General features: G+C 72.1%; 49 protein-coding genes and 1 pseudogene (2 of these 50 only partly in view). 41 read left to right on the top strand and 9 right to left on the bottom strand.

Annotated elements, in window-relative coordinates:
* Positions 1-1000, top strand: the 3' portion of a protein-coding gene (locus VLK66_RS25575) for a protein phosphatase 2C domain-containing protein (RefSeq protein ID WP_325312342.1). The gene continues 770 nt to the left of window position 1, outside the view; 1000 of the gene's 1770 nt are visible here — the last part of the coding sequence; the start codon falls outside the window, past its left edge; its stop codon occupies positions 998-1000.
* A 49-nt stretch (positions 1001-1049) separates the two neighbouring features.
* Positions 1050-2228, top strand: coding sequence for a hypothetical protein (locus tag VLK66_RS25570; RefSeq protein WP_325312341.1), 1179 nt, complete (start codon positions 1050-1052; stop codon positions 2226-2228).
* Between the two features lie 189 nt (positions 2229-2417).
* Here the strand turns inward: VLK66_RS25570 and VLK66_RS25565 are convergent, their stop codons facing one another.
* Genes VLK66_RS25565 through moaD form a run of 4 tightly spaced genes read right to left on the bottom strand, consistent with a single transcriptional unit; the run spans position 2418 to position 4349 of the window.
* Positions 2418-2588 carry a hypothetical protein gene (locus VLK66_RS25565; RefSeq protein ID WP_325312340.1) on the bottom strand — a complete coding sequence of 57 codons (171 nt, stop codon included), beginning with the start codon at positions 2586-2588 and terminating at the stop codon, positions 2418-2420.
* Positions 2585-3637, bottom strand: a complete 1053-nt coding sequence (gene moaA, locus VLK66_RS25560; protein WP_325312339.1) for a GTP 3',8-cyclase MoaA — start codon at positions 3635-3637, stop codon at positions 2585-2587. The genes VLK66_RS25565 and moaA overlap by 4 nt, the downstream gene beginning before the upstream one ends.
* A complete protein-coding gene (locus tag VLK66_RS25555) occupies positions 3634-4107 on the bottom strand; it encodes a molybdenum cofactor biosynthesis protein MoaE (protein WP_325312338.1) in 474 nt (157 codons plus the stop codon). Before VLK66_RS25555 ends, moaA begins: the two co-directional genes overlap by 4 nt.
* Positions 4104-4349 (bottom strand): molybdopterin converting factor subunit 1, encoded by a 246-nt coding sequence (gene moaD, locus VLK66_RS25550; RefSeq protein ID WP_325312337.1) that lies wholly within the window; start codon positions 4347-4349, stop codon positions 4104-4106. The genes VLK66_RS25555 and moaD overlap by 4 nt, the downstream gene beginning before the upstream one ends.
* Positions 4350-4604: 255 nt before the next feature.
* On the opposite strand from moaD, the gene VLK66_RS25545 reads away from it, so the two are divergent.
* Complete coding sequence (locus VLK66_RS25545) at positions 4605-5495, top strand: nuclease domain-containing protein (RefSeq protein WP_325312336.1); 891 nt, start codon at positions 4605-4607, stop codon at positions 5493-5495.
* Between the two features lie 896 nt (positions 5496-6391).
* Positions 6392-9439, top strand: a complete 3048-nt coding sequence (locus VLK66_RS25540) for a CHAT domain-containing protein (RefSeq protein WP_325312335.1) — start codon at positions 6392-6394, stop codon at positions 9437-9439.
* A 67-nt stretch (positions 9440-9506) separates the two neighbouring features.
* On the opposite strand, the gene VLK66_RS25535 is transcribed toward VLK66_RS25540, so the two are convergent.
* Both VLK66_RS25535 and VLK66_RS25530 read right to left on the bottom strand, forming a co-directional pair.
* Positions 9507-10514 (bottom strand): hypothetical protein, encoded by a 1008-nt coding sequence (locus VLK66_RS25535; RefSeq protein ID WP_325312334.1) that lies wholly within the window; start codon positions 10512-10514, stop codon positions 9507-9509.
* A 46-nt stretch (positions 10515-10560) separates the two neighbouring features.
* A complete protein-coding gene (locus VLK66_RS25530; protein ID WP_325312333.1) occupies positions 10561-11346 on the bottom strand; it encodes an RNA polymerase sigma factor in 786 nt (261 codons plus the stop codon).
* Between the two features lie 176 nt (positions 11347-11522).
* Here VLK66_RS25530 and VLK66_RS25525 point away from each other — a divergent pair, with 176 nt between their 5' ends.
* The 9 genes from VLK66_RS25525 (at position 11523) to VLK66_RS25485 (ending at position 20966) form a co-directional block, all read left to right on the top strand.
* Positions 11523-12362 carry a hypothetical protein gene (locus tag VLK66_RS25525; RefSeq protein WP_325312332.1) on the top strand — a complete coding sequence of 280 codons (840 nt, stop codon included), beginning with the start codon at positions 11523-11525 and terminating at the stop codon, positions 12360-12362.
* 62 nt (positions 12363-12424) lie between these two features.
* Positions 12425-13264: a caspase family protein gene (locus tag VLK66_RS25520; protein WP_325312331.1), complete on the top strand. Its 840-nt coding sequence runs from the start codon at positions 12425-12427 to the stop codon at positions 13262-13264.
* Positions 13265-13342: 78 nt separating this feature from the next.
* Positions 13343-14137, top strand: coding sequence for a CHAT domain-containing protein (locus tag VLK66_RS25515; RefSeq protein WP_325312330.1), 795 nt, complete (start codon positions 13343-13345; stop codon positions 14135-14137).
* A 34-nt stretch (positions 14138-14171) separates the two neighbouring features.
* Entirely contained in the window at positions 14172-15320 is a 1149-nt protein-coding gene (locus tag VLK66_RS25510) for a MotA/TolQ/ExbB proton channel family protein (protein WP_325312329.1), read from the top strand.
* Between the two features lie 16 nt (positions 15321-15336).
* Positions 15337-15990, top strand: coding sequence for an OmpA/MotB family protein (locus VLK66_RS25505; RefSeq protein ID WP_325312328.1), 654 nt, complete (start codon positions 15337-15339; stop codon positions 15988-15990).
* The gene (locus VLK66_RS25500) at positions 15987-17009 is read left to right on the top strand and encodes a hypothetical protein (protein ID WP_325312327.1); all 1023 of its coding nucleotides are present in this window, start codon (positions 15987-15989) and stop codon (positions 17007-17009) included. Before VLK66_RS25505 ends, VLK66_RS25500 begins: the two co-directional genes overlap by 4 nt.
* Entirely contained in the window at positions 17006-18175 is a 1170-nt protein-coding gene (locus tag VLK66_RS25495) for a hypothetical protein (protein WP_325312326.1), read from the top strand. Before VLK66_RS25500 ends, VLK66_RS25495 begins: the two co-directional genes overlap by 4 nt.
* A 236-nt stretch (positions 18176-18411) precedes the next feature.
* The gene (locus tag VLK66_RS25490; protein ID WP_325312325.1) at positions 18412-20697 is read left to right on the top strand and encodes a hypothetical protein; all 2286 of its coding nucleotides are present in this window, start codon (positions 18412-18414) and stop codon (positions 20695-20697) included.
* Positions 20698-20747: 50 nt separating this feature from the next.
* A complete protein-coding gene (locus VLK66_RS25485; protein WP_325312324.1) occupies positions 20748-20966 on the top strand; it encodes a hypothetical protein in 219 nt (72 codons plus the stop codon).
* Here VLK66_RS25485 and VLK66_RS25480 read toward each other — a convergent pair.
* Positions 20924-22477 (bottom strand): CHAT domain-containing protein, encoded by a 1554-nt coding sequence (locus VLK66_RS25480; protein ID WP_325312323.1) that lies wholly within the window; start codon positions 22475-22477, stop codon positions 20924-20926. The genes VLK66_RS25485 and VLK66_RS25480 overlap by 43 nt on opposite strands.
* A gap of 564 nt (positions 22478-23041) precedes the next feature.
* Between VLK66_RS25480 and VLK66_RS25475 the strand changes: the two genes are divergently transcribed.
* The 10 genes from VLK66_RS25475 to VLK66_RS25430 all read left to right on the top strand — a co-directional run bounded on the left by VLK66_RS25475 (position 23042) and on the right by VLK66_RS25430 (position 37860).
* Positions 23042-24364, top strand: coding sequence for a hypothetical protein (locus tag VLK66_RS25475; RefSeq protein WP_325312322.1), 1323 nt, complete (start codon positions 23042-23044; stop codon positions 24362-24364).
* Between the two features lie 73 nt (positions 24365-24437).
* Positions 24438-24968 carry a hypothetical protein gene (locus VLK66_RS25470; RefSeq protein ID WP_325312321.1) on the top strand — a complete coding sequence of 177 codons (531 nt, stop codon included), beginning with the start codon at positions 24438-24440 and terminating at the stop codon, positions 24966-24968.
* A gap of 3 nt (positions 24969-24971) precedes the next feature.
* Positions 24972-26534, top strand: coding sequence for a hypothetical protein (locus VLK66_RS25465; RefSeq protein WP_325312320.1), 1563 nt, complete (start codon positions 24972-24974; stop codon positions 26532-26534).
* Between the two features lies 1 nt (position 26535).
* Positions 26536-29937, top strand: coding sequence for a hypothetical protein (locus VLK66_RS25460; protein ID WP_325312319.1), 3402 nt, complete (start codon positions 26536-26538; stop codon positions 29935-29937).
* Entirely contained in the window at positions 29934-30767 is an 834-nt protein-coding gene (locus VLK66_RS25455) for a hypothetical protein (protein WP_325312318.1), read from the top strand. Before VLK66_RS25460 ends, VLK66_RS25455 begins: the two co-directional genes overlap by 4 nt.
* Positions 30764-32551 (top strand): hypothetical protein, encoded by a 1788-nt coding sequence (locus tag VLK66_RS25450; RefSeq protein WP_325312317.1) that lies wholly within the window; start codon positions 30764-30766, stop codon positions 32549-32551. The genes VLK66_RS25455 and VLK66_RS25450 overlap by 4 nt, the downstream gene beginning before the upstream one ends.
* Before the next feature lie 4 nt (positions 32552-32555).
* Positions 32556-33218: an OmpA family protein gene (locus tag VLK66_RS25445; RefSeq protein ID WP_325312316.1), complete on the top strand. Its 663-nt coding sequence runs from the start codon at positions 32556-32558 to the stop codon at positions 33216-33218.
* Positions 33215-35332, top strand: a complete 2118-nt coding sequence (locus VLK66_RS25440) for a hypothetical protein (protein ID WP_325312315.1) — start codon at positions 33215-33217, stop codon at positions 35330-35332. Before VLK66_RS25445 ends, VLK66_RS25440 begins: the two co-directional genes overlap by 4 nt.
* 62 nt (positions 35333-35394) lie before the next feature.
* Entirely contained in the window at positions 35395-37437 is a 2043-nt protein-coding gene (locus VLK66_RS25435; protein WP_325312314.1) for a hypothetical protein, read from the top strand.
* A gap of 15 nt (positions 37438-37452) precedes the next feature.
* Positions 37453-37860: a hypothetical protein gene (locus tag VLK66_RS25430; RefSeq protein ID WP_325312313.1), complete on the top strand. Its 408-nt coding sequence runs from the start codon at positions 37453-37455 to the stop codon at positions 37858-37860.
* Between the two features lie 672 nt (positions 37861-38532).
* Here the strand turns inward: VLK66_RS25430 and VLK66_RS25425 are convergent.
* A complete protein-coding gene (locus VLK66_RS25425) occupies positions 38533-39984 on the bottom strand; it encodes a CHAT domain-containing protein (RefSeq protein ID WP_325312312.1) in 1452 nt (483 codons plus the stop codon).
* A 405-nt stretch (positions 39985-40389) separates the two neighbouring features.
* Between VLK66_RS25425 and VLK66_RS25420 the strand changes: the two genes are divergently transcribed.
* Positions 40390-40842, top strand: a complete 453-nt coding sequence (locus tag VLK66_RS25420) for a tetratricopeptide repeat protein (protein WP_325312311.1) — start codon at positions 40390-40392, stop codon at positions 40840-40842.
* A gap of 24 nt (positions 40843-40866) precedes the next feature.
* Here VLK66_RS25420 and queG read toward each other — a convergent pair whose 3' ends face one another.
* The gene (queG, locus tag VLK66_RS25415; protein WP_325312310.1) at positions 40867-42045 is read right to left on the bottom strand and encodes a tRNA epoxyqueuosine(34) reductase QueG; all 1179 of its coding nucleotides are present in this window, start codon (positions 42043-42045) and stop codon (positions 40867-40869) included.
* A gap of 149 nt (positions 42046-42194) precedes the next feature.
* Here queG and VLK66_RS25410 point away from each other — a divergent pair, with 149 nt between their 5' ends.
* The 17 genes and pseudogenes from VLK66_RS25410 to VLK66_RS25330 all read left to right on the top strand — a co-directional run.
* The gene (locus VLK66_RS25410) at positions 42195-42752 is read left to right on the top strand and encodes a GNAT family N-acetyltransferase (protein WP_325312309.1); all 558 of its coding nucleotides are present in this window, start codon (positions 42195-42197) and stop codon (positions 42750-42752) included.
* A gap of 176 nt (positions 42753-42928) precedes the next feature.
* Entirely contained in the window at positions 42929-44608 is a 1680-nt protein-coding gene (locus VLK66_RS25405; RefSeq protein WP_325312308.1) for a DNA repair helicase XPB, read from the top strand.
* A gap of 243 nt (positions 44609-44851) precedes the next feature.
* On the top strand, positions 44852-46900 hold the full coding sequence (locus VLK66_RS25400; RefSeq protein ID WP_325312307.1) for a helicase-associated domain-containing protein: 2049 nt from the start codon (positions 44852-44854) through the stop codon (positions 46898-46900).
* Between the two features lie 50 nt (positions 46901-46950).
* The gene (locus VLK66_RS25395) at positions 46951-47532 is read left to right on the top strand and encodes a 2OG-Fe(II) oxygenase (protein ID WP_325312306.1); all 582 of its coding nucleotides are present in this window, start codon (positions 46951-46953) and stop codon (positions 47530-47532) included.
* A 178-nt stretch (positions 47533-47710) separates the two neighbouring features.
* Positions 47711-48670 carry an alpha/beta hydrolase family esterase gene (locus tag VLK66_RS25390; protein WP_325312305.1) on the top strand — a complete coding sequence of 320 codons (960 nt, stop codon included), beginning with the start codon at positions 47711-47713 and terminating at the stop codon, positions 48668-48670.
* A gap of 275 nt (positions 48671-48945) precedes the next feature.
* On the top strand, positions 48946-49449 hold the full coding sequence (locus tag VLK66_RS25385) for a hypothetical protein (RefSeq protein ID WP_325312304.1): 504 nt from the start codon (positions 48946-48948) through the stop codon (positions 49447-49449).
* 167 nt (positions 49450-49616) lie between these two features.
* Positions 49617-50960, top strand: a complete 1344-nt coding sequence (locus tag VLK66_RS25380; RefSeq protein WP_325312303.1) for a sorbosone dehydrogenase family protein — start codon at positions 49617-49619, stop codon at positions 50958-50960.
* Positions 50961-51190: 230 nt separating this feature from the next.
* Complete coding sequence (locus VLK66_RS25375) at positions 51191-51472, top strand: DUF3303 domain-containing protein (RefSeq protein ID WP_325312302.1); 282 nt, start codon at positions 51191-51193, stop codon at positions 51470-51472.
* Positions 51473-51581: 109 nt separating this feature from the next.
* Positions 51582-51827 (top strand): hypothetical protein, encoded by a 246-nt coding sequence (locus tag VLK66_RS25370; protein ID WP_325312301.1) that lies wholly within the window; start codon positions 51582-51584, stop codon positions 51825-51827.
* Positions 51828-51944: 117 nt separating this feature from the next.
* Entirely contained in the window at positions 51945-52565 is a 621-nt protein-coding gene (locus VLK66_RS25365) for a TetR/AcrR family transcriptional regulator (protein ID WP_325312300.1), read from the top strand.
* Positions 52566-52792: 227 nt separating this feature from the next.
* Positions 52793-53980, top strand: a complete 1188-nt coding sequence (locus VLK66_RS25360; RefSeq protein WP_325312299.1) for a cytochrome P450 — start codon at positions 52793-52795, stop codon at positions 53978-53980.
* A gap of 385 nt (positions 53981-54365) precedes the next feature.
* Positions 54366-54725: a hypothetical protein gene (locus tag VLK66_RS25355; RefSeq protein ID WP_325312298.1), complete on the top strand. Its 360-nt coding sequence runs from the start codon at positions 54366-54368 to the stop codon at positions 54723-54725.
* A 2-nt stretch (positions 54726-54727) separates the two neighbouring features.
* Complete coding sequence (locus VLK66_RS25350; RefSeq protein ID WP_325312378.1) at positions 54728-55507, top strand: class I SAM-dependent methyltransferase; 780 nt, start codon at positions 54728-54730, stop codon at positions 55505-55507.
* A 257-nt stretch (positions 55508-55764) separates the two neighbouring features.
* Positions 55765-56208, top strand: coding sequence for a DUF5990 family protein (locus tag VLK66_RS25345; RefSeq protein WP_325312297.1), 444 nt, complete (start codon positions 55765-55767; stop codon positions 56206-56208).
* A gap of 22 nt (positions 56209-56230) precedes the next feature.
* The gene (locus VLK66_RS25340) at positions 56231-56611 is read left to right on the top strand and encodes a VOC family protein (RefSeq protein WP_325312296.1); all 381 of its coding nucleotides are present in this window, start codon (positions 56231-56233) and stop codon (positions 56609-56611) included.
* Positions 56612-56641: 30 nt separating this feature from the next.
* Positions 56642-57184: an MOSC domain-containing protein gene (locus VLK66_RS25335; RefSeq protein ID WP_349260547.1), complete on the top strand. Its 543-nt coding sequence runs from the start codon at positions 56642-56644 to the stop codon at positions 57182-57184.
* 463 nt (positions 57185-57647) lie between these two features.
* Positions 57648-57671, top strand: a pseudogene (locus VLK66_RS25330) (cold-shock protein) (its annotated part continues 183 nt past the right edge of the window); the annotation flags it as partial.

The raw sequence follows: 57671 nt of genomic DNA, 5'->3' as shown, positions 1-57671 counted from the left end.
GGCGGACGGCGCACCGGCGGACGGACCGCTGTCGCTCGTCGGGGCGTCGTGCGAATCGGCGCCGCCCCGCCCACAACGCGAGGCCGAGGGCGCCGCACCGGTCCCCGCCGGGCCGCCCGGGGAGGCGGGCGTGGCGCGCGGAAAGCCGCGGACGGACGCCGCGCGCGGAGCCCCTTCCATCCCGCCCCCGATCTCCACCCCACGATCCGTACCGGCCCCGCGGGCCGGCGCGCCGCCGGTGATCGAGGTCACGCGCCGTACGGCGAGACGCGCAGGCCCGCCGCTCGTCGGCGGGGCGGCGGCCCTGGCCACGGTCGCCGTGCTGGTGGCGGGCTACACGCTGGTGAATCCGCTCCTGCATCCCCGGCCGCACCGCGCCCTGGAGCCCCGCTTCACCGCGCCGCTGGTGGACCGCCCTCCGTTCCGGGGCCTCGGTCCGGCCTGGAGGCTGGTGCCCATGCTGCCATCCGCGGACTCCAACGCGATCGCGAAGCAGCGGAAAGCGTCCGTCGACTCCGCCGCCAGGCCGCCGGCGCCGATGGTGGCACCGGCGCCGGAGGCGGGCGCGCAGAACGATCCGGGCGGGCTGCTGGGACAGGTGGGCCAGCCCCAGCCGCTGCCGGGCCAACCCTCCGCGGGCCCGGCCGGGCCGGGCACCCCCGGAGTGGGCGGGACCCCCCGGACCGGAGGGAACGGCCCGGCGGGGCAGCACCTCCCGCGCGAGACGGCGTCCGGCGGCAGCCCCGCGCCGATCCGACCGGTCATGCCCGGGGAAAACCCGCGGGCAGGCGGCGGATCGCGCGAAAACGCCGCGGGGCCCGTGCAACGGCCGGTCGGGACCGTCCCATCGCCGGCCCCACCCGCCACCCCGCCTCCCGGCGTCCCCACCGGGCGCGGCGACTCCACGGCCCGCGCCAAGCCCGCGAAGCGGCATCCGCCGAACGCGACGATGCCCGACACCCCAGCCGCTCGCCGCGGGCCCCCCGCGGCCGCGGCCTGACGGCCGCCCGGTCCGGCACAGCACGACCCCAGCATTGCAGGAGGCCAGAATGCCGAGCCAGTTCAGACCCGCCCCGCAGGACGTCATCGACCTCTTCGGCGAGCCGTGGACGGTCCAGCCGCATCCCGCCGTCGCGATCAAGGCCGCCTATGCCCAGGAAGGCGGCCGCGCGCTGGTCTACCAGCTTCGCGACACCCGCGGGCGGCCCATGGCACTGAAGGTGTTCAAGTCGCGTTTCCGCGAGCCGTCGCTGGCCGAATCGGGATCGCGGCTGGCGTGGCTGCAGCCGCTGGAGGGGCTGACCGCCGCGAAGCGGCAGGTGGTGCTTCCGTCGGAGGCGGCGGTCCGCCGCTTTCCCGACCTGGAGTACGCGCTCATGATGCCGTGGCTGGAAGGGGCGACGTGGCAGGAAACGCTGGTGCAGGCCAACCAGCACGGGGCCACCCTCCCGTTCGCCGGCGCAGTGCACCTCTGCGAGGCCTTCCTGCGCGTGATGGCGCAGCTGGAGGGGCGGGGCGTCGCCCATACCGACATCGCCTGCGGCAACGTGGTCGTTCACGTCGACAGCCCGGCCGTCCAGCTCCTGGACCTCGAGGACATGTACCTTCCCGGCTCGCCCGCGCCCGGGCCGAAGCGGGCCGGTTCTCCGGACTACCGGCACCGGGCCCGGCAGTCGGTGTTCTGCGCGGAGGGAGACCGGTTCGCGACCGCGCTGCTGGCGGCCGAGATCCTGCTGCTGGCCGAGCCCACCTTCACCCCGCTGGCCAGCGACACCGGGATGTTCGGCAGCCCGGACGACGGCTCCGCCGACCAGCGGTACGCCGAGACGCGCCCGTGGCTGGCGCACGCCGCGCCGGAGTTCGCCGAGGTCTTCGCGCGTGCCTGGTCCGCCCCGTCGCTGCAGGAGTGCCCGACCGTGTCCGATCTGCACAACGCCGTCGTCCCGCTGGCGAAACGCACCGGGCCCGTCGCTCCTCCGCCGGACAACGAGCACGTCATCTGGCGGAAGCCGGGAACCGGCCATCGGTCCGAGCCGGGACGGCGGACTGGGCCCTCTCCAACGCCGCCACCTCAGGGCAACGGGTCCGTGATCTGGAGCGCCGTCGGGCAGCCGCCCGCCCAGCCAACGCCGCTTTCTCCGCCGGCGCGGCCGCGCCCCGCGATCCCGATATGGACGATCATCGTGGCCGCCCTGATCCTGGCGGTGCTGCTGTTCCTCGTGATCTAGTCAGATCATACCCGCTCAAGGTTATCCGGCGCCGGGAGAAGACTCGGGGCGTCCAGACCCCGGCGCTTAGTTCCAGGCATTCGTTCAGGCAAGAGCCTCATCATAATCTCACGCAGAGACGGAGAGCCGCAGAGAAAAAGCGTTTTTCTCTGCGGCTCTGCGTCTCTGCGTGCAACAAGCTTTTGCGGATCAGGCGACAGAGCGTTCGATGCGGTCGAGCGCCTCATCGAGCGGAATCGCCGCGCCCGGATTCTGCCGGTACGCATCCGAACGGCTGCGGAGTAGCGTCCGCTCCGCAACCGTGAGCCGGGGCTCCGGAGCGGGCCCGTTCGCGATCTCCCCTCGACCGTCTTCCATCATCCCCCCACCTGCGAGAGCGCCGCGAGGCCGCCGCTGCCCTCGTCGCTGCCCTGCACCAGCCAGTGGCGCTCGGGCTTGATGCGCAGCGTCTGGCGCACCAGCGGCTCGATGGGGTCGCCGCGGCGGAGCGGGTCGCGGAGGTTGGTCTGGATGGAGCCGAAGAGGCAGGGCCGCAGCTGCCCGTCGGCCGTCAGGCGCATGCGGTTGCAGGTGCCGCAGTAGTTGTGGCTCATCGGCGTGATGACGCCCACCGTGCCGCGCGCGCCGGGGAAGGCGAAGTAGCGCGCCGGCCCGTTCCCCGGCGGCCCGGCCACCGGCTCCAGCGCGCCGACTCGCGCGACGCTTTCCAGCATCTCGTCCGCGGAGACGAACTCGTCGCGCGAGACGTCCAGGTTGTCGCCGGTGGGCATCACCTCGATGAAGCGCACGTGCCACGGCCGTTCGCGGGTGACGGCCGCGAAGTCCGCCACCTCGTCGTCGTTGCGGCCGCGCATGACCACGCAGTTGATCTTGATCGGCGCGAAGCCGGCGCGCTCGGCGGCGTCCAGGCCGCGGAAGATGGCCTCCGCGCTCCCCGCGCGCCGGGCAATGGCGTCGATGCGCTCCGGCCGCAGCGAGTCCAGCGACACGTTCAGCCGGTCCACCCCCGCCGCGCGCAGCTCGTCCGCCAGGTCGCCCAGCAGCACGGCGTTGGTGGAGAGCGCCACGTCGGCGATGCCATCGACCGCGCGGATCTTGCGGACCAGCGTGGGCAGGTCGCGGCGCACCAGCGGCTCGCCGCCGGTGATGCGCACCCGGCTGAGCCCCATCCCCGCCATCACCCGCACCACCTCGGCGATCTCCTCGTACGAGAGCAGCTGGTCGCGCCGCAGCCACGGCAGCCCCTCCTCCGGCATGCAGTACACGCAGCGGAGGTTGCACTTGTCGGTCACGGAGATGCGCAGGTACTCGATGCGCCGCCCGAAGCCGTCGTGCATGGGCCCGCTCTCGGGCACCGGCCGCTCCGCCACCACCGGCAGCGCGCCGCCCAGCTGCACCAGCCCGCTCACAGCGCCCTCCCGCCCAGTTCAGGCTCGGCCTCCGCCCCGGGTATGAAGCCGGGGACCCAGTCCGAGTCGCCGTCGGCGTACCCCTCGCGCTTCCAGACGGGAACGCGGCGCTTCAGCTCCTCGATCACGTAGCGGCTGGCCTCGTACGCCTCGCCGCGGTGCGGGGCGGCCACGCAGATGGCCACGCTCGCCTCGCCGACCTCCAGCCGCCCCACGCGGTGCACCACGCGCACGCCGCCCACGCCGAAGCGCGCCACGGCCTCGTCGGCGATGCGCTGCATCATCCGCTCGGCCATCTCGGCGTAGGCGTGGTACTCCAGGTGGCTCACCGGACGGCCGTCGTTCTCGTTGCGCACCACGCCCCAGAACAGCAGCGCCGCGCCGTCTTCGGGCGACACGGAGTCGGCCAGGAGGCGCGCGGCGTCGATCGGCTGGTCGGTGACGGCGGCGTACGCGGCGGGCACGCTCACCCCCCCGCCACGGGCGGGATGAACGCCACCTCGTCGCCCTCGCGGAGCCGCGTGTGCGCCGGCGCGTAGTCCATGTTCACGGCCACGACGGGCGATGCGGGGAGCTTCGCCAGCCCCTGCCCGTCGGCGCGGAGCCGCGTGACGAGGTCGGCCACGCTCGCGCCCTCCGGCAGCTCGACGGCCAGTTCGTCGGCCCCGGCGAAGTCACGGTACTGCGCGAAGAAGAGCGAGCGGACGATCATGGGCCTGCGGCGCGGGTTGGGGACGGGTGACGGGAAGACGATAACGCAGGGGAGGTTACCCCGCCATCGGCGCGCGGTTCGGGCGGGGCGGATGCGGCGGTGCGAACGAACCGGCCGGACCTCACCGAGGGGGTGAGTTGTGGGCGCGCGGGGGCGCGTCGGGCGGGGATGAAATGCTGCTCGTTTGCATAGTCTGAAACGTGCCGCACCCGGCTGACTTCAGCGGCAGCCGGGCGCGGCACGGGTCCGAACCTGGTGCGCGCCCGCCTCCGCCGCCTGGGGCCGGTGCTGCGCGGCCCGCGCCACACCGCCCTGGCGGCGGAAGCCGCGGAGCTGGAGCAGACGCTGCGGGCGGCGCGCCATCGGGCTTCGTTCCTGGACCAGGCCGGCGAGCTGGCGCACACGCCCGACCGGCTGACGATGGTGCTGCTCAAGCGCGACCCCTACCGCGCCGCGCTCGCCGGCCTGCTGGAGCTGCACCGGCGCGTCGCCGTGCAGCTGCAGGCGCCGGAGATGGAGGCGCCGCTGGAGAACCTCCCCGCGCTCTACCAGCTCTGGGGCACGCTGCACGTGGCCGACGCGCTGCTGGACGCCGCGGCCGGGCACGGATGGCGGGTGAGCGAACAGCGGCTGGTGCAGCGTACGCGAGACGGGCTGTTCGTGCAGGCGCTGCCCGGCAACCAGGCGGCCGTGACCCTGTTGCACGAGGCCACCGGCGGCGAGGTGAAGCTGATCCCCGAGCGCACCTATGGCGCGGGGGGAGAACTGCGCTCGTTCACCTACCGGCAGATCCCGGACGTGGCGGTGGAGCTGCGGGTGCCCGGGGCAAGTCCGCGGGTGTGGCTCTTCGACCCCAAGTACAAGCTGGACGGCGAGCCGCTGGATGCCGAGGGTGGCACGAAGCCCCTGAAGGTCGACATCGACAAGATGCACGCCTACCGCGACGCGATCCGAACGCCCGAAGGCAACCGGGTCGTCCGGTGCGCGGCGATCCTCTACCCCGGACCTCCGGTGCGCTACAACGGCGGAATCGAGGCGATCTCCGCGGTTCCGGAGCACGATGCCTCCATTCGGGAAAGGCTGCACGCCATCCTGTCCAGTGCGCTCTCTAATCCGGAATCCGGGGTGGGGTCGCGCGCGGCCTGAGTGCGCCGGGATTTCGGAAGCCTGCAGCTCACGGTCGAGCGGCTGCGGATTCCATTGCGATCTCGATTTCCTCACACATCCCGCATCCATCTCCACCTCCGCTCTACTCGCGAGCCCTTGCCTCGCTCCGTCGGTGCCGATGCGGCCGAGCGCCTATACCGCGTGCCCGCGCACAAGCGGCTCCTCGTCGTTCAGCGCGACCGCGAGCGCGGGGACGGACTTCGGCGCGCCCCGGTTGCCGAGCAACGGCGACGTTGCGCAGGAGCCCGCGGTGATTTGTCCGCTTGATCGGCGGGGCCTTCGCGCGCGAGGAACGACGCCTCGTTCGTCGGTTGGGCGGACGCTTCCACGAACAGACCTTCTGACAGATGTATCCAATCCATCCATCCATTCAGCCATCACTCCAATCGTTTACTCTCGGGCTACCGGACCACACGGGGAGTACGGCGTACTCGCAGAACAACCGTTTGAAGGCGCTTGAAAAGCCCGATCACCGGCTTAACAGCGAGAGAGGGCAGGCCACGCGCGCAGGATCGCCGGAATCTGTCGAGCTCCGCAGGCCGGCGAACTCACTGCACGGCGGCACGTTGCCAAAAAAATAACCCCCCAAATCGTGATGACGCGCACGGGAGGTTGTGTCCTTCCGATAAACCGTTGACTCTGCTGGTGTAACGTGAGACAATTCCCAAGAGGCGGGCGGCGCGCGATTCCCCCAACCAGGCGCCCCACCTTTGCGCTGGGATCTGCGGTTTCTTCCCTCTCCATCATTGCCATCTCCTTCACGTTCCCGCATCCGTGACGCACACATGTCTCAGCCCTCATTACGGCGCTCGCCGCGCCCACTGCTGAAATGCTGGCCCCTTCTGCTGCTGGGCGGCGCCACCGTCCTTGGAGTGATGGTGGCCGGCACCCGCCGTGGGTTCTCGCACGTCACGGTTGTGAGCAAGCTCGTGGCTTCGCGGCCCGCCCGCGTTCTCTCGCCGCGTTTCTCCATCCCGGTCGAATACCACCCGTGCTCCGTCCTTCGGCCTCGGACGGGTGAAACGGTGCCCCGGGAATCGTGCGGAGCCGACGCCGGCCGACTGGATGGCTTCGAGGCGCTGGCCGATGCGGGGGAAAGCTCCGATCCGGATTCGCTTCAGGCATCGGCGCTGCTGGCGATCGTCGGCGATGACGACACGGAGCAGGCGGCCAGCGCGGCGATCACCCGGCTGTCCAGGGCGCTGCGGCTCTCGCGCCGGCGGGTGCCGCTGCTGGTCGACCTGTCGGCCGCGCACCTCGTCCGCGCCCAGCGCACCCAGAATCCGCGCGACCTGCTGGAAGGGTTGAACTACGCACTCGAGGCAGTCGCCACCGAGCCCCACAACCCGGCCGCGCGGTTCAACACCGCTCTCGCGCTGCAAACGCTGGGACTGGATGAGCAGGCCAAGATCGCCTGGACAGACTACCTGCGCAGCGACTCGACGAGCAGGTGGGCCGAAGAGGCGCGGGAGCGGCGCAGCTTGCTTCGCCATCCCCCGATGACCGAAGAGCCGCCCCAGCCCGGAGCTCCCGAAGCGGAGGTGCGCGCGTTCGCCGGGGCGAATCCGCAGGAGGCGCGGCTGTACGGCTGGGATTCGGTGCTGGGTGACTGGGGGAGCGCGCACGAGGCCGGGAACCCGGCCCGGACCGCGGAGTTGCTGCAGCTCGCGGAACAACTGGGCGGCGCGTTGGAAGCGCGCGGTGGAGATGCCTCGCTCGCGGACGCGGTCCGAGCGATTCGGGCGGTCAGGGACGATCCAGCAGCGACTCGCCTGTTAGCCCGCGCGCACCGCGCTTACGCGGCAGGTCAAGTGCTGAATGAAAGCGGGGAGCACGCCGCCGCCCGAGACTCCTTCGCCCGCGCGGCGCGTGCGGCACCGTTCTCTCCAGTTCTGACGCGCTCGGCGGAAGTCTTTGGCGCCGCGACACTCATTTTCGACGGGCAGTTCGCCGAAGCGGATTCAAGGCTCCAAGCCGTGCTGCTCCGGATCGATTCGCTACGGAACCCGGCGCTGGTCGCGCGTGCACTCTGGATCAGAGGTTCCGGGCTGCTTCGCAACGGCCATCCCGCGGAAGCCCGCGCTGCGTACCAAGCCGCAGCCCGGCTGTTCGAACGTGCGGGTGAAACCGAGTACACAGCGGCACAGTGGCAGATGGAAGGGGAAGCGGCCTACGCTCAACGAGACACGTTGGCCGCGTACCGTTTGATGCACCGCGGGCTGATGTCGCTGCGTGAGCATCGTTCATCCGTTCGGCTCCACAACACGCTTCTGGTGCTTGCGAACTGCGCGACGGTCGATCAGATGCCACGGGCGGCCTTGGTCGTTCAGGATGAAGACGTCTCCGTGGCCCTGCGCGAGAAGCGGGTGCGCCACCTGGTGGAGGCGCTGCTTGGCAGGGCTCGTACCCGGTGGGCCAGAGGTCGACAGGAGGAAGCGTCAGAGGATTTGTATCGCGCCGATTCGCTCGTCAGGACAATTCGCGCCTCGAGACCTCGCAAGTGGCTCACGAGGACAGTCGGTTACTCGCGGGCACTTGTAGCCCCCGACACAGCATCGGTGGCGGACCTGGACTCCGCTGTGGCCTTTTTCACCAAAGACGGCAACTCGGCGTGGCTTCTCCCCGCACTCCTCCAGCGGGCCGACGTGCGGCTCGCGCGGCGGGAGCTCTCGTCCGCAACTGCCGACCTGAACGCCGCCACCACCCGCATTCACGGGCTATCCCAGAGCCTTGGGGACGCCTCGTTACGTGTGGCGGTGATGGAGCAGGCGCGCAGCCGGTTCGACCAGCTGGTGATGCTTCACCTCCACGCCGGCGACACCATCGCCGCGCTGCAGGCGGTCGAGCGCGGCCGCGTCTCGTTCGCGCCCGGATACGGGGCTTCCGCGCTGGGTACCGGCCTGCCTGCGGCACCCCCCGGGCAGGTGGCGGTGGAGTACGCCCTGATCGGCGACACGCTGCTCACGTGGACATTGCGCGGAACCGACGTGCGCCTGCTGCGTCGGACCGTCAGCCGCGGCAACGTCCTCACGATGATCGAACGGAGCGTCGCCGCGCTGGAGTCGCCGGCCCGGGCGGCGTTCGCCCGCCCGGACCTCGCCCGGCTTTACGAGCTGCTGGTGCGGCCGGTCGAAAACCGCCTCGGCCGGGCCGAGACGCCGCTGGTGATCCTCGTGGACGGCGAGATCGCCGGCGTGCCCTTCGACGTCCTGCTGGACGCCAGACGGGCCCGCTATCTGGTGCAAGATCACCCGCTGCGCTTCGCCGCCACCCTGGCCGAAGCAGCCCGGTCCGCACCCCCAGCCGACCGGTCGGCCCCTGCGCTGCTCGTGGCCGACCCTGCGTTCGACCCGACGCAGTATCCCACGCTCGACAGACTTCGTGGCGCGCGGGCGGAGGTCGACTCGCTTCGCATGATGTACAGGGCGAGCGTGGTGCTCCAGGGCCCCGCCGCTACGCGCGACGCCCTGCGCGACCGCGCACCGGGAGCCAGCGTCATTCACTACGCCGGCCATGCGGTGTTCGACGATGCCCGGCCGGAGCAGTCGGCCCTGGTGCTCGCGGGGTCGGGCACCACCGGGCGCCTCACGGCGGAAGCCGTGAACGCGCTCCAGCTCCGCGGCGTGCGCCTGGTTGTGCTCGCGGCGTGCCGGACGGTGCGCTCGCGCGAGGGGCGCTCGGGCGGGCTGGCGGGATTTTCCGGTGCGTTGCTGGCGGCGGGCGCGGGCGGGGTGGTGGGAAGGCTGTGGGAGGCCGACGACCGGCTGACGCAGCCATTGATGCTGGCGTTCCATCGCGCCTACCGCCGCTCGGCCGACCCAGCCGCGGCGTTGCGCGAGGCCCAGCTGGAGTTGCTCCGCTCGAACGACCCCGCGCGGCACTCCCCCGCGGCGTGGGCCGGATTCCGCTACATCGGGAGCTGAGTGTGAAACGACTCCCGTACGCCCACCGCGGCGCGTCCGGGAGCTCGCGGCGATCCGCGGCTTCGGCTCACTCGCTCGCGAGCTCGCGGGCCAACGCGTCGATCGCGGGTGCGAGCGCCTCCCATCGCAGGGGATCGGCCGCCAGCAGAAGCCGCACCTGCTGCACCGCCGCGTGGGCCGGCGGATCCGCTGCGGTCAGCCGCCCGGCCTGGTCGAGCATCCGGCGCGTCTCGCCGCCGCGGAAGAAGCCGGCGTCCTGCCACGCGGCGGCCAGCCCCGCAGCCTCGGTCCAGGCGCCCAGCCGTAGCGCGTCCCGGTCCAGCCGCTTTGCGATCCGCTCCGTGGCCTCGCCGATCAGCGGCCGCAGCCGCTCCGGGCTCCCCGCCGCGCCGTCGGCGATCCTGCGGAGCGCGCCGCTGCGTCCTCCCTGTGGATCGAAACGGCCGGCGAGCTGGATCGCGAGCACCCGCGTTGCCGCGGCGTCGCGCGCCTGCACTGCCACGGCGAGGTCCACCAGCATCGCGCCGGCACGTGCGGATCTCGCCAACCGCTCGCCGGGTGACGTGGCGCCGCCCCGGTCGTCTCCGCGCACGGACGTCCACGGCCGCCGCTCGGTCCACCCCGCGGGCAGCCCCTCGGCGCCGTGCGCCAGCCGCGTGACGAGGCGCACCGGCTCGCCGGCGACGGAGGCGCGGGTGCGCAGCGCACGTCCGGTGATCAGCGCGATGCCCACCACCGCCGCCGCAGCAGCCATCCACCGGAGGACCGGCGCGCGCGTCGGACGGACCTTGTGATCGGGCTCGGGCCGCGAGGTGCGGCGCGTGTCCAGGGGGATCACGCCCTCCGCCACGACCCTGTCCACAGACTCCAGACCTGACGCGGCTGCAGACGCCTGCCCCGGTGCGCCGGCGCCCGCCTCTTCCAGCTGGCGCAGGATGGCCGCGGTGCCGGCGAGGACCGCGCGGTCCTCGTCGCTCCCGGTCAGGTGGGCCAGCATCTCTTTTCGGCTGCGAACGTCCATCCGGCCATCCAGGAAGGCGGCCAGCCGCTCGTCGTCGCTCCCGTGATCGCTCACCGGCAACCTCCCGCCAGGGACTCTCGGCGCCCGCGATTTCGCTCGCTCATGGTGCGTCAAGCTCGTAAAGGAGGCCCCGCACGTCGTCTCCGCCCAACCCTGCGCTTTCCAGGACCGCGCGCAACCGGACGCGCAGGCGCTCGACGCGCCGGTACAGCGGTTTCTGCTCCAGGCGCAGGGCACGGGCCACGTCGGCCAGGGTGTGCCCCTCGGCAAAGTGCAGTTGCACGATCAGCTGCTCCTCCAGTTCCAACTGCTCCATGGCCGTCCCGAGCGCACCCAGCATCTCCGCGCGCCGACCCTCGGCCTCGGCCTCGATCACCCGCTCGTCCGCACGCGAGGCGCCGGGCGCGCCATCCAGCCCCGTAGCCGGCTCTCCCACGACGGGGCGCAGCGGCGCACGCTCGGGCAGCTGATCGAGCAGGCGCGCGAGCTCGGCGTCCGAGAGCGTGGTGCGGCCCGCGGTGCGCAGCTTCTCCCCCGCCTGCTGCAGGGTGTAGCCGTCGCGGCGCACCAGCGTCTCGACGTCCGCCGCGGGCGCGCCCAGCCGCTCCGCCGCCGCCGAAATACGCCAGCGGCCCCGCTGCGCGCGATTGAAGTTGACGAAGTGCCGGACGACCACGGACGCCAGGTACGTCTTGATCTCGGAATCGCCGCGGAAGCGGCGCACCACGGCGTAGTCGTCCTCCACCAGCTTCATCCGCACCCAGGCAGCGAAGTCTTCGGCGTCGGCGCCCCAGACGCCATGATTGCTGCAGGCAATGGAGGCGACCTTGTCGACCCAGTCGAGGTGCTTCAGGAAGAGCGCCTCGGCGGCCTCGCGGTCAAGCATCTGCAGCCGCCCGCAAAACGTTGGATCGCGCGGCACGCCAGACGGGAGAGCACTCCAGAGGACGGCGGACGGGAATCGCGGAAGGCCCGTCCGACGAATGTGCCGCACCCGGACGACGGCCGGGGTCCGCGTCCCGCGGAATGGAAAGACCACCCTCAGACAAGGCTGCAAAGACGATGGCCTTCACCCTTCGGATCACGTTCTCGGGACTTTGCCTCTTCGTGCCCGAGCCCGCCAGCGGCGGAAACACCGGCCGGATGCACGTGCTGATGCCGGGGATGTTCGGCGACCACTGCGGGGCAGACCGGCACGTGGCGGCACTGGCGTTCGACACGGGGCACCTGGCGGCAGCGGGTACGCCCACCGGCATCACCGCCATGGCCCCGCTTTCGGGCCGGCAGGTGACACCCGTGGCCGGCGACGAAGCCGACCTCGCCTTGTGCAGCCACATCGTGGACCTGCGCGAGATCACGCAACGCGCGGTGGACCCCGACCACCTGGGCTCCGACACGGGGAAAAAGCTGACGGCACGCATGACGCTGGGCGCCGGGCGGATCACGCGAGTGTCGCCGGGGGTGTGCTGGGAGTGGCGCCCCGGCGAGTTCCGCCCGATCGCGCACCGGGTGGAGTGGGAGATCTCCGACGTGGAGGGCGAGCAGCTCACGCTGGTGTCTGAACCCATCGGCGGAGGCGGCGAGCAGAAGGCGCTGGGAACCTTGTTCCCCATGAACGGCCGGGTGAACTTGGTCATGTATCACGAGACCACGCAAGACCTGCCGCCGGAGCCGCTCCCCGTCGCCCGCCAGCCGGTTCCCGCGCCGGGCTTCACCCCACACCACTTCTCCGCCTACTACACCCTTTTCGGCGGGCCCGTCCCCACCGTGCTCCCCCGGTACTGGGGAAAGCTGGCTGACTGCCCGCCGCTCGCCAACCCGTGCGAGGCCATTCCCCCCGACATGGGCGGGATGCCGTACACCTGCCTGGTCGCCGGCGTCAGCGGCGGGGGGGGCGGCTGATCCAGGCTCGATCCGGTGCCGCCGTGTCTGCGGCGGCCCGCCCCCACGCCCGGAGACCGGCCATGGCACGCGGTACCTCGATCCACATCGGAGTGAACCATCCGGCCTCGACCAGCGAGTGCCCGCTGTCACTGAGCGAAGAGAATGCGTGGAAGATGGCGGAGCTCGCACACCAGGCGGGCTACGGCGCCATCCACGTGCTGCGCGGCGCCGACGCCACCCGGAACGCGGTCGGCGGCCTTCTCTCCGCCGCCGCGCGGGCGCTGGAGCCCGGCCACACCCTTTTCGTCTCCTTCTCGGGCCATGGCTCGCACGTGCCCGACGCGGACGGCGACGAGCGGGACGGGTGGGACGAGACGTGGTGCCTGCACGACGCCGACCTGATCGACGACGAGCTTGCGGCGATCTGGAGGGTGGCGGCGCCCGGAACGCGCGTGCTGGTCGTGAGCGAGAGCTGCTTCGGCGGTGGGATGGGCCGCTACGGCGACGTGATGGCCCGGTATCCCAACCTGTCGCCCGCCCTGGACCGGCCCGTCTACCGCTCCGCCGAACCGGTGCTGCGGGGGGTGAAGCAGTTCGCGCAGCCGGTGGCGTCGTGCATCTCGCGCGCGCCCTCTCACGACGACGGGATCAGGGCCAGCGTGCTGATGATGACGGGCGCAGCCGAAGGGCAGAGGGCGCGGGAGGGACTTTACACCCGCCACCTGCTGGAGCTCTGGAAGGGCGGAGCGTTCCGCGACAGCTTCTGCGCGCTGCACGGGCGTCTGTGCGAATGCGTGCGGTACGAGAACCCGCAGCAGGAGCCGCAGATCATGATGCTGGGAACGCCCGACCCCGACTTCCCGCTGGAGATGGCGTTTCACCTGGACCGTCCGGTGATGCGCGGAGGGTGGCGGGACTGACCGGAGCCGCGCTCCCGACACCAGACGAACGACACGCGCAGCAGCGCTCTTAAAGCCAATCTGGGAGGAAAGATGCGCATGATGGACAAGATCAAGGTGCTGTTCCTGGCGTCGGACCCGTTCCGCGACCGGGCGCCGCTGCGGCTCGACGAGGAGGTGCGCGCCATGGACCATGCCATCCGGAAGGGAAGCGCACGCGACCGGGTGGAGCTGGTGGCGTGCTTCGCCACGCGCAGGCGCGACCTGCAGGACGCGCTGCTGCGGCACGACCCGCAGATCGTGCACTTCGCCGGCCACGGCGGAGGCACCGGCGTGCTCTACCTGGGCGACGAGCACGGCCGGCCGCGCCCGGTGGGAAAGGAGGCGCTGGCGAAGCTGTTCGGCATCCTGCGCGAGTGTATCCGCGTGGTGTTCCTGAACGGGTGCGACACCCTGCCCATCGTCGAGGCGCTGGGCGAGGTGGTGGACTACGCCATCGGGATGAACCGGCCCCTCACCGATCCGTCGGCGGTCGTCTTCGCGCAGGCCTTCTACGGCGCGCTGGCGATGGGGCAGACGGTGCAGGCATCGTTCGAGCTCGCCATCAGCCAGCTCGAGCTCGAAGGGAACGTCGAGGCCGCCATCCCCGTGCTGCGCGTCCGCCCCGGCGTGGACCCGGCGGTGCCCCTCGTCACGCCGCCGGCCGAAGCCCGCTTGCCGGACGGCGGGAGCGCGCAGCCGGCCGATGCCCGCCAGGTGAACGTCTTCGAAACGTTCCGCGGAGACGACGCGCTCTTCGAAGTCGCTCCCGGCTCCGGGAACGAGAAGCAGGAAAACCGCTTCGGCAACGCCTCCGGAAACCGCTTCACCTTCCGGGCCGGCGGGTCCCGCTGATCTGCGTCCATCCGTCTCCGCGTATCACCCGACCATGACCACCAACCACGGCCTCCTCGGCCTGCTCTGGCAGCAGAACACGGGCATCGGCCGCCTGATCCTGCTGATGCTCTTCGCCCTTGGCGGCACCGCGGCGGCCGCGGCGCTGCGGCACCTGCACCGCTACCGCAGCGTGGAGCGGCACGCGCTGGACAGCGTACGCGCGAAGCTGCGCGGGATCCGGGATCGCGAAGAGGCCGGGGAGCCGGAGGGAAGCCGCCCCGCCGCGCCGGCGCCGGTAGACCTGGCCGAGCTGCGCGAGAACGTGCCGCCCGGCACCCTGATCGGCGACCGCCTGGCCGCCCTCGCGCGAATGAAGCAGGCACGGGTGAAGGTGAACGTCGAGGCGCTGCAGCAGATCACCCTGCTGCGCGAGAACGCCAGTCCGGGACTCGCGTTTCCCGCCTACGCGGTGGACCTGGCGATGATGCTGGGGATGCTGGGCACCTTCGTGGGGCTGTGCCTGATGCTGCTGCAGATGCAGGGGGTGCTCCCCAGCGCCTCCGGCGTGCCGGCGGCGGGCGGGTTCGCCGAGGCGGCCCAGAGCCTGGGCGGCATTATCGCCAGCAAGAAGACGGCGTTCGTCACCACGCTGGTAGGGCTCTCGTGCGCCATCGCCGTCTCGTTCCTGAACTTTCTCCTCGCCCGCGCGCAGTCGGCGTGCTACGACGCGCTGGAGCGGTTCACCACCGAGGAGCTGCTCCCCGCCACCGTGGCCACGGTGGAGGACGAGACAGCGATGGAAAAGCTGTCGCTGCAGCTGAGCGACACCTTCGCCAGCCTGGGCAGCCTGTCGGAGCACCAGGCCGGCAACCTGGAGCGGCTGCAGGAGATGCAGGACGCGTTCGGCGCCATCGTCGGCAGCATCCGCGCGATCACGCAGCAGTCCGCGCGCGGACCCGCGGAGGAGGCGGCGGGCGCGCTCACCGCCCTGGTGAAGCAGCTCGCCGACGCCAACGACGCGCTGGTGAAGGTGGCGGAGTCGGTGGCGATGCGCGCGGTGCACCAGCGCCAGGAGGTGCCGCTGCGGCGCGCGAGCGTGGGCGCGTGGGTGGACGACGGACTTACCCTCGCGCGGCGCAACCCGCTCCCGGCGCTGCTGGGCGCGGGCGCGCTCGCGGCGCTGCTGGTCTTCCTCTTCTGACCCGGAGTGCCCTGCAATGAAGCGCGCGCTCGCGGAAAACCTGGTGAATACCCGCGTCCACTACTGGCCTGGCCTCATCGACATGCTCACGTCGATGCTGATGTTCTTCCTGCTCATCTATTTCGTGGAGAGCAACTTCGGCTCGGCGAGCGCGCAGCTGGCGATCGCCCGGCAGAAGCAGGCGCTGTTCGTGTCCGTGCTGCACCAGGAGTTCGCCGCCGAAATCGCGGCGGGCCAGGTGGCCGACTCTACCGACCTGAACCTGCTGCAGATCCGCTTCGGCGACGGGGTGCTGTTCGAGCCCGGCAGCTACGAGCTGCACCCGCGCGGCGCCGCGCTGCTGCGGCGGCTGCGCGACGTGTTCCACCGGGTGGACGGCCAGGGGGCCGGCCTCCTGTACGAGCAGATCCAGATCGAGGGCCACACCGACGATCTCCCCTTCCGACGCCCCGCCTACCCGCGCGACAACTGGGAACTCTCCACCGCGCGCGCCACCGCTGTGATGCGCTTCCTGACCCGCGGCGCACGGCCGCTTGAGGAGCGGCGGATGTCGGTGAACGGCTACGCCCAGAACCGCCCGGTGAGCGGGCATCGCAGCCGCAACCGGCGGATCGAGCTCCGCATCTACTTCTCCGGCCGCTTGGCCAGCGCCGCCGCGGGGGCACCATGAGCCCGCCTCCTGAGAGCCTCCGTACCGACGACACCGCGCTGCGCCGTGCCATCTGGCGCTTCGAATACGGGCAGCTGTCCGACCGGCGCATCAAGCGGCTGTTCCGCGCGGCGTACCTGCGCGCCGCGCGCGACTTCACCGCGCTGGAGGCCGGCGTGCCCGCGGTGCGCCGGCATGACCCGGCGCTTCTGGCCGGCCGCGACGCCTTCCGCGCCCGCGCCGACGACGCGCTCCGCGGCGAGCACTTCCGCGCCGCGCTGGACGAGATCCTTCGCGGACGCAGGACGCTGGCGACCATGCAGGCGCTGGTGCAGGCGGCCGCCAGGATCGATCAGGCGGCCAAGGCCGTGGAAAGGCTGCACGACCACGCGCGGGTGCCCCGGCTGCGCGCTCTTCCCTGCATCCAGGCGCCCGCGGAGCTGCTGGCGGCGGCGCGCGCGCGCACGGCGGCGAAGCGCTACGCCCAGGCCCGGTACCTGGCGGAGGCGTCTCTCGCCGAATCCTCGCCGCTCGAGCGTCGCGAGCGCGCGTCGGCCGCGCGCCGGGAGGCGCTGGAGGCGCGTATCGACGAGGTCCGCTCGCTCTGCGCCAGCACGCGCGCCCTGGCGGGCGAGAACGAGGCCGATCCCGTGGCGGACGGCAGCCTGGAAGCGGTGGCGGCGCTCGCGCGCGACGGCCTCGTTGCGCTGGCGGAGCGGATGGCCGACGAGGTGGCGTTCTCGCTGGCGGCGCGCGGCCGGCTGCACCGCGAACTGTGCCGCGCCGGCGCGCAGAGCCCCGACGACGCTGCCGTGCTGCGCGGCACGGCGGCGGGCGCGGGGCCGGAGGCGTGGGCGTGGGCCACCGCCGCGCTCTGGCGCTCGCGGGTGGAGGCCGGGATGCGCCGGGTAGCCGCGCAGCGCGACCGCATTGAACACGCGCGCGCCCTGCTGGACGCAGGGGCGACTGCCGGGGCACGGGGAAGCGAAGGAGCCGGTCGAGAGGCGTACACTGACTTCATCAACCTAAGAAAACGATGAGCAATCAGACCTTCGAGGAGCGCCTGGTGAGGGACCACCCCGCCGAGCCGCTGGAGGGGCACAACGTGGTGGTGTTCGAGCGGGTGGGCGAGTCGGGCGAGAAGTTTCGGACCATCCTTCCTCCCGGCACGCCGCTGAAACGGGGGCTGCTGGAGCGGCTCTGGCCGCAGGGGCGGTTCTTCGCCATCGCGGTGGACGCATCGCCGGACCTGCACCTGGACGTCAACCAGCACGTGGTGCTCGAGGACGAGGAAGCGCACCGCTTCGACCTTCTCCTGGACCTGTACTACTCGGTGAGCGACCCGCACCTGCTGGCCAGCCTCCGCAACCGCGATCCGCTCGGGCTGGTCTCTGAGCGCGCGCGCCAGGTGATCGGCCGCGACGTCAGGCAGCTGCAGTGGACGGAGATCGTGTTCGGATTCGCGGTCTCCGCGCAGGAGGTTCTGCGGCACAGGCTGCCGGAGCTGAGGGCCTTCGCGGCCGCGTACGGCATCGTCCTCAGGACGGTGGAGGTTGGAAGGCTCCTTCCTGAAGAGGCCACCAGACCCGCGGCCGAGGAAGAGCGCGAACTGGACAAGATCAGACGCGGCGAGCGCGTTACCGTAGCCGGGATGGACAGCGCGCGTCGGATCGGCGATGCGGCGAACCTGCACACGCTGGGAAGCGCCGACATGGACACGGCCGCGCAGGACGTGCGCGACACCGCACGGATCCGTGCCGCCGCGGTGGACGGCCGCATCCGCGCCATCGGAGCGGTGGCGGGCGAGGTTTCCACGCCCGACGAGTTCCGGGCGGTGTTCCAGGGAGGCATCCACCCCGTAGGCACCCCTGGCGCGACGCCCGGCATGCTCTCCGTGCCCGACACCTCGACCAACGCCGCGCTCACGCCGGGGACCGGCGGGTTGTCGGCGCTGCTGCAGCAGGTCGTTTGGGCCACGCAGAACGTCAGCGGCTCGGGAAGGCGCCTGGAGCTGCGCTCGGCGCTGCTGCACCTGGTCGCCGAGGTGCTGCTCGAAGACCTGGCCGAACCGGCAATGCGCACGCGGTACGCCGACCGCGCGCACCAGCTGTTCGCCTCGCTGGAGCGCAGCCTGGTGCCGCACGAGCTCGATGCCCTGCGCACCCTGTGCGACCCGGCGGAGCTCGAACGGTCGTTGCGCGGCTGAAACGGCGCAAGCCTGCCTCAATCATGGAGATCCCTTCGATGTCCGACCCGACCGCCGGCCCGGAGAAGCCCGCCCCTCCCCCCTCCCCTCCTCCTCCGTCCCAGCCTTCCTCCCCTTCTTCACCCCCCGCTCCACCCTCCGCCGGGACGGGGAGTCCGGCGGAGGGTGGAGGAGCTGGGAACGGCGCCCCGCCGCCCGGCGTCGGCCCCACGCAGAACAACTACTTCGAGGGCCGGTTGGAGGTCGACAACCTCGACCAGCGCAGCATCGGCATCAACGTCGAGCGCCAGGTCTTCGAGCTCTACCAGGCCCGATCGGCCACCCGCCGCTTCTCGTGCGCGGAGGTGGAGCCGGTGCCTCCGCAGTGGGAGCAGGAGAGCGCGCTGAGCTTCCGCGGGACGGACGCGGAGGTGGACGAGCTGCTCAGGCACCTGGAGGAGCGGCGCGTGCTCCTGCTCACCGCCGAGCGCGGGGCCGGCAAGGTGAAGACGGCGCTGTACCTGGGGTGGCACCTGCGCCAGCGGGGGCGCTGCATGGAGGCGACGCTGCTCGCCGAGTCGCTGGACCGCAAGGTTCGCATCGACGTGCGCCACCTCGCCACCCGCGACCACGGCTTCAGGAACCGTCTGGTGATCTTCCCCAACGCCTTCTCGCGCGCCGACCCCGACGTCACGCGACTGTTCGAGACTACCGACCGGTCCGGCTGGCAGCAGCTGGGCGAGCAGCTCCGAGCGCGCGGCGCGTACGTGGTGTTCACCACCGACCCCGGCGGCGCCGGCCGGGTGGAGGAGCTGCAGGCCGCGCAGGGCGTGCACCGCCGGCTCTCCCCGCACCCGCCCGACCTTCTGGCCGACGAGCTGGAGCGGAAGCTGGATACGCTCGCGGGCACAGACGGCGTCGACGCAGAACAGCTGGCCGCGCTGCGAGAGGGGCGCGAGTGGCTGCTCGCGACCTTCCGCTACGCGCCGCAGGTGCTCGAGTTCGTGGACCAGTACCTGGAGCTGGCGACCCCCGGGTTCGGGCTGGAGGAGGCGTGGCGCCGCATGCAGAACGCCGACGGGAGGATCCTCCAGGACCTGGACGGCGACTTCGAGGGGTGGTCGTTCGCGTTCACCCTGGCGCTGGCGCAATGCGGGGGTGAGGCGGGCGGGGTGCCTTGGGTCGATGTAGACCGGCTGCACCGGCACGTGCGCCAGTGGCTGCGGCGCGACCTGAACCTGCGCTACGCCGACGCGCAGGGCGCCGGCGTGGACGCCGATGCCGATGCCGACACACGGCTGGAGTTCTCCGACACGCGCCTGCTCAAGCGCGCGCACGCCGAGGTGGAGGCCGGAGCGCTGTCGCACACCGTCCGCTTCCGCGACGGCGCGCCGCCGGAAGGGATGTGGAAGGCGATGCTCGACCGCCACCGCCGCGCGCTGCTCACCGTGACCCCCGGGCTGCGCACCCTGGCCGAGCGGGGCGACGAGGAGCTGCAGACGCTGCGCGTGCTGGCCGCGCGCGTCCTGGGCCGCATCGGTGAGATGGACGCGGCTCGCATCACGCTTCCCCTGATGGACCGGTGGGCGCACTCGGGAAGCCAGCAGCGGCGGGCCGCGCTGGGCGCGCTGATGGACGGCGTGCTGGCCAGCCGGGCCGAGCGCTACCGCGACGCGTGCCTGCGCCACCTGCGGGCGCTGCAGCGCGCCGCGTCGTCGGACGAGGAGCCCGACGCGCACCTCCCGGCCGTGATCGCGGCTTGGTCGTGGGTGGGCGACCACGACCTGTCCCTGGCCATGCGCGAGCTGGGCGCCATCGCGCGCGAGCGACTGGTGCCCATGATCGAAGACACCCAATGCATCGAGCGCCTGCTCGGGAAGGTGGAGCGCGCCACCGGCCAGAAGCCGTCCGCGCGCGGTGCGGCGGTGCTGAGGTCGTGCCGGGCCGTGCTGCGCGGCGTGGCATCGCACATCTACGCCGGGCAGGACCGCGCGTTCCTGGGCGTGCAGTTCTCCGTGGCGTCGCTGTGCGCCACGCGCGGCCCGGTGCCCGTGTTCACGGAGCTGCGCAGGTGGATCGCCGACGGCGGGTGGCAGGCGGGCGTGGTGGTGGCGCTCATGTTCCTGCACGAGCGCGGGATCGCCGACCAGCTCAAGGAGCCGCCGGTGGATACGGCCCCGGTGGAAGGCGGACCCGGCGCATCGTGCAATCCGCTGGTGGCGTCCCTGGTCGAAGGAGAGGCCGAGGTCCGGCAGACGGCGCGGTTTCTGGGCGAGATGTACGAGAGCCTGCGAACTCCTTTCGCGGCCTCGCCGCACCTGCAGCGCTACTGCCTGGAGAGCCTGCAGGCGCACCTGGTGGACTGGGTGCGCGACGCGCTTCCGGTCCCCGAGCACGCCGATGCCATGCGAGGCCTCTTCGAGTCGCTGGCGAGCACGCACGACGGCGTCCTGCGCGACCCCCTGCTGAGCCTGCTCGCCGGCCCCGAGTTCACCGGCGACGACCGCGGGATGCGCGCCTTCGCCGCGTCGGTGCGGGTGTGATACCGCCGCGTTCCCCGCAGCTCATCCAGCCCTTCATCGGGAGGAAGACCATGCAATATCGCGTCATTCCATTCACCGCGAACATCGCGAACAACGAAGGTGCCGCCGCCGCCCAGCTGCAGCACATGATCGTGTCGCTCGCCGCCGAGGGGGTGCTGGCGGACGGCTCGGTGCGGTCCGCCAGCGAAGCGTCGGTGGACGCGCTGTCCCCGATGGCGCCGACGGATCAGTCCGCTCCCGGGACGACCCTGCCTTCCGCGATCCTGTAACCCGCGTTCTTCGCCCTTCCGAACCACAGGTCTGCCTGGGCGGTGTCACGTGGCACGCCCAGGCCGTCCAGGTACAGTTCGCCCAGCGCGTACATCCCTTCGGGGGAGCCTGCGGCCGCGGCTTTCCGGTACCACCCCGCCGCCCGGTCATAGCTTCGGGGCACGCCGATCCCGTTCCGGTAGGTCCGGCCCATGATGAGCATCCCGCGGACCGAACCTGCCTCCGCGGCCGTGCGGTAGAGGCAGAATGCCGCCTCCAGGTCTTGAGGGGTGCCCTGGCCCCGCTCGTACAACTCACCGGTCTCGATCCGGGCGTCCAGCGATCCCGCCTTCACGGCATTCTGGAACCAGGTTAGCGCGGTCCCATAGTTTTGCTCGTCCCGGTAGATGGCGCCCAGCCTGCGCATCGCGTCCGCCCAGCGCTTTTCATCTGCGGCCTTGTGCAGCCAGTGCCGAGCCCAACCCCGGTTGCGCTTCACCCCGTCTCCGTTCTGGTACGCGGAGCCCAGCTCGGTCATTCCACGCGCATCGTCCCTCTCCGCCGCCTCGTGCAGCCAGTGGACCCCCGAGTCGGGGTATGCCCTGGTTCCCTGCCCCCGCAAAAACATGACTCCGAGAAATCCCATTGCTTCGGGGTTCCCGCTCTTCGCAAGGCGCCTGAAGACGGGGAACGCCGCGGCATACCGCCCCGCTTCGTAGTCCAGCTTCGCCCGATCGAGATCCGACTGCACCCCTGGCGGTCCCGCCGTCGAAGACCCGGACGGCGCCATGAGCGCGTGGGGTGCTCCGGCCCAGGCGCAGGCCGAGAACGGCTCTCCCCCTCCACCGTGAAGCAGTTTCACCCCGACCAGCACCGCACCCACGAGCCCAGCTGCCGCCAACCCCGCCCGCCTTCGCTTCGGCCTGACCACGAACACTTTCGAGGCGTCCAGCCCTGGACGCACCACCAACTGTGGGCACTCCCGCTCTTCGAAGTGCTCCACCGCCAGCGCTGCACGCGCCTTGTCAAAAGCGGTTTGGACGGAATTGCCGAACGCGATGGTGCGGTAGAACGAGGAGCTGAAGGTAATCGCAGCCGCGTCCGTGATTTCGGTGCGGGTGCCGATGGCGCACCCCACGACCGCGGCGATCGCCCTGGCCTGTGGAAGGGAAAGGCATGCGTTCAGCACGACGACCCGGATGTCGCCGCGATAGGCCTGGAACAGCTGTGCGAGCGCCGAAGCGCCCACGCAGTGCCCGTGAGACGCCTCGGAGCCCACGAGCACCAGACCGGCATCACCGCAATGCCCGCTGAAGTGCACGACCTGAGGATGGGTTTCGTCCAGGGCCTGCAGCAGGTCGCCCGGGCGCGCGGCCCAGCGCGTATCGAAGTCAAGATCGTCGCGGTAGCTGGCCGTGCTCACCCGCTGACGGATCTCCCGTACCTCCACGTCCAGCTGAAGCCTTGGCGTGCCTCCGTCCCCGACGGAATGCGGGTCTGCGGCAAAGAAGAGGACTTTGGATTTTTTCATGACGGCATCGGGTGATACGAGACGCAGTACGAAATCTTGCCGCCATCGCCAGAAAGGACGGCGAATTCAAGGTTCGATCGGTTCCCCAGGGCGGAGGTGCCCTTTGCGGCCGGGAACAATGCGGATGAGCCGAATGCGGCGGAGGGGCTTGCGGCAACCTTGAAGTTGGTCTGTACGAAGGCATTCGGCAACCCGTCAGGTGCAACGGGCCGTTCCGTCCGAGGCCCCGGCGGAGAGGTGCGGGGAAAACGGAGAGACGAGGCCGACAAAGGATCTCGGCGGGGCAGAACGCGGCGCCAGCAGTGGCGTTGCGCGAACGCCGGCTTCGCATCACGCACGTGGATGGATCTTGCGGCGGCCTCGCGCGGCAGTGCCGAAGAAGCGCCCCGACGGAGCAGCGGTCCGCCTGTCGGGCCCCCCGCGCCCCGACGTTGGTTCTGGCCGGCAAGCGTCAACCCGGAGCCCTGAATCGATCGGCCCGTCCCGACCGTCCTGGTGTGGCTCCACACGTCATGGAATGGTGAACGTGCCTACTCCGACATTGCCGTCATGTTCCGGATGAACATGGACCTCTCTCGTGTCCCCGGCTCCCGGTTGTCTCTCCGCGCCCGGAGCGCGCTTCTCGCCGGCGTAGCGGCGCTGGCCGCGTGCCCGCACCCGCCCGATCGCGAGGCGCGCACCCAGGACGTGGTCCGCAGCTGGGTCGAGGCGCCGGACAGCGGAGGGTGGCGGATGGGTGCGCTGGCGCATCCCGTGGCCGTCTACGCCGACCGCAGCCGCAGCATGCGCGGCTTTCTCGATCCGAAGTATCCCACCCGCGTCGATTACCGCACGGTGTTCGACGGGCTGCAGGCCCGGCTGGGGCCCCGCCGCGTGTACGGGTTCGGAAGCAGCGTTCGCATGGAGCCGAACGCCGGGCTCGACGTGCTCGGAAACCGCGAGTTCTACGGCGACCGCGACACCGAGATGGAGGAGGCACTGGACAGCATCGCCCGCGATACCCTGCTCGCCTGGAGCCACGTGGTGATCGGCGACGCGCGCCGCAGCGACCCCGACCTGGCCCACCGCCAGTTCGTGAGGATGCGCGAGCTCGCGCTGCGGTGGAGCCGGGCACGCGGGACCTTCCTCGTGGCGGTCTCACGCGCGCCGTTCCGGCCCGTCCAGGGAGATCCGTCCGGCTGCCACGCCGCCTCGGCGGGCGAGCGGGGCGATTCCGCCCGCCAGTGCCCCCTCTACGCCTTCGTCTTCGCCGCGCCGGGGGATGGGATCCGGATCGCGGCCGAGCTCGCCGGGCTTTTCGAGCACGTGTGGGGCTATCCACTCCCCACCGCCCCACTCGACGCGATCACGCTGCGGCCGGGCCAGGCGGCGCCGGAGCCGGGCGTGGGATACGATGCCGTCTGGCTCTCCGGCCCTCCGTCGGTCCCCAAGCTCGAGGCGGACTCACCCGCCACCCGCCCCTTCCACGCGAACCTGGTCCCGACCGACACCTCCGCCCCGGCGGGTAGGCTCCTGGCCCGCCTGCTCGCCGACGGCGCGCACCTGGAGCTCTTCGCCCGCCCGGTCACGTCCGACTCCACCGCCCCGCCGTGGGCGCGCCAGAACGGCCGCGACGGACCCCTGCGCGCCGGCGCCGACGGATCGGGTATCGATGTGTTCAGCCCCGGCGGCGACGACTGCGTCTCCGTCAGTGAGGGCGAACCCTGCGGTACACTCTACCGCATCGAGGCACGCGCGCCGGGCGCTCCCCCGTGGCTTCCCCGCTTCGAGGCGCGTGAGGCGGCCGACGCGGAGCGCACCTTCGGGCTGGGGCGCCTGTTCGAGCCGTTCCTCCCGCTGGGCGCCACCGCGCCCCCGCTGGCCAGGACCTACCTGCTCGTCCGTTGATGGAAGCACCGGGAATTCCGTCGTCGCCGCGCCGCGAACCGGCCGGCATCCACTCACACCGCCAAGAGATCCCATGTTGCTCTGGCTCCTTCACCTGTGGGCACAGCCGCCGATCGGCGCCGTCCTCGTCTGCCCGCCGCCCCGTGCGGGAGATCCGCCTGACCCCGGCGGCCTCTACCTCGCGGCCGAGATCGCGGCCCGGTGGCAGATGATGGCGAGCGTCTCGATGGCCGTGGTCGTGGCGCTGCTGCTGGGCTGCTACCTCCTTCCGCGCGCGAGCCTGAACCGCGCCTTCGTGGTCCGCTGGTGGATCACGCTGGCCGTGTCGGCGGTGCTGTGCCTGTTCGTTCCGCTCGCGGTGGGGATGTACTCCCCCGTGCACGCCCGTGCCGGCAGCTGCAGCACGCGCCCGGCGGCGTTCCTGGTCGACCTCCCGTTCGACCTCCTCCTCCCTCGGATGCTCGCGGGGCTGGTGTGGGGGCCTCTCGCGTTCGCCGTTGTCTCGCTGCTCGCCACCTGGCTGCTGGGCAGGTGGTCCGGCGCGGGCGGCTTCTTCCACTACCGCGGCTGCCCTCGGCCGCGGTGGAACCCGGGCCAGGGGTGAGCCATGAGCGCCAACCTTCTCTCACCCGACTACCGCCAGCGCACGCTGGTGTACCTGGCCCTGGGCGGCAGCGGCGCCCGCGCGCTGGAGCCACTGCTGCACCTGTGCGCGCTGGGGCTGGGGCCGGCGCAGCTCCGGGTGCTCCTGCTGGACCCCGACCAGGGGAACGCCGCGGTCACCCGCGTGGGCCGCGTGCTGGACCAGTACCGCGCCGCCCGCGAACGGCTGGCCGACGCCGGCGCCGCGGGGAGCTTCTTCCGCACCGAGGTGGTGGATGCGCTTCCCGAGTCGCGCGTGTGGTCGCCCCTCGCCGACGACGGCTACATGCCCGACACGCGCTTCGCCGCGGGGGTCGACCGGCAGGTGATGGATGCCGACGCGCCCGAGCTGGGCATGCTGTTCGACCTGCTCAACTCGCGCCGGGTGCGGGAGATGGACCTGGCGATGGGGTTCCGCGGCGTTCCCTCGGTGGGCACCGTGTTCATGAACCGCCTGCGTGACGAGGCCTTCTTCGCACAGCTCCTCTCGCAGTACCACGGAGCCGCGGGCGCCACCGTGTTCTTCGCCGCCGGGTCGGTGTTCGGCGGCACCGGCGCGGCCGCGCTTCCCGTGGTCGGCCGGGCGCTGCGCGACGGGGTGCAGCAGCGGCCCGGCGCGTCGGCCATCCGCGGCGCCGCGCGCGCCCGCCTGGGCGCCGCGCTCCTCCTCCCCTACTTCACCCTTCCCACCCCGGGCGGCGCGCCGGCCGACGGAGGGCCCCGCCCCGAGAACGCGCTCTTCGCGCACAACGCGGCGGGCGCCCTCCCCACGTACCTGGACCGCGAGCGCGACCCCGGCTACGGGGCGTACTACCTGGTGGGCGACAGCCTCCCGCGCGAGCAGGCGCGCAACGAGCTGGGCGGCGAGGCGCAGGCCAACGCGGCGCACTACGTGGAGCTCTTCGCCGCGCTGGCCGCGCTCGACTTCACCGCGCGCGGAGGCGAGGAGCGCGAGGACCGGCTCCCCATCTACCGGGCCACCGGCGTGGGGAGCGACGAGCCGGGGTGGGGCGACCTCCCGGTGGACCGGGGGACCCGTCGCGCGCTCAAGGGTGCGCTGGTGGCCCTGCACACCTTCCTCTCCTTCTTCCGCCCCAACGGCGGCTCGCCGGCCGACCTCGCGGCGGCGCTGCACGGCGTGACCTGGGCGGGGCTGCTGCGCCTGCCGCCCGCCACCTGGTCGGACCGCTCCGACGCGCTCGACGCCGTGGGGCGCAGCTGGATGAGCACCTGGGAGTGGCTTCGCGAGCTGCGGCGCTCCACCCCCGCGCTGCGCCTGGCCGCCGCCACCGCCGACCAGCCGGCCCGGGTGCCCACCCACGCGCTGATCGAAGGCTTTGGGCGCGGCGGCCAGCGGGGGCGGCGCTCCGACGACGTGTTCAGCGTGTTCCGCGCCTGGAACACCGAGGCAGCGCGCCGCAGGAACGGCGGGTTCGGCGCCTTCATGGAGGTGCTGCGCGCAGGGAGCGAGCGCTTTTCCGAAGACCGTTTCCCCGAAGCCGAACAGCCTGTCCAGGAGGAGGACTGAGATGGCCACGCCCGCACGCGCCCGCCGGCTGCTGCCGCGGTTCCGCCCGCAGACCAACGTTCCCGACCTTCCACCCGGCCGCTGGAGCGTGGTGGAGGCCCCCGCCGAGCTGGGCAAGCTGGAGGTGCCCCGCGACGACGACGGCGGTGCGTTCCGCACCGGCGTCCAGTCGGTCCCCAGCCCCTGGGCGCGGCTCTTCCTCTTCCGCGACGCCATGCTCGACCCCAGCCACCCCGCGCGGGCGCTGGTGGAGAACGAGCTGCTGGACGCGCTGGAGCTTGCCTGGGTGTGCGGGCCCCAGTCGCTGCCGCTGGAGACCGCCCAGTTGCGCGTACCCGACCTGGTGGGCAGCGAGGTGACCGCGCGGGTGCGCGACTACGCGTCGGCGCTGGTGGACCTGGCGCCGCGGACGGCTCAGCACGAGACGCGCGAGGCCAGCGCGCTTCCCGTGATCACCCTCGCCACGGTTGACGGCCGGCCGGTCTTCGCGTCGTCGCCCTACACCGTGCTCTTCACCGCCGAAGACGCCGCCCACGAGGGCTATCCCTACCTCTTCCGCTACGCGGCGGGCGTGCCGGCCCGCCCCCTGCGCGAGCGCGAGTTCTCGTTCCAGCGCTACGTGGCCACGGTGGTGCTCCCGCAGATGCTTGCGCCCCGCCCCGCGCCCTCGGAGCACGTGGACGAAGACGCCGTGCGCCGCGGGGTGGCCAAGTGGCTGGCCGACGCGGTGGCCGACGCGCGCCGGGCCGCCGGGCAGCGGCAGGGCGAGCTGGCCGCGCCCGAGAGCCTCGAGGCGCAGCTCCGCAGGCTGTCGCTGCGCCATGCAGGCGAGCACGCCTTCGCCGGGGTCACCCTGTACACCGGCGCGCCGGGGCACCTCCCCAGCCGGTGGGCGCTGCGGGCCACCGCCGGCCCCGAGCCGCGGCCCCTGGTGCTGGTTCCCGGCACCTTCGACGGCGTGTACGGCGAGGGGCTGCCCCGGGTGGAGCTCCCCGCGGGGCTGGAGCGGATCCGCGACCGCGAGGTCCTTCCCGGCACCTCGCACCGGCGCCGCTGGGTGCTTCCCGAAACCGACTGGCTGGCCGACGCGCTGGTGATCCTGAGCTATCCCCTGGACCCCGAGGGGGCGTACGGGCACGGGTGCTATCACCCCGACTCCTCGGTGACCCAGGCGCCGTTCGCCCAGCCGCAGATCGCCCTTCCGCTGAAGCCCGACTTCTTCCGCTGGTTCCAGCCGGCCGAGGTGGAGCGGTGGCTGCGCATCGACGTGCCGCGCCCCGGCGAGGTGCGGGTGACGCTCACCATTCCCGTGGGGAGCGAGCACCCCGAAGAGCTCCGCGTCACCCGGCGCTACACCGCGGCCCAGATGCGGCAGGACCAGGGAGGCCCCGAGGTGGTGGTGTGGCCCGCCTTCCAGGCCGACGACTGGCCCCACTACGCGGTGTTCCGCCTGGACCCCGCCGCCGGGCCGATCCACCCCTCCACCACCCTGCGGCTGAAGGCGTTCGCCGACGGGGCGGAGCTCCCCGACATCGGGCAGGCGGAGCGCTCGGGAGAGGCGGCGACCTACGCCTTCGACCGTGCCCCCACGGTGCTCGCCTTCGAGGCCGACGGCGGGCCGGGGCTGCCGCCGCAGGCGCTCGGGGTGCTCCTTCCCCGCTACCGGGCCGCCCCCGCGCCCTCCGCCGAACGGTGGACGGTGGGGGTCGACTTCGGCACCTCCAACACGGTGGTGGCCCTGCGCAAGGACGGCGTGCAGGAGCCCGCGGTGCTCCAGCACGAGCGGCTCCTCCTCCCCGTCACCCGGGCGGGAGCCGACCTGGGCTTCTACACCGACTCGTTCTTCTTCCCCGGAACGATCTCACCCGAGCCGTTCAACAGCGCGGTGGTGCACGTGAGCGCCCTCCCGTCGTACACCGGGGCGGCCCGCGAGCCGGTGGCGCTGCGGGTGAACGTTCCCTTCGCGGGGTGGGTGAAGGACGACGCGCGCAACCGGGTGGCCGACGACCTGAAGTGGTCCACCAGCGACCGCGAGGAGTTCCTGGCCTCGGTGTTCCTCCGCAACGTGGCCGCGCTGGCGCTCGCGAGCGCCCGCGAGGCCGGGGTGCGGCCGGAGAACGTCACCTTCGCGTATGCCTATCCACGCGCCTTCGAGATCGACCGGTTGAGCGACCTGCAGGCCCGCTGGCGGGGGTTGCTGGGCACCTCCGACGGCGGCGCGGACGCACCCGGCCGGCCGCGGCTGGCCGCCCCGCTGGACGAGGGGCAGAGCGCGCTCCAGTACTTCCTGCGCCGCGGGTCGGTGACGGTCGCGGGCGACGCGTCGGTGATCATGGACGTGGGCGGGGGGACCACCGACCTGGCCGTGTACGCGCGCGGGACCGCCCTGGTGCTCGATTCGCTGCGCTGGGGCGGGCGCGACCTGGTGAGCTCGCGCGTGCGCCAGGTCGGCGTGAAGGGCTTCACCAACCCCTTCGTGCGCGCCTTCGCCGCGTGGGCCCGGGAGAACGGCCTCCCCGGCTCGCAGCTGGAGCCGCTGCTCAAGTTCGAGAAGGAGGGGCACGACGCCCTGGCACTCGGCTACCTGCTGCGCAGCCCCTGGTACCGCGCCGACGGCGCGCTCCGCTTCCGAGAGAGCGCCGAGTACGGTGCCTTCCGCGGCGCGGTGCTGTACTTCTTTGCCGCCGCCTTCCACCACACCGGGCTGCTGCTGCGCGCGCTCGACGCCACGCACCCCGGCCTGCGCCTGGACGCGGTGGTGCTCGCGGGGAACGGGAGCCGCTTCCTGGAGTGGCTGCAGCGCGAGTGGGGCGAAACGGTCTCCAACCCCTTCCGCGACGTGCTGCTGTCCGTGCTCGCGTCCGCGCGCGGGGTGCCCCAGTCGAAGGCGCCGCGCGTGGTGCCGAGCCCCGCGCCCAAGCACGAGGTGGCGCTGGGGCTGGCCGCCGGCGTCGACGCCACGAAGCTCACGCTGGCCGGCGACGCCAAGGGGTCGGTGGTGGGCGAGTCGGTCAGCATCGCGCGTCCCCGCGACGAGCCGGTGCGCTACGCCGCGACCTCGCGCATCGCGTCGCACCTGAAGGCCACCGGCGACACCATCAGCGGCATCCGCTGGGAGAGCGGTCCGATGGAGATCGACCGCTTCCACGCCGCGCTTGCCGCGGCCGCGCGCGAGCGGCTGGCGGGGGTGGGCGGCCCGTGGCCCGGCTTCCCCGACCACCTGGAGCAGGCGCTGCGGGGGATGGGCACCGAGGGGATCCAGCAGGCCACGCGCGGGCGGCTGGAGAGGCTGCTGCGGGAGACCCGGGGCGTTCCCGGATCCCTGTTCATGGTCGAGTCCGCGGCCGTGCTCGACCACCTGATGGACGCGTTCTTCATCTCCTACCTGCGAGGTGACGGATGAGCCCGCTCGCGTGGGCCGCGGCGGGCGCCGTGGCCGGCCTGGGCGCAGCGCTGGCACTGGTGCGCAGCGGCCTGGTCCCCGCGTGGCTGTTGCGGGGCGGCTCGGGCGCCGACGGCCGCGGGGGATCCTCGATCCACGGACGGACGGCGAACGAGGCGGGCGCCGGAGACACGGTGTGCGTGCGCCTGGCCTACGACGATCTCAAGCTGATCCGCGACGACATCCAGGGCCTGCACGTCATCCGCAACGACCTCAGGCACGTGGGCGACCTGCTCGAGCGGCTCCTGGAGGAAGCGATGGCGTTCCAGGCGACGCGCCTGAACCTGTCGCCGACGGAACCGGGTGGATCGACGCGCGACACGTTGCGCGAGCGGGTCCGGGACACCGCTCCGGCCGGTGGCTTCCCGTGGCAACAGGGAGGGCGCGGCCGCCGGAGGGAGGAGCAGCACGACGACTACGACGGAGGATTCGATGCCAACCTGCCCACCCGCGGGGCGGCCACGGGCGACCCGGCCTGGTCCGCGCCGGCCGCCGCGCAGCCGCGTGAGCCCTCGCCCGACGCGGTCTTCGTGTCAGCCAGCAACGACGCCGTGATTCCCAGCGAGCGCCACCCGCCCGAGGCCTGGCTGGAGCGCAGGGGGGGCGAGGGCGACGTGTGGCTGAACCCGCGGGTGGCGCTCACCGACCCGGCGCTGCAGCGCTGGAGCACCTTCTTCGACTGGGAGCGGCGGGAGCCGGGTGCCCGGTACCAGGCCGACCGGCCGGCGGTGGTGGCGTGGTCCGGCAACGGAGGCAGCGTGCTGCGCAAGGGCGTGGCGAGGCCGCTATGAGCGAGTCGATGTCCGCGCCCCACACCGCCCCGACCCCGCCGCCGCCGCGCCCGGCCGCGCCGAAGACCCTGGGGCGCCTGGCGCTCCCACCGCGCGGGAGCCGGTCGGCCGCGGTCTACGAGTGGTTCGGGGTGCTCTTCTACCTGGCCGCGGGCGCGGCCCTGTTCGGCGTGCTGCTCGCGCGCGAGCAGGGCGCCCTGGCGGCGACGCTCGAGCTGGTGGGGCTGGGCGACGAACCCAACTACGCCCTCACCGGCCTGATCGTGCTCGGCTTCATGCTGGTGCTGCGGGCCTGGTGGAGCGTGCGTCAGGACCGGGCCGAGATGGCCGCCGAGGAAGAGGACGTGGAGTGGGTCAACCTGCACGGGCGCGAGGGGCTGGGGCTGGTGTTCGCCCCCGCGGCGCGGCGCGGCGCGCTGTTCCGCAATGGCGACCGCGAGTACAACGCCGAGGCGGGCGGCCGCGTCGAGACGCTGATGGACGACCGCGTCCGTCGGATCCTGGAGAAGGCCCGCGATCCCTACCTCCGCGTCTCACCCGACGAGCTGCGCGGGATCGCGGAGACCCGCACCGCGCGCTACGGCGTGTTCGCCCGCTACGCCTCGTCGCTCCTCCTCCTGCTGGCCGTGCTGGGCACCTTCGCCGGAGTCAAGACGGCGCTCCCCGGGCTGATCGACGCGGTGTCGCAGACGGGCGGGGCGCAGCCCGGCGGCGCAGACATCGCCGCGCCGCTACGCGCCGTGGCCGACGCCTTTGGCGGCAACGCCCTGGCGCTGGTGGGCGCCATCGCCGTGGGGCTGATGGCGCAAGGGCTGGCCACCGGGCGGCGGAACCTGCTGGAGCGGCTGGAGCTGGTCTCCACCGAGTTCCTCTACGGCGGCTTGCACGGCGGCGGCTCGGTCGATCCGCTCACCGAAGCCGTGCGCGAGCTGCGTGAGACTGCGGCGTCCGTCCGCGACACGGGGCGCGCCATCGAGGGGCTCGAGTCGGGGATGAACGGGCTGTCGGAGAGCTTCCACGAGGCGTTCGAGCGGCTGAACGAGCGGCTGGTGGAGCTGACCGCGCAGCAGGACGAGGCGCTGCACGAGAAAACCGGGAGCGAGCTGCGCGAGCTGCAGCGCCGGGTGGGCACGCTGGCCGAGATGGTCGAAGGCGTCGCGCGGGCCTACCACGGGATCGTCGACACGGTGCAGGAGCGCTCCCAGGCCTCGGAGCAGGCCATCGACCTGATGCGGCAGAGCGCCGTCTCCCTGCACGACGCGCTCCGCTCTCTGGGCGGCTACCAGGCGGGCGCGGAGCGCACCGCCGCGGGAGTCCAGCAGACGCTCGACGCGCTGCGGGAGGGGAGCGAGGCGGTGGTCGCGCGGATGGAGGCCGTGGCCGACGCGGTGGGACGCGCGGAGCCGGCCATCGACACGGTCGACCTGATGCTGCGGCGGGTGGCCGAGCGCGTCTCCAGCGTGGACGAGCGCGCCGCGGCCACGTGGGCCCAGGCGGCAGAGAGTGTGAACGGCCGCCTGTCCGCGGCCCTCGAGGCGCTGCAGGCGGCCGGCGCCCGGGCCGCGGCGCCCGCCCTCGCGGCGGCGTACGACGGAGTACCGCGCGACCCCGAAGCGGGCGCCCTCTTGCGGCGCATCGCCGCGGCGCTGGAGGTGGAGCGCGGGCCCACGCGGGGGCAGCTCGCGGCGGCGCAGGCCGCCGGCACCCTCGCCGCGCTGGGGCTGGGATACGGCCTGTACCTAACCGGCCGGGCCCTGCTCCCGCTCCTCGGCTTCGGGAGCTAGGACAATGCGACCTGGCGCAGGAGACGAGGAGGGCGACGGCGGGCCGTGGCCGGCGTTCGCCGACCTGCTGGCCGCCACCACCCTCCTATTCCTGATCCTCTTCGCGGCGCTCGCCGTGCCGGCCATGCAGCGTGCCCACCAGGCCGATGCCCAGGCCTCGAACCTGGCGCGGATCGACTCGGTGCTCCTCCGCGCGGCCGACCGCCATGTGAGCGTTCAACGTGTGGGCGACTACGTGCTGGTGCGCATCGCCGAGGAGGCCACCTTTCCCAAGAACGAGCACGCGCTCGCCCTCATGAAGCCCGAAGGAAGAGCAATTCTGCACGACTTCGGACGCTTTCTCTCCGGGGGGCTGGTCAACGAGATCGACCAGGTGCAGGTGGTCGGCCACACCAGCAGCGAGGGAAGCGACGAGCGCAACTGGGTGCTGAGCTCGGCGCGCGCGGCGACGGTGGCGCTCTTTCTGATCGACAGCGCCGGGGTCCCCGCCTGCCGCGTGTCGGCGCTGGGGCGCAGCCACTACTACCCGGTGCGCCCCGCTCGCGCCCGCGCGGGCGCGAAAGCCGACCCCGCCGACCGACGCATCGAGCTGGAGATCCGCCCGCAGCTTCCGGGCGATACCGTGCAGCGGCACCGGCGCGACGCCTGTGTCGACAGCCGCCGATGAACGCCGCCGCGCCCTCTTCGGCCGACGCCCTTCGCGGCCGCCTCGACGTGTCCGACGATGCGCGCCGGCACCTGGTCCGGGTGGAGAGCGAGGCCTGCGAGCTCCTGACCGCGCTCGATACGCGCCTGGCCGGCGGCGACCCGGCGCTGGCCGCATCGGCCGCCGACCTCACGGGCTTCCTGGCCGGCGTGAAGAGCCCGCTGCTGCGTGCCCTCGGGCGGCGGGGCAGCGACCTCGACGCGGGCGGGCTGGCCCGCAGGTCGCTCGACCACGCCTGGAACGCGGTTCGGGGGCGCGCCACCCGCGCGATCGAGCGCCACGACGTGGCGGTGGAGTTGGAGCGCATGCTGCGCCGCGTCCGTGATCGGTTCTCCGGGCGGCTGCCCTGGCACCTGGCGCGCGCGCTGGACGCGGCCGGCGTGGACGAGGGCACGCTCCGCACCCGCGAATCCGCGTGGCTGCGGGCCCGCCACGAGCGGCTGCAGCGGGTGGAGGAGGAGCTCGCCGCGGCCGAGCGCCGGCTTCCCGCGTACGTGGACGAGCCGCTGGAGGTGAAGCGCTGGCCCGACGCGGTTTCGCGTGCGGAGCTTGCGGCGGCGGTGGAAGAGGCCGACCCGTCCCGCGCGGCGGGTGCGTCACCCGGCCGGGCCGAGGCGCTGCGGACGCTTTCCGCGCGGCACCTGGCGCGCCTGCGCGGACGCCCGGGAGCGGCACGCCCGGCCCCCGCGCTCGACGAGATCGCCGCCCGCGAGTCGGTGGCGCTGGTGGACGCGAAACTCGCGCCCGGCACCGCCGACCTCGACGCGTGGGGCGTCCTTCTCCGCCACGCGGCGCGCAACCGGGCTCCCTCCCCTGCTGATCCCTCGTCGGCGGCGGAGCCCCGCGAGCCCGCCCCCGCATCCACCCTGTACGTGGTTCCGCTCTTCGGTCCCTACGTCCTCATCCGGATGGGCGACGGGTGGCCGGTGCAGGTGCGGGGGCGCGGGGTCCGCTGTGGTGTGCGGGCCGAGTGCGTGGCCGCCGTCCCTCCGCGGGCCGACGCCGTGGCCGTGGATCCCGCGGCCTGGGCGGGACCGCTGTTCGACCTCCCGGCCGACCCGGGGGGCTACTGGCTGGAAACCGGCACCCCGGCCGTCGTCCTCCCCTTCGCCCGCATTTCCGCCGATCGGTGGCTGGCCGAGGTGGTGGCGCGGGGCACCCTGCGGGTGGGCGCGACCCCCGCCTGGGAGCGCCTGCCGCGGCGGTCGCGGGCGTCGGTCCGCATCCTCGCTCCCGCCGGCGCGGTCGCAGGCAACGCGGTGCTCGCGACCGGAAAGCCCGTCCGCACCGAGCAGGCCTTCGGCTGCGAGACGCGGGTGGTTCCGCTCCCCCTGCGCGACCTGACGCACGGTTGGCTGCGCACCGCCTCCACCGAAGCCGGAGAACGCGCGGTGCGGCACGAGCACGCCTTCTTCCGTGCGCTGGAAACCCGAACCACGGGGCGCTCGCCGCGGTGCCTGGGCCGCCCCGCGCGGGGGCCGGGCTATCTCTATGCGCCGCCGGTGGCCCTGCCCCTCGCGTCCTCCGCCGCGCTGCGGGCGTGGCGCGATCAGGATCCCCGCGCGCTGGTTGCCGCAGCCGCGCGGCTGTGGCGTGAGCTCTCGGTGGTTGGACTCGGACTGGGGATGTACCACCCCGCTGCCATCGGGTATCGCGTGGCCGGGGGGCCGTTCGGGTCCGCCGCCGCGTTGCACGCGGTGGCGCTGGCTGCCCCCCTGGGTACGCTGCTCGGCAGGCCCTACCGCGCCGCGCCGGCCGGCATCCCCCCGCTGGATCGCCTGGGACGCCTTCCGCCGCATCCCGCCCAGGCCGCGGGAACGCCCGCGAGCCGGGAAACCGAGGCGGCGCTGTTCGCGGTGTACGCGCTGGACCTGCTCGCCGAAGCTCCGCTGGAAAGCGTACCGGAGCAATGGGAGGACCTCGTCGCCCGGCTTTCGGCTCCGCAGCGGACCTTCCGGGAGCCGGAGGTGGCGGCCGGACTGGTCGACGGGCTCGCCGCGGGAGCTTCGGGCGACCTGGTGCTCCGGGTCGCGGCGCTCGCCGGACAAGGCGAAGCCCTGATCGCCGCCGGGTAGGCCGGGCGAACCCCGGCAGCGGGTGAGAATCCGGAAGAAACCATCAATCGAGGCGGGTTACAATGAGGATCGTGGTTGCATCGAAACTGGCCGTCCTCGCCACCGCGGCCGCCTTCACCCCGGCCTGGGGCCAGCCGCGCGAGGGGCTTGCGGACTGCGGCGCCCGCCCTCCCATGCGGTACGCCGCCGTCTTCGACGCCTCGTCGAGCGTGCGCGACAACCCGGCCCTGCGCGCCGAGACGGAAGCAAGCTACCGCAAGCTCCTCGGCCTGCTCGCCGGCCTCCTGTGCACCGGAGACAAGCTCGCGGTCTACACCTTCGTGGCCGACAGCGCCACCCGCATGGATCCGCTGGTGGAGATCACGTCGTCTTCGCGCACGCCCTCGCTCCTGAGCGTCACCGCGCAACGGGTGATCGAAGCCCGCTCGAGCCACACGGACCTTCAGCTGGTCACCCGCGGGATCGTCCGCGACGTGATCCCCGACATGGCGCCGGATGCGATTTTCGTGGTCACCGACGGATCGTACTACCCGCTCCGCCCCACCCCCGGTGACCGCACGCTCGCCGGGGTGCGGGACCGCCTCACGGCGCTGGCCACCTTCGTCACCGACTCGGTGCGGCCGGACAGCTCGAGGGTGTTCGTGATCGGGGTGAACGCCGCAAACAGCTACGCGGTCGACCGTCAGCTCGACGCGGTTCTGCCCGCCGCCTCGTCGCAGCGCCGCTGGAAGAACGTCGACCTGCTCGACGACCACGGGGAAGACCTGCTCGGCGCGGTGTTCGGCGCGCGGTACATCGGCCTGTCGGACCTCTCCCTCTGGGACGTCCTGGTCGGGTTGCCGCAGTCGGTGTGGGCGCGGCGCCTGGGTTATCTCACCGACCGCGACCTTCCCTGGAACGAGGTGAGCACGCTCTCCGTGCAGCACCTGGTGTACGTTCCGGGCGGCCCGGGTGGAAGCACGTCATGCGCCCTGCCCGCCGCGGACAGCGTGCCGGCGAGGGTCGAGCAGGCCGGGTATGCCGTGGCCGGCGGGGTCCTGTGCAGCCTCGGCCACCCGACCCCGGCGCAGATCGCCGCGATTCACGTTTCGTCCAGGTTCTACGCATTCCGCCAGGGCACGTCGCTGTGGCCCGCCGCCAGCACCGACCATGTCCGCGGCCTGAACGACGTGCTCCTGCGGGATTCGAGCAACGAGTGCAGCGGGGGAAGCGTGAGAAATTACTTCGCCCGTGGTAACCGGTGGCCCCCGCCCGACGCACCGCACGTGGGCGAGCTTCGCATCTCGCCCGTCGACATCATCACGTGGAGTGAGCCGATCGAGCTGATCCGGCTGGGTAGCGCCGGCTGTGTGGTCCCACGCTTCACCAGCGGAGAGTGGCCAGGTTCCCCCGGCGATTACTTCGTGAAGGTCGCCCATGACAGGACCTCGGTGTTCCGCGTGACCGTGGACTCCGCACGCAGCCAGGTCATGGAAGCGTACATCCGCCCGGGCGGGCTGCCGTTCCCTTCGGACCGGATCGCCCTCGTGCGGGTGTGCGTCAGAACCCGGCCGGCGCTCTCCGGGCACGAGCGGATGTGGATGCATCTCGGCGACAGGTTTCTCCTGCTGACCCTCGAGCGTGGCCGCCGCTGCGCCAGCGCCGCCTCGGGCGTAGCCGCGTTTTCGGGGCTGGTGGGGCTGGAGCACACCGACCGCGGCTCGGCGGAGGTGTTCGTGGTGAATGAGAACGACGATCCGGACAGCCCGCAGTACGGCGAGTGGGTACCGGTCACATTGAAGAGAGATGGAAAGCTGTTCCTGTCGTGGCTGTACCTCGGTCTCTCGTTCATGGGCGGAATGGTGGTGCAGATGGTCTACGCGTGCGTGACCAGCCGCGGGTTCCACGCAGACCGGCTTGGCCGAATCGCCACGTGGAGCGGTGCAGTGGTTTCGGGGATCATCGTGGCGGTGGTGGCGGAGTTCGTGGTGCTGGTGATGGAAACCGATGTAGACTCGGACAGAATTCCTGTCATCTTCGCGCTGTCCGTGCTCGCGCACATGGTCAAGCTGCTGGCAGCCACGCTGGTGCCCGAGCACGTGGAAGAGTTCCTGCTCACCGACTGAATCTACCGGGCCATCATGAAGATTCAGGACGTGCGAACCGCAGCGGAGCGCCGCACCTTCGCCAACGCCGTGACGGTGATCGTGGTTCTCGCGCTGGTGTCGCTGACGCTGGAATGGCGTTCCGGCTCGGATTTTGGCGAAATTGCGAGCTCTTTCGCCAGCTTCGGGATCATCCTCTCCGTCGCGGCCTTCCGCTTCTTCGTACGCAGCAGTGATCCCACGTCCGGAGAGAAGCTGTGGATCACCGCGCTCTGGAACGCGGCGATCGATCTCGTGGGCCGGCTCCTTCCCGGCGGGGCTGCGGCTCCTCCCTCCCCCGCCCCGGCCCCAGCCTCAGCCCCGCAGCGGAGTTCCTCCTCGACCGTGACTCTCCCCGGTCGATCCACCGGGGACGACGGTGTTCGCCGGGACACGTACGATTGATGCGCGGGTGAGGCTGGCAGCGCGATGATGAGGACGGCACTTGAGGCGGGCCGGTCACAAGCACCTTGCGCTCAAGGTGCGTGAATGCACCGCGTCGCCACGGGCGCCACTCACGCGGCCGCAAGCGCAACGTCGAGCTCACCCGCACCCATCCCTCCGCGCGGCCGGCGATGGCTAACCGTGGGCCGTTGGGGCGCATCCACGGAGGCAGTGCGACGGGGCCACGCACCAGCGGCTCCTCGTCGTTCGGCGCCGGCCGTCAGCGCCGGTACCGCCCCGGGCGCGCCCCGGTTCCCGAGCGCGACCACGACATTGCGCAGCAGCCCGGCGCCTGGGTAGGGCCATGGCGGTGCATGGCCGATGGCCGCCTTGTCGACGACCAGCCGGGCTGGAGCGGATGCCCATCACTCCGGCGCTGGCTCAGGCTCAGCGCCCTCTCCGGCTCGCTCAGGCTCGCCACCTCTCCCGTCCGGGGATAGATAGGATTCTCCAGCGCCTGCGCCACTCCTCACCGGCACCGCTGCGTCTGCCTCGCACGGGTGTCCGCAGGGAGGACGATGCCGAGGCATACCCCCTCTCCCGGTACGGGAGAGGGATTGCGCTCCAAGGCGCAGGGAGAGGGCGCCGCGGCCGCGGATGCGAGACGAACTCCGGACCGGAGAGAAAACCGCTCTAACGCCTCGGCCGCAGGGACAGATCGGAAACCCAGAGCTCGGCTCCGGCGCCATCGTCGGTGGCGCCGCAGTACAGCGCAATCGCAACCGTGCGTACCTGCTCGGCAACCACGCCGAGCAGGTTCTCCTCGATCTCCCTCCGGATGTCGAGCTCGTAGTCCTTGTAGAGCCGCTCCTTCTCGACGTCGATGTAATGAACGTTGTTTCCGCCGTTCCCGCGCCTTGGCACGCCGACGAGCGGGGTATTGGCCAACGGGTTCTGCACGTAGCTGTAGAAGCTCGTCATACCGAGAAACCGGCCGTCTGCGTCCAGATACTGCAGCATCACCGTCGCGATGCCCGTCCCGCTGAAACCGATCATCGGCCCCTCGTGCGACGAGGCGCGAAACGTTCCGCGAAATACGTAGTCAGGTCCGGGAACGGAGACCTTCTGCGTGAACAGGAGACTGCCCCTCCCTTCGTAGGTGAGATGAAGCGCATACCCGGAACGTGCGTCCGCGAACGATACGATCTCGTTGGTGCCCTTGCCCCCGACCCGATCGGCCGAGCGGGTCCATTCCGCAAAGCGGTTCTGGAATCCGCCGTTCTGGACCGTGTTTCCTGATTCGTCCAGCGGTGGTGGCCGGTAGGCCGAATCTGGGACCGGGGAAGGGGCCGCGGGCGGCGGGGCGACCCGGGCGGCTGCCGAGTCGGGGGAGGAGGGAGGTGCGGGGAGGCTGGGTTCCAGGTTCCGGTCCGGGCGGAGGTACACAGCTCCCACCCCGGCGGCACCGGCGACCGCCAACGTGATGACCGCTCGCTTCGTCCAGCCTGGCGCGCGTGGCGGCCTGCTCGTGGGCGAAACCAGCACGAGCCGCGCGGGATCGATATCCGGCTGCGCCGCCAGTCGCGGGCAGTCGCGCTCGGAGAAGTGCGAAAGTCCCACGGCACTGCGCGCCTGGTCGAACGCGGCCTGTATCGATTCGCCGAAACCCATGGCGCGGTAGAACGAGCTGCCGAACGTGATCGCCGCCTCGTCGGTGATCTCTCCGCGCATCCCGATGGCGCATCCGACCACGCCGGCGATCGCTTCCGCCTGCGCGTAAGAATCGCAGGCGTTGAGCACAACCAGCCGGATGTTGCCTGGGAAAGATCGGAACAGCGTCGTGAGCGCCTCCCCTTGCACCCTGTGTGGCCGCTGACCTGCCGGATCCATGAGAATCAGACCCTCGCTCCAGCCATGGGCGCTGAAATGAACCACCTGCGGCCGTACCTCGTACAGGGCCTGGAGCAGGTCGTCGGGTCGCGCCGCCAGACGGAGGTCGACCTCCACCGCGTCGCGGTACTCGGACAGGCGAATTTTTTCCCGGATGCCCCGGACGTCTTCGTCCAGCCGAAGTCGCGGCCGGCGCCCACCCGGCGGAAGGGAAAGTGGGTCGGCGGCAAAGAAGAGGATTTTGAGTTTGCTCATGATCGCGATGGAGGAACACGACTTCCGCAGCCGGGGAAAATCCCCCGCTGTCACCACCGGGGAGGAACGGCGGAATCAGGATCGAAAGATCGATCGCGGATGAAGCCGAGGCGAGCGTGGCGCCCGGGGACCAGCCGATGAGCCGACTGCAGTGAACGGGCTGTGCGACGGTTCGAAGTTCGCGTATCCGAACGCGTTCAACAACCTTTCAAGATCGAGGAAACCGAGCCGGGGTGTTTTCCTTCAGATCGTCGCCTCCACACGAAGACCTGCGGGGACTGGGGAGTCGCCTAAAGCAGGCCTTCCTGCGCGCGCACGCGGGGCTTTCCGCTTGCCCCTCCGTGCAGCTCCGGGATCAAGGCTTGGACCGGCCGGCACTTCGCGGCAGGCAATCTCCAGAAGGCGGTGGAGCTGTTCGAGCGGCGCCTGAAGATTAGCCGCGCCCGCGGCGACCGCAGGAGCGAGGGGCACATGCTGGGGAACCTGGGCGCGGCGTACCGGCGCCTTCGCCAGTTCGACCGCGTGCGGGAGTACATCGAGTGCGACCTGGCGCTGGCCCGCGAGATCGGCGACCGGCTGGGCGAGGGGCAGGCAATGGGCAACCTTGCCATCCTCGAACGCAACCTGGGCAAGGCGCGCCGCGCCATCGAGCTCTTCGAGGAGCGCGTCCGCCTGGCGCGGGAACTGGGGGACCGGCGAGGAGAAGCGATCACGCTCTTCAACGCCAGCCTTGCCTGCCGGGACTTGGGCGAGATGGAGAGCGCCAGGTCCAACGCCCGGGCGGCGTGGAGAATCTTCCACGCAATCGGGGACGCAAACGCCGACGCCGTCCAGCGTTTGCTCCGGGAATGGGGATAGGTCTTTCCTCTCGTTTCGGCTCCTCTAGAACCCGGCCTTCGACTCCATCGCTAGCCGTATCTCCTGTCGCACCGACGCGTCTTCCTCCACCTCCGTCCTCTCCCGCAGCGCCTGCCTCGCTGCCTCCGTGCCGATCCGCCCCAGCGCCCACGCCGCGTGCCCCCGCACCAGCGGCTCCTCGTCGTTCAGCGCGACGGTGAGGGCGGGAACGGCCTCGGGCGAGCCCCAGTTGCCCAGCGCGACGGCGACGTTGCGCAGGAGGCCGCGGCGCTTGGTGCGTTTGATGGGCGAGTTCCTGAAGCGGCGGCTGAACTCCTCCTGCGTCATCGTCATCCACCCGATGAGCGATGGCCCGTCCAGCCCCTCGCGCGCCAGGAACGCCGCCTCGTTCGTCGGCTGGGCGAAGCGGTTCCACGGGCACACCTCCTGGCAGATGTCGCAGCCGTAGACGCGGTTGCCGATCATCGGCCGCAGCTCGCGGGGGATGGGGCCCTTCAGCTCGATGGTGAGGTAGGAGATGCAGCGCCGCGCGTCCATCACCGGCGCGCCGGCGGCGTCGCGGCCGAGGAGCGCGCCGGTGGGGCAGGCGTCCAGGCAGCGGTGGCAGCTGCCGCAGTGGTCGCTCGCGAACGGGTGATCGTACTCCAGCTCCACGTCGAGCAGCACCTCGCCGATGAAGTGGTACGAGCCGCGGCGCGGGTGGATGAGCATGGTGTTCTTCCCCTGCCACCCGATTCCCGCGCGCTGGGCCAGCTCGCGCTCCAGCACCGCGCCGGTATCCACGTACGCGCGCCCGCCGGCGGGGACGAGCTCGGCGGCGATCCACTCCTGCAGCGCGATCAGCCGCTCCTTCATCAGCTCGTGGTAGTCGTCGCCGCGCGCGTAGCGGGCGACGATGCCGCGCGAGGCATCGCCCGTCACCGCCGGATCGGCGTCCGGCACGTAGTAGCGGAGGGCGACGACGACGGCGGACCTGGCGCCGGGGACGAGGACGGCGGGGTCCTTCCGCCTGGCGACGGCGTCTTCGCGGGAGAGGTAGCCCATCTCGCCGTGCATCCCGAGCGCGACCCAGCGCTCGTAGGCGTCGCCGTGCGCGCTCGGGTGCGCGGGGGCGATGCCGACGAGGTCGAAGCCCATCTCCCGCGCGCGGTTGCGGATCCGCGCGGAGAGTGCGGCGGGCGAGAGCGCGGCCGTCTGCGTCATCCCGCCGCATACACCCGTGCACGTGCGGGCGTGCCCTTCCGCCCTCCGCATCCGTGCTGTACGTTTCCGCAGCGCGCTGGGCTTCAGCGACACCCACGGCATCGCCATCGCATTTGGCACTCAGGACCTGGCACTCCGGACTCGATCGAATGCACCTCGTCTTCCCCTCCGACGAGCATCTCCCCGGATACGTCGCCGCGCTGGAGCGGGGATGGTCGCCGGACAACACGCGTCCCGAGGCGGCCATCCGCGAGCAGCTCGCCGCGATCGCGAGCGACCCGGCGGCGTTCCTGCGCGGAATGGTGGACCTGGAGGCGAAGGGGCCGGCGGTGACCCTTCCCGACGGCTCCACCGTTCCGCGGCTTCCCGGCTACCGCAAGTGGATGTGGGACGGCGAGTTCTGCGGGAGCATCGGCTTTCGCTGGCAGCCGGGGACCGCGGAGCTGCCGCCGCACGTGCTGGGGCACATCGGCTACGCAACGGTGCCGTGGAAGCGCAACCGCGGCTACGCCACCCTCGCGCTCCGCCTCCTCCTCCCCGAGGCGAAGGCGCTCGGGCTGGAGTACGTGGAGCTCACCACCGATCCCGGCAACGTCGCGTCGCAGCGCGTGATCACGGCCAACGGCGGCGTGCTGGTGGAGCACTTCACCAAGCCGGCGCAGTACGCCCACGAGGAAGGACTCCGCTTCCGCATCGACCTGCGCTGACCGCCATCTCCGCGCGTCTCCGGATCCTCATCTCCCCCACCCGCCTTTCCCTTCCGCGCGGCCGCTCGCGTTTACCACAGACACTTTCGTCTCCGGCCGCGATCCGCTAGAATTCCCGCGCTTCCACCGGAAACACCGTACGCGATCCACATCCCCCACCCTTTGCAGTTCCCCGCGTGAGCGAGTACCGCCCCGAAAACCCGCTGATCGTGCAGGGCGACCAGAGCGTGCTGGCCGAGGTCGGCAGCCCGCGCTTCGCCGAGGCGCGCGACCGCATCGCGCCCTTCGCCGAGCTGGTGAAGAGCCCCGAGCACGTGCACACCTACCGCATCACCCCGCTCTCCGTCTGGAACGCCCGCGCGGCCGGGACCGACCCGGGCGAGATCATCGCGGCGCTGCGCGAGTACGCCAAGTACCCGGTGCCCGCCGTGGTCGAGACCTCGATCCGCGACGCGGCCGCCCGCTACGGCCGGCTGCGGATGGAGCGCGGCCCCGACGGGATCGTGCTGTCGGCCGACGAGCCGGAGCTGGCGGAGATGATCGCGCGCGTGCGCGGCGTGGCATCGCACCTGGGCGAGCGCGTGTCTCCCACCGCGTTCGCCGTGCCCCCCACCGAGCGCGGGCGGCTGAAGCAGGCGCTGGTGAAGGCCGGGTGGCCCGCCGAGGACCTGGCCGGCTACACCCGCGGCGAGCCGCTCCCCATCTCGCTGCGCGCCACCACGCGCGGCGGCGAGGCGTTCGGCCTGCGCGCGTACCAGGCCGAGGCCGCGGGCGCCTTCCACGCGGGCGGGAGCGAGCGCGGCGGCAGCGGCGTGGTGGTGCTCCCCTGCGGCGCGGGAAAGACGGTGGTGGGGATGGAGTGCATGGCGCGGGTCGGCAGCTCCACCCTGGTCCTGACCACCAGCGTGACCGCGGTGCGCCAGTGGATCGGCGAGCTGCTGGACAAGACGACCCTGCACGAGGACCAGATCGGCGAGTACACCGGGCAGGCGAAGGACGTGCGCCCGGTGACCGTGGCCACCTACCAGGTGCTCACGCACCGGGACAGGGCCGATGCGGCCTTCCGCCACCTGGAATTGTTCGACCAGCGCGACTGGGGGCTGATCGTGTACGACGAGGTGCACCTCCTTCCCGCCCCCGTCTTCCAGGTGACGGCCGCGCTGCAGGCCCGGCGGCGGCTGGGGCTGACCGCCACGCTGGTGCGCGAGGACGGGCGCGAGGACGACGTGTTCGCCCTGATCGGCCCGAAGAAGGCCGACGTGCCGTGGAAGGAGCTGGAGGGGCAGGGATGGATCGCGAAGGCGGCGTGCACCGAGGTGCGCGTGCCCATGCCGAAGGAGCTGCGGATGCCGTACGCGGTGGCCGACGCGCGGCAGCAGTTCCGCATCGCCAGCGAGAACCCCGACAAGCTGGGCGTGGTGCGCCGCATCCTGGAGCGCCACCCGGGCGAGCCGGCGCTGGTGATCGGGATGTACGTGGAGCAGATCGAGTGGATGGCGGGCCAGCTCGGCATTCCCGTGCTGACGGGAACCACCGGGCAGCGCAAGCGCGACGCGCTGTACCGCGACTTCCGCGAGGGGCGGCTTCCCGTGCTGGCGGTGAGCAAGGTGGCCAACTTCGCCGTCGATCTTCCGGATGCCGCGGTGGCCGTGCAGGTGTCGGGGACCTTCGGCTCGCGGCAGGAAGAGGCGCAGCGCCTGGGCCGCATCCTCCGCCCCAAGAAGGGCGCCAACCAGGCCCACTTCTACACCCTGGTCAGCCGCGACACCTCGGAGCAGGAGTTCGCGATGAAGCGGCAGCTCTTTCTCTGCGAGCAGGGATATGCGTACCGCATCGCGGATCCGCGGGAGATCTGAGGTGAAAGTGCCAAGTGCCAAGTGCCAAGTGCCAAGTGCCGGGTGCCACCGGATCGGGTACGCACCCGCACTAGAAACGCACAGAGAGACGTCATCCTGAGGCCGGCCACACCGTCTTCCCCTGCACGAATGGTTGCAGGCCAAAGGATCCATAAGCGAGGTCGCACGTGCGCTGCCGGATTGCGCGATCAATTCTCGAATCCGGTATCGTCCTGAATCGCGAACAATCGAGTTCGAGCTGAGATGAAGCTGGCGGACATCGACTGGGGCGCGGCGCTGGAGGCGCTGCCGCGGTGGGAGGCGCTTTCGCGCGCCGCCCGCCTCGCCTTCCTGCAGATCAAGCCCGGCGCGGCCGCGGAGCCCGCGGTGCTGGGCGCGGCGGTGGACGAGCTGGTGGCGGCGGGGTTCGTCACGCCGCCGGGGCCCAGGGGGCAGCTGTATCCCCACGCGCCGGAGCTGAAGCCGCTCCTGTCCGCGCTCCGGGCGATGGACCGCGTGCGCCCGCTGGACGGGCTGCGCGGTGCGCTCTCCGACGCGTACCTGCAGGACCAGCTCACGCACGAGGAGACGAACGCGCTGGCCGGAGGGCAGTCCACGGGCTACTACGGGTGGTCCGACCGCGGCGCGGTGGCGGCCATGGTGTCGTCGGTCGACTGGCTGAACGGCTTCCTGGCCACCGCGCCGGGATCCCCGCTGCTGGCATGGGAGCGGGCGCACCTCCCGCGCAGCGAGCAGCCCCGGCTCTTCGTCCCGGTCGTGGGCGAGGCGCTGCGGAGGCTGGTGCGCGCCCTGGCCGCGCACCCCGCCGGCGTTCCCCTCCGCTCGCTGGCGGAGCTGCTGCCGGACGCGACGCCCGGGCAACGCGCGGTGGCACTCGCGGCGGGGCTGCGCTACCTGCTCGTCTTCGTCTCCCTGCGGGAGCCGGGGCCGGACGCGGTGCTCGGCGTCCTTCCCGCCATCGTGCGGCGGATGGGACCGCCTCCGTCTCCGCCCGAGCCGGTGGAGGTGACGGAGACCTTCGAGGCGCCGTTCCGCGTCAGCGACATGACCACGGTGCTGGTGGACGCCGCCGCCGAGCCCATCCCCGTGCGCGGCAACGACGGCAGCCTGTACGTCCGCTCGCAGAAGGCGCTCGCGTCGCGGCTGCTGCGGCCGCCGGCCTGGGCCGACGCGGCGCTGGCCGTGGTCGGCGCCGGCGACCCCGACGAGGACGACAGCCCGGCGCTGCCACCCGAGCTGGCGGCCCGCATCGACCTGGCCATGGAGGCGCTGCAGGGGCTGCGGCTGGCGGGGGTGAGGTCGGGCGAGCGCTTCACCTTCACCGCCACCACGGCCGGGCGCGAGTGGCTGGCCCTGTCCGAGGGCGAGCGGCTGAAGCACGTGCTGGATGCGCTGCGCGCCTCGCCGCAGCGCAACCCGGGGTGGACGCCGGCCCGCCTCGCCACGATCGACTTCTTCGGCGTGCGCCTCCCGTTCGGGGTGGACGAGGCGAAGCCGGACCTGCGCGCCGCGCTTGCCGCGGCCTTCCTGTCGGCGCCGGCGGACGGGATGGTGCGGGTGGACGCGTTCACCCGCTACCACGCGGAGCTGCGGAACCCGTTCCTGGGGCCCGACGCGGCAGCCCTGCGCAAGCGCTCGAGCTACAGCGGGGCGCCGCGCACGCGCGAGGGCTGGGAGGGCGTGTGGGAGGAGCTCCTGGACATCTTCCTGCGGGTCCGCCTGGTCCCGCTGGGCGGCGCGCGGCTGGGACGGGTGGGCGACGACGCGGCCTTCGCGCTGACCGATGCCGGGCGCTACCTGCTGGGCGCCACCGACGAGCTGCGCCTGGCGGCGGCGGTGGACGGCGAGGTGGTGGTGCAGCCGGACTTCGAGATCGTCTTCCTTTCCGCTTCGCCGCGGTTGGAGGCGGAGCTGGCGCGCTTCGCCGAGCGCACGGGCACGGGCGTCGGCGCGCTGTTCCGCATCACCCAGGCGTCGGTGCTGCGCGCGGCCGAGCAGGGGGTGACGGCCGACCGCATGCTGAAGACGCTGGCCGGGGTGTCGCGCGCGCCGGTGCCGGCCAACGTGGCGCGCCAGGTGCGCGACTGGTTCGGCGGCACGCGCCGGGTGCGCATCCGCCCCGCGGTGCTGGTGGAGTGCCCCGACATGGAGACGGCGGCCCGGGTGAGCGCGCTGGGCGGCCCGCAGGTTTCCTCCGTCACCCGCACGCTCCTGCGCCTGGACGGCGACGCGAAAACCGTGTCCACGCTGGTGAAGAAGCTGCGCGCGAAGGGGATCTTCGTGCAGGAGTGATCCCGCTCGGCGCCCCGGCGCACTCGAACTTTCACTCCGACATCGCCCCCATGATCGACCTGCTGGAGATCGAGACCTTCCTGGACGCCGGCGCGCTGGCGGCCCTGGCGGCGGAGATGGAGCGCGCGGGCGGCGGGCCGGCCACGGTGCTGAGCCAGACGCCCGACGGCGCCGTCCGCCCCGCGACGCGCCGGACGACGCGGCTCGCGCTGCCGCCGGAGGTGCGCGAGGAGGTGAAGCGCCGGCTGATGGACGGCAAACCGGCGCTGGAGAAGCACTTCGGCGTGGCGCTGGGCGAGTGCGAGGAGCCGCAGTTCCTGCGCTACCAGGAGGGCGACTTCTTCGTGGCGCACCAGGACGGCAACACGCCGCTGGTGTGGGACGAATCGCGCTTCCGCCGCGTCTCCGCCGTCGTCTTCCTGAACCCGCAGGCGCCGGAGCCCGCGGCGGGGACATACGGCGGCGGCGAGCTCGTCTTCCACGGGCCGTACACCGGGCCCACCCTCCGCGTCGCTGCGGGCGCGCGGCCCGGCTCGCTCGTCGCCTTCCGCGCGGAAACGACGCACGAGGTGCTCCCCGTCACCCACGGCGTGCGCTACACCATCGCCGCGTTCTTCCGCGCGCCGGCGTAGGACCCGATCCGGCGGCGGTTTGCATACGGAGACTCGGAGGCACGGAGAACTCATCGCGGTTCTCCGTGCCTCCGTATCTCCATGCCTCTGTGTGATCCTCATTCCCAACGCGGGCGGGGCGATGGCTGTTGTATAGCGCAGGATCGCCATCGAAACGCTCACGGGAAGGGAGATGCGGATGCGCCGCTCGCTCGCGCTGGTGATGACGTTCGTGGTGCTCGTTCCCGCCGCGCTGTGGAGTCAGACGGGCGGCGCGCGGAGCTGGGAAGGCCACCTCCGCATCGGCGGGCGCGGCCGCAGCTACCTCGTGGACCTGCCGCCGCAGTACGACGGACGCCATCCGCTGCCGCTGGTGCTGATGTTCCACGGCGGCGGCGGGGACGCGGCCGGCGCGCGGCGGCAGACGGGGCTCAGCGAGGTCGCGCGCGGCGCGGGGTTCATTGCCGTGTACCCGAACGGGACGGGGCGCTTCCGCGGCCGGCTGCTGACCTGGAACGCGTGGAGCTGCTGCGGCTACGCCCAGGCCCAGCGCGTGGACGAGGTCGCGTTCGTGCGCGCGCTGCTCGACACGCTGCAGCGCACGCTGCGCATCGACCCCGCTCGCGTCTACGCCACGGGAATGTCGAACGGGGGGATGATGGCGTACGCGGCCGGCTGCGCGCTCGCCGACCGCTTCGCCGCGATCGCGCCGGTGTCGGGCGAGCTGACGGTGCCGGTCTGCCGCCCGCCGCGCCCCGTCTCCGTGCTGGCCATCCACGGCACCGCGGACGACCACATTCCCTTCAACGGCGGCGTGGGAAGCAAGGCGCTGGCGCGGCACGACGCGCGGAGCGTGGCTTACGCGATCGACACCTGGCGGCGGCTGGACGGCTGCTCCGCCGCGCCCGCCGCCGCCCGCAGCGGCACCGTCGTGCGCACCAGCTACGGCCCCTGCGCGCGCGGCACCACGGTGGAGCTGATCGCCATCCAGGGCGGCCCGCACGCGTGGCCCGGCGGGGAGCGGATGGCCCGCTTCCTCGACCGCCCGAGCGACGCACTGGACGCATCCCGCGTCATCTGGGACTTCTTCGCGGCGCATCCGCGGTCACAGGCGCCCTCCTCTGAACGGCAGGATCTCACACGGAGGGAACGGAGGTAACGGAGGACTGATCGAGCTATCCTCCGTTCCCTCCGTTCCCTCCGTTCCCTCCGTGTGATTCATTCAGAGAACGAGACGAGCGAAGATGCTTCCGGCGCGCCCCGATGCCGGACAGCAGTCCCTCAGGGACTTTGTGCAGTTGTTGCCCGCGAATTCATTCGCCTTCCCGGCTTCGGCGTCCCGATGTCTTGCCCGCGCAGGACTGCACCGGTACCATCGAAGCTCGCGCACCTCCGCGCTCTCCATCCCGATCCCCATCTCCCGAATCCCGAGCCATGACCGCATTGCAGCCGCGCGGGCGCCGCGCCCTCCGCCACGTCCGTCTCCCGGCGCTCCTGATCGCGGCGGCGCTGGGGGCGGCGGCGTGCAGGGGCGACGCGAAGGAGACGGCTGCCGTGGGCGAGCGGGCGCGCGCGACGGCCGTGGCCGCGCCGGACACCGCGGAGGCGGCGCGCGCGCCGGCGGTGGACCCGGCGGCCGACAGCACGATGGGCGAGGTGGCCACCGTCCGCGGCCTGACCGGCGGCGACCGCGCGTGCTACATGGACCTGGAGTCCGGCGGCGCCGTGAAGGGGCAGCAGGAGGCCGCTTTCGGCCTGTGCGAGCGCCGCGAGCTGGTAGGCAAGCGCGTGCGGGTGGAGCGCCGCCGCGCGTGGGTGCTCGCCGCCTCGTGCGAGGGCGACCCGGAGTGCGCACGCCGCGACACCGTGGACCTCATCGTCTCCGCCGAGCCGCTGCGGGCGACCACATCCGCGCCCGCCGCGGGCGCGCATCGCTGAGCGCCGTCTCCGCCTCTCCCGATCGCCATCTCCATCTTCCCATGACCTCGATCCGCCGCGCGAAGCCGTGCGGCGGGAATCCGGTGCGCGATCTGCATTGATCGGCGGCCGCCACCCGGGCCGTCCGGGCTGGCGACGCTTTCCGCGTTTCCGCAGGGGAGGGCCGAATGACCATCTCCATCTTCCCGCGCCGTTCGCTCGCGCTCGTGGCCGCCGCGATGGCCGCGGCCGCGTGCAGCAGCCCGGCGCGCCTGTCCGTGGCCGCGGGGACGGGGCCCGCGCCGATGCTGCCCGCGCCGCGCGTGGGGCTGCTCCCGAACGTGCTGATCGCCCCGGCGCGCGGCTGGCCCCGGGGGGTGATGCCGCAGGCGGCGCCGGGCACCGCCGTGGGCGCGTTCGCCACGGGGCTGGAGCATCCGCGCTGGCTGTACGTGCTCCCCAACGGCGACGTGCTGGTGGCCGAGACCAACGCGCCGGTGCGGCCCGACGACGGCAGGGGGATCAAGGGATGGTTCTTCCGGCGCCTGCAGGGGAAGGCGGGCGCGGGGGTGCCGAGCGCCAACCGCATCACCCTGCTGCGCGACGCCGACGGCGACGGGGTGGCCGAGGTGCGCACACCCTTCCTGGAGGCGCTGAACTCGCCGTTCGGGATGGCGCTGATCGGGAGCGACCTGTATGTCGCGAATAGCGACGCGGTTGTCCGGTTCCGCTACAATCCGGGCGACACGCGCATCAGCGGCGGCTCCACGCGCGTGGTGGACCTGCCGGCGGGGCGCATCAACCACCACTGGACCAAGAACATCCTGCCCTCGCGCGACGGGACGAAGCTGTACGTGACCGTGGGCTCCAACAGCAACGTGGGCGAGAACGGGATGGCGGCCGAGGAGGGGCGCGCGGCGATCTGGGAGGTGGACCTGCGCACCGGCGCGCACCGCGTGTTCGCCACCGGCCTGCGGAACCCCAACGGGCTGGCGTGGGTGCCCGAGACGGGCGCGCTGTGGACGGCGGTGAACGAGCGCGACGAGATCGGCAGCGACCTGGTGCCGGACTACATCACCTCGGTGCGCGACGGCGGGTTCTACGGCTGGCCGTACAGCTACTACGGGCAGACGGTGGACGACCGCGTGAAGCCGCAGCGCGCCGACCTGGTCTCCCGCGCGATCCGGCCGGACTACGCGCTGGGGCCGCACACCGCCTCGATCGGGCTGGCCTGGTCGGCGGGAACGAGCCTGCCGGGCACCTTCGCACACGGGATGTTCGTGGGCCAGCACGGATCGTGGAACCGCGAGCCCCGCAGCGGCTACCGGGTCATCTTCGTCCCCTTCGCCGGCGGCGCGCCGCGGGGCCAGCCCGTGGACGTGCTCACCGGCTTCCTGGACCCCGCCGGCAACGCGTACGGCCGCCCCGTGGGCGTGGCCCTCGACCGCCGCGGCGCCCTCCTCGTCGCGGACGACGTCGGCAACACCATCTGGCGCGTCACCGCGGCGCCGGGCATGGCGGCGGCGAGGTAGGAATCGCGGCAAGCTCCATCTCCACGGCGTTGAATGCTTGGAAGATGCGAGTGAACTCGCGGCTACAACGGCACACAGTCCGCCCGCGCGGACTTCCCCGATGCCTGGCGAACGCGCAGGCGCCGAGGCAGCAGTCCCGCAGGGACTTTGTGCTGTTGTTGCCGCGAATTCATTCGCCTTCAGTTACCCTGGGCCGACCACCTCCATCTCACTCCCAGCCTGAACGGCCGATGCTCTACATGGTGGTCGAGCACTTTCGCGGGGGTGATGCGGCGCCGGTGTACGCGCGGTTCCGCGAGCGTGGGCGGCTGGCGCCGGACGGGCTGCGCTACGTGGCCAGCTGGGTGACGGCCGACCTGCGCCGCTGCTACCAGGTGATGGAGTGCGACGACCGGCGCCTGCTGGACGAATGGATCGCCGCGTGGAGCGATCTGGTCGACTTCGAGGTCGTGCCCGTCGTCACTTCCGCGGACGCGGCGGCCGCGTTCGCACCCACGAACGACCCCGCCTGAGGTGCAGCCGCGCATCTTTCTTGCGCAGAAAAATTCCGGAAACATGATTATAGCTGCCGACGATGGTTTGGCCGGCTGCGGTTCCCATCACCCTACAGGGAGGGCACCCGTGATCAGACCGGCAGCGGCATCCAGGGGATTGTTCAGCGTCGCCATCGCGGCGGCGCTGGCGTTCGGGGCGAGCCAGCTGATGGCTTCGCCGCAGGCGGCGGCCGCCTGTCCGTTCAATCCCGCGGCGGGACAGGTCGGTGCCTGCAGCACCCAGGCGGCCTGCTCGCAGACCTGCCTCTCCTACTTCCCGGAGAACGGCGGAACGGGATTCTGCCGCCAGGGCTGCTGCCTCTGCGCGACCTGAGGAGCGCCTAGGCGGCGGCGCGGAAGGGCCGGGGAATCGCCTCCCCGGCCCTTCTTCTTTCGATCTCCATTAACGATACGCTTGCGTTCCGTATCGCTACGTCGCATGTTGGTGATTATGAAACGAGAGCGTATCGAATCACCGGCGGTGGAGACGCGCGCGCCGGGGCGGCCGCGGAGCGAGGAGGCGCACGATGCCATCCTGGGCGCCGCGGTCGCGCTGATCCGCGAGGTGGGCTACGACGCGGTGACGATGGAGGGGATCGCGGCGAAGGCGGGCGTCGGCAAGGCGACGGTCTACCGGCGCTGGAAGGAGAAGGAGACGCTGGTGATCGAGGCGATCGGGCGGATCGTGGCCGCCATCCCCATCCCCGACACCGGCGGCGCGGAGGGCGACCTGATGGCGCTGATGCGCGCCGCGCTGGGGATGTACGCCGACCCCGCCAGCGGCCTGCTCCTCTCCGGCCTGGTCGCGGCGATGGCGCGGAGCGAGCGCATCGCCCACGCGGTGCGCACCGGCTTCGACGCCACCTGGCGCGCCGCCGTGCGCCAGGTGCTGGAGCGCGCCGTCGCCCGCGGCGAGCTGCGCGCGGGGCTGGACATCCGCCTCGCCACGGACGTCATCGGCGGGCCCCTCTTCTACCGCTACCTGATGTCCGGCGGCCCGGTAGACGAGCCGCTCGCGCGCGAGATCGTCTCCATCCTCCTCCGCGCCTTCGCCCGCGAAGGCGGCGGATGACGCGCAGCACTCAGCACTCAGCACTCGGCACTCGGCACTCGGCACTCAGCACTCAGCACTCAGCACTCAGCACTCAGCACTCAGCACTCAGCACTCAGCACTCAGCACTCAGCACTCAGCACTCAGCACTCAGCACTCAGCACTCAGCACTCAGCACTTAGGACTTAGGACTTAGGACTTAGGACTGATCCCCCAACCCGATCCCCAGGCGATCGGAGGTCGCGCCCATGCAGAGCCTCTTCTCCGACGACACGCGCCGCAACCCGTATCCGCTCTACGACCACCTGCGCGCGGCGTCGCCCGTGTTCCAGGAGCCGCAGTCCGGGCACTGGATGTTGTTCGACTACGACAGCGTGAAGCGCGCGCTGAACGACGCGGCCACCTTCAGCTCCGTCGTCTCCCCCAACTCGCCGCGGACTTCGCGGTGGCTCATCTTCGCCGATCCGCCGCGGCACACGCAGCTGCGCGGGCTCATCATGCGCGCCTTCACCCCGCGCGCGGTGGCCGCGCTGGAGCCGCGCATCCGCGAGCTGTCGCGCGAATTGCTGGACGGCGCGGCGCAGCGCGGGGAGATGGACCTGGTCGCCGACTACGCCGTCCCCCTGCCGCTGATGGTGATCGCGGAGATGCTGGGCGCGCCCGTGGCCGACCGCCCGCGCTTCCGCCGCTGGACCGACGCCATCGTCGCGCTGAGCCACGCCGTCGCCAACGACGCGCGGGCGCAACGGGCGGTGGAGAGCTTCGCCGCCGCGCACGACGAGATGGCGGCGTATCTCCCCGCCCTGCTGGAAGCCCGCCGCCGCGCGCCGCAAGACGACCTGCTGACGCGGCTGGTGGAGGTCGAGGTGGAGGGCGAGCGGCTGACCGAGGAGGACATCCTCGGCTTCTTCCAGCTCCTCCTGCTGGCCGGCCACGAGACCACGGCGAACCTCATCTCCAACGCCGTCCTCTCCCTGGTCGAGCACCCGGACCAGCTCGCGCGCATCCAGGCCGCGCCGCGCATCCTTCCCGGCGCCATCGAGGAGGTGCTGCGCTTCCGGTCCCCCGTCCAGGCGGTGTTCCGGGCCACGCGGCAGGAGGTGGAGATGCGCGGGCGCACCATCCCCGCGGGGCAGCTGGTGCTGGCGTGGATCGGCGCTGCCAACCGCGACCCCGCGCACTTCGACCAGCCCGCGCGCTTCGACGTGGGCCGCGATCCGAACCCGCACGTGGCGTTCGGGCACGGCATCCACTTCTGCATCGGCGCGGCGCTGGCGCGGATGGAGGGACGCGTGGCGCTGGCGCATCTCCTCGAACGGCTGGGCAACATCGAGCTGGCGGGCGTCGAACCGTGGGAGCCGCGCGAGGCCTTCCACGTGCACGGCCCCACGCGCCTCCCCATCCGCTTCGAGCCGCGCGAGCCCGCCGCGGTGTGACAGCGGAGTGGGTTGACGGGATCGGAGGGATGGGGATGACGGAGATGAGGCGAGGGGGATGACAGGGATGGGGCGATGGACGATGGGGATCGGATTACGATCGCGAAAATGCGAGTGAACTCGCGGCTACAACGGCACACAGTCCGCCTGCGCGGCGCCTGCGTGGACTCCCGGTGAATGCCCGGCCAACCGCGCGAATGCCGGGGCCGCAGTCCCGAAGGGACTTTGTGCCGTTGTTGCCCCCGAATTCCATTCGGGGTACTCGGACCGCGCTCGCTCTGGCTGAATCGCCGCCCGGACGATGCCGCCGTTCCCCGGGGTGCCGGCGCGGCTTATTCTTCAGCATCTCCCGCTCTTCCACGGCCACCCTTCCGCGCAGCCGACCATGAGCGAGCATGACCAGCTTCAGCCCATCCTGCAGCAGCTGCTGCAGGTGCACGGCGCCTCGTTCCAGCTGGGCGAGCACGAGGTGGCGTTCCACGCGCTCGCGGCGGCCGCGCACGCCGCCGAGAGGCTGGACGACATGGAAACGCTCGGGCGCGTGGCCGCGCTCAGCCGCGAGGAGCTGGAGTGGATGGACGCGAACCAGCCGCACCACCGCCTGTCGACGCTGTCGGCGGGGGAGCGCCACCACCGCAGCATGTTCGAGCAGCTCGCCTCGACCGCCACCACGATGCAGCGGCGCATCCACACCGACCACCTGCGCCAGGCGGCGGCGGTCGCGCTGGAAGTGATCCGGGCTTGAGCGTGCCAGAGCCCGCGCGCTTCGACGCGGACTCGGTGCGTGCCGCGTGGGACCGCGCGGCGGACGGGTACGCGGCCAGCCAGGAAGCGGGGCTCGACTACTACCGCTACGAGTTCCTGGGCCCCGCGCAGGTGGCCGCCTGCGGTGACGTGCGCGGCCTGCGCGTGCTGGACGTGGGGTGCGGAAGCGGATACCTGGCGCGGGAGATGGCGACGCGCGGCGCGCGGGCCGAGGGCGTCGACATCTCGCCACGGATGATCGAGCACGCGCGCCGGCACGAGGCGCGGTCGCCGCTCGGCATCGCCTACCACGCCGGCGACGCGGCCGAGGTGGCGTCGCTCTTCGCGGCGGAGTCGTTCGACCTGGCGGTGTCGTGCATCGCCCTGCAGGACATGCCCGATCCCGCGGCGGTGCTGCGCGGCGTGTTCTCCGTGCTGCGGCCGGGCGGGCGGTTCGTGGCGTCCATCAGCCATCCGTGCAGCGAAACGCCGTTCCGCCGCTGGGAGCGCGACGAGGCCGGCGGCAAGCGCTGGCTCTGCATCGACCGCTATTTCGAGCGCGGGCCGGTGGAGTTCCAGTGGGAGCGCTGGGGCGGGTTCACCACCGCCATGCTGCACGTACCGCTGGAGGACTGGTTCCAGTGGATCGTCGCCGCCGGCTTTCACCTCCGCGCCGTCCGCGAGCCGCGCCCCACCGACGACGCGGTCCGCGCCAACCCGAAGCTGGCCGACGCCGCGCGCGTGCCGTACTACGTGATCTTCGACCTGCAGCGGCCGGGGTGATGGCGCGGGATGGATCCCGGTAGATCCCGGCGACGGCGCGGATCGGAAATCGCGAAAATGCGACTGAAGTCGCGGCTACAACGGCACACAGTCCGCCTTCGCGGACTTCTCCAGTGAAGGTCCTGGCTATCGCGCGAGTGCCGGGGCCGCAGTCCCGCAGGGACTTCGTGCTGTTGTTGCCGCGAATTCATTCGCCTTCCCAAGCCTGGTCCAGCTGGCAATGTGCGCGATCCGATCCCCATCTCCAGCACCACCTCATGACTACGTCCACCGATCGTGATCTCCCGCTGCGCATCGTCGTCGTGCGGCCGCCGATGGGGGTGGCGTTCGCGGTGCAGCGCGGGCGCGACGCGCTGCTGCCGCCCACCCGCGCGTCGGCCGGGGAGATCGTGTTCGACCTCACCGTCCGCGTGGCGGACCGCGGCGGCGCGGTGAACGTGCTGGGGCCGTTCGCGCACGGAACGCCGGCGGACCGGTTCGTCTACGTGAGCTCGGGAACCTCGGCCGGGCAGGCAGGCTCGTGCTGGACGCGCCGCGCGAAGGTGAAGACGGCCGCAATCGACTGGCCGCTCGTCGAGGCGGCGCTGGCCACCCCCGGCGCCGTCCTCGAGGCGCGGATCGAGGGCACCGCGCGCGACGGCGGCCCGTGCTGCGCCACCGTCCCGCTGCTCGACGGCGGTTGGACGATGCGTCGCGATTGACCCATCACCCGCGGAGGGCGCGATGCTGGGATCGGCGAAGCTGGTGGCGTTCGTTCCCACGCGCGATCCGGCGCGGGCGCGGGCGTTCTACCAGCGCGTGCTGGGCCTTCGCCTGGTGGGCGAGGACGCGTTCGCGCTGGTGTTCGACTGCGGCGGAACGATGCTGCGCGTGGTGAACGTCGCGGGCGTCCCCGGCTTCGAGCCGGCGCCGTTCACCATCCTCGGGTGGGACGTCGCCGACGCGCACGCCGCCGTGCGCGAGCTGCGCGAGCGCGGCGCGGAGCCGCTGCGCTACGGCGGGATGGAGCAGGACGAGCTGGGCGTCTGGACCTCGCCCGCGGGCGCGCGGATCGCGTGGTTCCACGATCCGGACGGCAACGTCCTCTCCATCACCCAGTTCTGAATGGAGATTCGGGAGATGCGGGAGATTCGGATGGATGGAACGGTGACGGCGGTCAGCCGCGGCCCGGCGCACGCCTTCAGCAAGGCGAACGAGGATGCGATCCGCCTGCTCGCGGGCCTGGGCGTGGACGGCGACGCGCATGCGGGGGTGACGGTGAAGCACCGCTCGCGCGTGGCGCGCGACCCCACGCAGCCCAACCTGCGCCAGGTGCACCTGATCCACGCCGAGCTGCACGACGAGCTGCGCGCCGCCGGCTTCCACGTCTCCGCCGGCGACATGGGCGAGAACGTGACCACGCGCGGCGTCGACCTGCTCGCCCTCCCCGCCGGCACGCGCCTGCGCCTGGGCGATGCGGCGCTCGTGGAGGTCACGGGGCTCCGCAACCCGTGCGCGCAGCTGGACCGCTTCCAGCCCGGCCTGATGGCGGCGGTGCTGGACCGCGACGCGGACGGCGGCCTGGTGCGCAAGGCGGGCATCATGGCCGTGGTCCTGGCCGGCGGCGAGGTCCGCCCGGGCGACGCCATCGCCGTGGAGCTGCCGCCGCAGCCGCACCGCGCGCTGGAGCCCGTCTGACAACGAGTGCGGAAGTGCGTGAGTGCGGAAGTGCGGAAGTGCGGAAGTGCGGGAGATCGATACCGAAAGGACACAGATCGGGACGCGATTGTGACCGCGTGAAAGAAGCCGCCGGGGGGACAAACGAGGACAAGCTGTCGCGGTGGCGCGGTGCATGCGGCACATCGTGGCGGGGTGTAAGCTGCGGCGGCGCATGCGCGGAGGAGAATGGAACGCCGCCGCCCGTTTCGGGCCCGTGCGGGCCGGACAGTCGCCAGAATCGCGATTTTGGACGCCAGGGGCGGCAAAATCGCGCAACTGCATGGTTGACGGCTGGCCGTTTTCAACCGAACTTCCCCGTGTTGTTCCCCTGGCGCGCCCGTCGATCTCGCCCGTCGTGGAGCTCTGGCACGCAATGCGCGGCAGGAATCACTTGCTCCGGCAGCGGCGGCTGCAAAACACCAACTCCAGAGGGTGACCGGCTATGGCGAGGGAAAAGGGGACGGTG

The sequence above is a fragment of the Longimicrobium sp. genome (genome assembly GCF_035474595.1).
In the GTDB taxonomy this organism is placed as follows: Bacteria; Gemmatimonadota; Gemmatimonadetes; order Longimicrobiales; family Longimicrobiaceae; genus Longimicrobium.
This window is presented reverse-complemented; position numbering and strand designations above follow the sequence as displayed.

What these genes read in the sequence shown, in the direction of transcription:
- VLK66_RS25570 (WP_325312341.1), top strand. Translation starts at nt 1,050, where the DNA reads ATGCCGAGCCAGTTCAGACCCGCCCCGCAGGACGTCATCGACCTCTTC.
- VLK66_RS25430 (WP_325312313.1), top strand. Translation starts at nt 37,453, where the DNA reads ATGAAGATTCAGGACGTGCGAACCGCAGCGGAGCGCCGCACCTTCGCC.
- VLK66_RS25435 (WP_325312314.1), top strand. Translation starts at nt 35,395, where the DNA reads ATGAGGATCGTGGTTGCATCGAAACTGGCCGTCCTCGCCACCGCGGCC.
- VLK66_RS25565 (WP_325312340.1), bottom strand. Translation starts at nt 2,588, where the DNA reads ATGATGGAAGACGGTCGAGGGGAGATCGCGAACGGGCCCGCTCCGGAG.
- VLK66_RS25455 (WP_325312318.1), top strand. Translation starts at nt 29,934, where the DNA reads ATGAGCCCGCTCGCGTGGGCCGCGGCGGGCGCCGTGGCCGGCCTGGGC.
- VLK66_RS25385 (WP_325312304.1), top strand. Translation starts at nt 48,946, where the DNA reads ATGACCGCATTGCAGCCGCGCGGGCGCCGCGCCCTCCGCCACGTCCGT.
- VLK66_RS25485 (WP_325312324.1), top strand. Translation starts at nt 20,748, where the DNA reads ATGCAATATCGCGTCATTCCATTCACCGCGAACATCGCGAACAACGAA.
- VLK66_RS25505 (WP_325312328.1), top strand. Translation starts at nt 15,337, where the DNA reads ATGAAGCGCGCGCTCGCGGAAAACCTGGTGAATACCCGCGTCCACTAC.
- VLK66_RS25340 (WP_325312296.1), top strand. Translation starts at nt 56,231, where the DNA reads ATGCTGGGATCGGCGAAGCTGGTGGCGTTCGTTCCCACGCGCGATCCG.
- VLK66_RS25445 (WP_325312316.1), top strand. Translation starts at nt 32,556, where the DNA reads ATGCGACCTGGCGCAGGAGACGAGGAGGGCGACGGCGGGCCGTGGCCG.
- VLK66_RS25525 (WP_325312332.1), top strand. Translation starts at nt 11,523, where the DNA reads ATGGCCTTCACCCTTCGGATCACGTTCTCGGGACTTTGCCTCTTCGTG.
- moaD (WP_325312337.1), bottom strand. Translation starts at nt 4,349, where the DNA reads ATGATCGTCCGCTCGCTCTTCTTCGCGCAGTACCGTGACTTCGCCGGG.
- VLK66_RS25495 (WP_325312326.1), top strand. Translation starts at nt 17,006, where the DNA reads ATGAGCAATCAGACCTTCGAGGAGCGCCTGGTGAGGGACCACCCCGCC.
- VLK66_RS25515 (WP_325312330.1), top strand. Translation starts at nt 13,343, where the DNA reads ATGATGGACAAGATCAAGGTGCTGTTCCTGGCGTCGGACCCGTTCCGC.
- VLK66_RS25460 (WP_325312319.1), top strand. Translation starts at nt 26,536, where the DNA reads ATGGCCACGCCCGCACGCGCCCGCCGGCTGCTGCCGCGGTTCCGCCCG.
- VLK66_RS25410 (WP_325312309.1), top strand. Translation starts at nt 42,195, where the DNA reads ATGCACCTCGTCTTCCCCTCCGACGAGCATCTCCCCGGATACGTCGCC.
- VLK66_RS25510 (WP_325312329.1), top strand. Translation starts at nt 14,172, where the DNA reads ATGACCACCAACCACGGCCTCCTCGGCCTGCTCTGGCAGCAGAACACG.
- VLK66_RS25520 (WP_325312331.1), top strand. Translation starts at nt 12,425, where the DNA reads ATGGCACGCGGTACCTCGATCCACATCGGAGTGAACCATCCGGCCTCG.
- VLK66_RS25380 (WP_325312303.1), top strand. Translation starts at nt 49,617, where the DNA reads ATGACCATCTCCATCTTCCCGCGCCGTTCGCTCGCGCTCGTGGCCGCC.
- VLK66_RS25375 (WP_325312302.1), top strand. Translation starts at nt 51,191, where the DNA reads ATGCTCTACATGGTGGTCGAGCACTTTCGCGGGGGTGATGCGGCGCCG.
- VLK66_RS25335 (WP_349260547.1), top strand. Translation starts at nt 56,642, where the DNA reads ATGGATGGAACGGTGACGGCGGTCAGCCGCGGCCCGGCGCACGCCTTC.
- VLK66_RS25345 (WP_325312297.1), top strand. Translation starts at nt 55,765, where the DNA reads ATGACTACGTCCACCGATCGTGATCTCCCGCTGCGCATCGTCGTCGTG.
- VLK66_RS25480 (WP_325312323.1), bottom strand. Translation starts at nt 22,477, where the DNA reads ATGAAAAAATCCAAAGTCCTCTTCTTTGCCGCAGACCCGCATTCCGTC.
- VLK66_RS25540 (WP_325312335.1), top strand. Translation starts at nt 6,392, where the DNA reads ATGGTGGCCGGCACCCGCCGTGGGTTCTCGCACGTCACGGTTGTGAGC.
- VLK66_RS25390 (WP_325312305.1), top strand. Translation starts at nt 47,711, where the DNA reads ATGCGCCGCTCGCTCGCGCTGGTGATGACGTTCGTGGTGCTCGTTCCC.
- VLK66_RS25450 (WP_325312317.1), top strand. Translation starts at nt 30,764, where the DNA reads ATGAGCGAGTCGATGTCCGCGCCCCACACCGCCCCGACCCCGCCGCCG.
- VLK66_RS25465 (WP_325312320.1), top strand. Translation starts at nt 24,972, where the DNA reads ATGAGCGCCAACCTTCTCTCACCCGACTACCGCCAGCGCACGCTGGTG.
- VLK66_RS25470 (WP_325312321.1), top strand. Translation starts at nt 24,438, where the DNA reads ATGTTGCTCTGGCTCCTTCACCTGTGGGCACAGCCGCCGATCGGCGCC.
- VLK66_RS25440 (WP_325312315.1), top strand. Translation starts at nt 33,215, where the DNA reads ATGAACGCCGCCGCGCCCTCTTCGGCCGACGCCCTTCGCGGCCGCCTC.
- VLK66_RS25355 (WP_325312298.1), top strand. Translation starts at nt 54,366, where the DNA reads ATGAGCGAGCATGACCAGCTTCAGCCCATCCTGCAGCAGCTGCTGCAG.
- VLK66_RS25360 (WP_325312299.1), top strand. Translation starts at nt 52,793, where the DNA reads ATGCAGAGCCTCTTCTCCGACGACACGCGCCGCAACCCGTATCCGCTC.
- VLK66_RS25395 (WP_325312306.1), top strand. Translation starts at nt 46,951, where the DNA reads ATGATCGACCTGCTGGAGATCGAGACCTTCCTGGACGCCGGCGCGCTG.
- VLK66_RS25530 (WP_325312333.1), bottom strand. Translation starts at nt 11,346, where the DNA reads ATGCTTGACCGCGAGGCCGCCGAGGCGCTCTTCCTGAAGCACCTCGAC.
- queG (WP_325312310.1), bottom strand. Translation starts at nt 42,045, where the DNA reads ATGACGCAGACGGCCGCGCTCTCGCCCGCCGCACTCTCCGCGCGGATC.
- VLK66_RS25365 (WP_325312300.1), top strand. Translation starts at nt 51,945, where the DNA reads ATGAAACGAGAGCGTATCGAATCACCGGCGGTGGAGACGCGCGCGCCG.
- VLK66_RS25475 (WP_325312322.1), top strand. Translation starts at nt 23,042, where the DNA reads ATGGACCTCTCTCGTGTCCCCGGCTCCCGGTTGTCTCTCCGCGCCCGG.
- VLK66_RS25500 (WP_325312327.1), top strand. Translation starts at nt 15,987, where the DNA reads ATGAGCCCGCCTCCTGAGAGCCTCCGTACCGACGACACCGCGCTGCGC.
- VLK66_RS25400 (WP_325312307.1), top strand. Translation starts at nt 44,852, where the DNA reads ATGAAGCTGGCGGACATCGACTGGGGCGCGGCGCTGGAGGCGCTGCCG.
- VLK66_RS25425 (WP_325312312.1), bottom strand. Translation starts at nt 39,984, where the DNA reads ATGAGCAAACTCAAAATCCTCTTCTTTGCCGCCGACCCACTTTCCCTT.